The 57,132-nt window shown below is 69.5% G+C and carries 53 protein-coding genes and 3 pseudogenes (1 of these 56 only partly in view); 20 read left to right on the forward strand and 36 right to left on the reverse strand.

All coding sequences use genetic code 11. The features are described from left to right. The 3 genes and pseudogenes from AWB89_RS02735 to AWB89_RS02745 form a co-directional block, all read right to left on the reverse strand. Positions 1-376 (reverse strand): annotated as a pseudogene (locus AWB89_RS02735) (two-component sensor histidine kinase); the annotation flags it as partial. Further along, the gene (locus AWB89_RS02740; RefSeq protein WP_085171457.1) at positions 373-1,080 is read right to left on the reverse strand and encodes a response regulator transcription factor; all 708 of its coding nucleotides are present in this window, start codon (positions 1,078-1,080) and stop codon (positions 373-375) included. The pseudogene AWB89_RS02735 and the gene AWB89_RS02740, both read right to left, overlap by 4 nt. A gap of 112 nt (positions 1,081-1,192) precedes the next feature. Continuing rightward, on the reverse strand, positions 1,193-2,617 hold the full coding sequence (locus AWB89_RS02745) for an MFS transporter (RefSeq protein ID WP_085171458.1): 1,425 nt from the start codon (positions 2,615-2,617) through the stop codon (positions 1,193-1,195). Positions 2,618-2,688: 71 nt separating this feature from the next. Between AWB89_RS02745 and AWB89_RS02750 the strand changes: the two genes are divergently transcribed. Further along, positions 2,689-3,174: a nitroreductase family deazaflavin-dependent oxidoreductase gene (locus tag AWB89_RS02750; RefSeq protein ID WP_085093900.1), complete on the forward strand. Its 486-nt coding sequence runs from the start codon at positions 2,689-2,691 to the stop codon at positions 3,172-3,174. Here the strand turns inward: AWB89_RS02750 and AWB89_RS02755 are convergent. From AWB89_RS02755 to AWB89_RS02765, 3 genes are read right to left on the reverse strand one after another with little or no spacing between them, the layout of a single operon-like run. Next, positions 3,171-3,527: a DoxX family protein gene (locus AWB89_RS02755; RefSeq protein ID WP_085171459.1), complete on the reverse strand. Its 357-nt coding sequence runs from the start codon at positions 3,525-3,527 to the stop codon at positions 3,171-3,173. The two genes, AWB89_RS02750 and AWB89_RS02755, sit on opposite strands and share 4 nt — an antisense overlap. A gap of 9 nt (positions 3,528-3,536) precedes the next feature. Then, positions 3,537-4,676, reverse strand: coding sequence for an SPFH domain-containing protein (locus AWB89_RS02760; protein ID WP_085093903.1), 1,140 nt, complete (start codon positions 4,674-4,676; stop codon positions 3,537-3,539). A 28-nt stretch (positions 4,677-4,704) separates the two neighbouring features. Next, positions 4,705-5,139 (reverse strand): NfeD family protein, encoded by a 435-nt coding sequence (locus AWB89_RS02765; RefSeq protein WP_085171460.1) that lies wholly within the window; start codon positions 5,137-5,139, stop codon positions 4,705-4,707. Between the two features lie 57 nt (positions 5,140-5,196). On the opposite strand from AWB89_RS02765, the gene AWB89_RS02770 reads away from it, so the two are divergent. Continuing rightward, positions 5,197-6,117 (forward strand): hypothetical protein, encoded by a 921-nt coding sequence (locus tag AWB89_RS02770; protein WP_085171461.1) that lies wholly within the window; start codon positions 5,197-5,199, stop codon positions 6,115-6,117. A gap of 4 nt (positions 6,118-6,121) precedes the next feature. Here AWB89_RS02770 and AWB89_RS02775 read toward each other — a convergent pair whose 3' ends face one another. The 9 genes and pseudogenes from AWB89_RS02775 to AWB89_RS02815 form a co-directional block, all read right to left on the reverse strand. Next, positions 6,122-7,132 carry a ferrochelatase gene (locus AWB89_RS02775; RefSeq protein WP_085171462.1) on the reverse strand — a complete coding sequence of 337 codons (1,011 nt, stop codon included), beginning with the start codon at positions 7,130-7,132 and terminating at the stop codon, positions 6,122-6,124. Positions 7,133-7,156: 24 nt separating this feature from the next. After that, positions 7,157-7,966 (reverse strand): NADH-dependent enoyl-ACP reductase InhA, encoded by an 810-nt coding sequence (gene inhA, locus AWB89_RS02780; protein ID WP_085093911.1) that lies wholly within the window; start codon positions 7,964-7,966, stop codon positions 7,157-7,159. A gap of 27 nt (positions 7,967-7,993) precedes the next feature. Beyond that, positions 7,994-8,761, reverse strand: a complete 768-nt coding sequence (fabG1, locus tag AWB89_RS02785; protein WP_085093913.1) for a 3-oxoacyl-ACP reductase FabG1 — start codon at positions 8,759-8,761, stop codon at positions 7,994-7,996. 62 nt (positions 8,762-8,823) lie between these two features. Further along, complete coding sequence (locus tag AWB89_RS02790) at positions 8,824-9,831, reverse strand: VWA domain-containing protein (protein ID WP_085171463.1); 1,008 nt, start codon at positions 9,829-9,831, stop codon at positions 8,824-8,826. Further along, the gene (locus AWB89_RS02795) at positions 9,828-10,781 is read right to left on the reverse strand and encodes a DUF58 domain-containing protein (protein ID WP_085093918.1); all 954 of its coding nucleotides are present in this window, start codon (positions 10,779-10,781) and stop codon (positions 9,828-9,830) included. Before AWB89_RS02795 ends, AWB89_RS02790 begins: the two co-directional genes overlap by 4 nt. Further along, a complete protein-coding gene (moxR1, locus tag AWB89_RS02800) occupies positions 10,778-11,908 on the reverse strand; it encodes a chaperone MoxR1 (RefSeq protein WP_085093920.1) in 1,131 nt (376 codons plus the stop codon). Before moxR1 ends, AWB89_RS02795 begins: the two co-directional genes overlap by 4 nt. Positions 11,909-12,019: 111 nt before the next feature. After that, complete coding sequence (gene ripB, locus AWB89_RS02805) at positions 12,020-12,754, reverse strand: NlpC/P60 family peptidoglycan endopeptidase RipB (RefSeq protein ID WP_085093921.1); 735 nt, start codon at positions 12,752-12,754, stop codon at positions 12,020-12,022. Between the two features lie 24 nt (positions 12,755-12,778). Next, positions 12,779-14,211: pseudogene (gene ripA, locus AWB89_RS02810) on the reverse strand (NlpC/P60 family peptidoglycan endopeptidase RipA). Between the two features lie 239 nt (positions 14,212-14,450). Beyond that, positions 14,451-14,999: an Rv1476 family membrane protein gene (locus tag AWB89_RS02815; RefSeq protein WP_085093923.1), complete on the reverse strand. Its 549-nt coding sequence runs from the start codon at positions 14,997-14,999 to the stop codon at positions 14,451-14,453. Between the two features lie 217 nt (positions 15,000-15,216). On the opposite strand from AWB89_RS02815, the gene acnA reads away from it, so the two are divergent. Together acnA and AWB89_RS02825 are read left to right on the forward strand one after the other, a co-directional pair. Further along, complete coding sequence (acnA, locus tag AWB89_RS02820; RefSeq protein ID WP_085171464.1) at positions 15,217-18,027, forward strand: aconitate hydratase AcnA; 2,811 nt, start codon at positions 15,217-15,219, stop codon at positions 18,025-18,027. A gap of 12 nt (positions 18,028-18,039) precedes the next feature. Continuing rightward, a complete protein-coding gene (locus AWB89_RS02825) occupies positions 18,040-18,621 on the forward strand; it encodes a TetR/AcrR family transcriptional regulator (protein ID WP_085171465.1) in 582 nt (193 codons plus the stop codon). Between the two features lie 38 nt (positions 18,622-18,659). Here the strand turns inward: AWB89_RS02825 and AWB89_RS02830 are convergent, their stop codons facing one another. From AWB89_RS02830 to AWB89_RS02845, 4 genes are all read right to left on the reverse strand, one after another. Next, entirely contained in the window at positions 18,660-18,866 is a 207-nt protein-coding gene (locus AWB89_RS02830) for a helix-turn-helix domain-containing protein (RefSeq protein WP_085093929.1), read from the reverse strand. Positions 18,867-18,969: 103 nt separating this feature from the next. After that, positions 18,970-20,598, reverse strand: coding sequence for an ABC-F family ATP-binding cassette domain-containing protein (locus tag AWB89_RS02835; RefSeq protein WP_085171466.1), 1,629 nt, complete (start codon positions 20,596-20,598; stop codon positions 18,970-18,972). 21 nt (positions 20,599-20,619) lie between these two features. Then, positions 20,620-21,429: an enoyl-CoA hydratase gene (locus tag AWB89_RS02840; RefSeq protein ID WP_085171467.1), complete on the reverse strand. Its 810-nt coding sequence runs from the start codon at positions 21,427-21,429 to the stop codon at positions 20,620-20,622. A 28-nt stretch (positions 21,430-21,457) separates the two neighbouring features. Beyond that, positions 21,458-22,171, reverse strand: a complete 714-nt coding sequence (locus tag AWB89_RS02845; RefSeq protein WP_085171468.1) for a GAP family protein — start codon at positions 22,169-22,171, stop codon at positions 21,458-21,460. A 296-nt stretch (positions 22,172-22,467) separates the two neighbouring features. On the opposite strand from AWB89_RS02845, the gene AWB89_RS02850 reads away from it, so the two are divergent. Next, a complete protein-coding gene (locus tag AWB89_RS02850) occupies positions 22,468-23,898 on the forward strand; it encodes a condensation domain-containing protein (protein WP_241520415.1) in 1,431 nt (476 codons plus the stop codon). A 13-nt stretch (positions 23,899-23,911) separates the two neighbouring features. Here the strand turns inward: AWB89_RS02850 and trxA are convergent, their stop codons facing one another. After that, on the reverse strand, positions 23,912-24,262 hold the full coding sequence (gene trxA, locus AWB89_RS02855; protein WP_085171470.1) for a thioredoxin: 351 nt from the start codon (positions 24,260-24,262) through the stop codon (positions 23,912-23,914). Between the two features lie 133 nt (positions 24,263-24,395). On the opposite strand from trxA, the gene AWB89_RS02860 reads away from it, so the two are divergent. Beyond that, positions 24,396-26,222, forward strand: a complete 1,827-nt coding sequence (locus tag AWB89_RS02860) for an acyl-CoA dehydrogenase (RefSeq protein WP_085171471.1) — start codon at positions 24,396-24,398, stop codon at positions 26,220-26,222. A gap of 26 nt (positions 26,223-26,248) precedes the next feature. Here AWB89_RS02860 and AWB89_RS27815 read toward each other — a convergent pair whose 3' ends face one another. Next, complete coding sequence (locus AWB89_RS27815) at positions 26,249-26,485, reverse strand: hypothetical protein (protein WP_241519259.1); 237 nt, start codon at positions 26,483-26,485, stop codon at positions 26,249-26,251. Between the two features lies 1 nt (position 26,486). On the opposite strand from AWB89_RS27815, the gene AWB89_RS02865 reads away from it, so the two are divergent. After that, on the forward strand, positions 26,487-27,086 hold the full coding sequence (locus tag AWB89_RS02865; RefSeq protein WP_241520416.1) for a DUF5666 domain-containing protein: 600 nt from the start codon (positions 26,487-26,489) through the stop codon (positions 27,084-27,086). A gap of 81 nt (positions 27,087-27,167) precedes the next feature. Continuing rightward, positions 27,168-27,911, forward strand: coding sequence for a DUF5666 domain-containing protein (locus AWB89_RS02870; RefSeq protein WP_085093943.1), 744 nt, complete (start codon positions 27,168-27,170; stop codon positions 27,909-27,911). 17 nt (positions 27,912-27,928) lie between these two features. On the opposite strand, the gene AWB89_RS02875 is transcribed toward AWB89_RS02870, so the two are convergent. From AWB89_RS02875 to AWB89_RS02905, 7 genes and pseudogenes are all read right to left on the reverse strand, one after another. Continuing rightward, positions 27,929-28,276, reverse strand: coding sequence for a metal-sulfur cluster assembly factor (locus AWB89_RS02875; RefSeq protein WP_066967083.1), 348 nt, complete (start codon positions 28,274-28,276; stop codon positions 27,929-27,931). Continuing rightward, a pseudogene (gene sufU / locus AWB89_RS02880) lies at positions 28,254-28,740 on the reverse strand (Fe-S cluster assembly sulfur transfer protein SufU); the annotation flags it as partial. The pseudogene sufU and the gene AWB89_RS02875, both read right to left, overlap by 23 nt. After that, the gene (locus tag AWB89_RS02885) at positions 28,737-29,993 is read right to left on the reverse strand and encodes a cysteine desulfurase (RefSeq protein ID WP_085171473.1); all 1,257 of its coding nucleotides are present in this window, start codon (positions 29,991-29,993) and stop codon (positions 28,737-28,739) included. The gene AWB89_RS02885 and the pseudogene sufU, both read right to left, overlap by 4 nt. Positions 29,994-29,995: 2 nt before the next feature. Further along, positions 29,996-30,778, reverse strand: a complete 783-nt coding sequence (sufC, locus tag AWB89_RS02890) for a Fe-S cluster assembly ATPase SufC (protein ID WP_085171474.1) — start codon at positions 30,776-30,778, stop codon at positions 29,996-29,998. Continuing rightward, a complete protein-coding gene (gene sufD, locus AWB89_RS02895; RefSeq protein ID WP_085171475.1) occupies positions 30,775-31,929 on the reverse strand; it encodes a Fe-S cluster assembly protein SufD in 1,155 nt (384 codons plus the stop codon). The genes sufC and sufD overlap by 4 nt, the downstream gene beginning before the upstream one ends. Then, a complete protein-coding gene (sufB, locus tag AWB89_RS02900; RefSeq protein WP_085171476.1) occupies positions 31,929-33,377 on the reverse strand; it encodes a Fe-S cluster assembly protein SufB in 1,449 nt (482 codons plus the stop codon). The genes sufD and sufB overlap by 1 nt, the downstream gene beginning before the upstream one ends. Beyond that, positions 33,374-34,165, reverse strand: a complete 792-nt coding sequence (locus AWB89_RS02905) for a helix-turn-helix transcriptional regulator (protein WP_085171477.1) — start codon at positions 34,163-34,165, stop codon at positions 33,374-33,376. Before AWB89_RS02905 ends, sufB begins: the two co-directional genes overlap by 4 nt. Before the next feature lie 70 nt (positions 34,166-34,235). Here AWB89_RS02905 and mptB point away from each other — a divergent pair, with 70 nt between their 5' ends. The 4 genes from mptB to AWB89_RS02925 all read left to right on the forward strand — a co-directional run bounded on the left by mptB (position 34,236) and on the right by AWB89_RS02925 (position 38,673). Further along, positions 34,236-35,936, forward strand: coding sequence for a polyprenol phosphomannose-dependent alpha 1,6 mannosyltransferase MptB (gene mptB, locus AWB89_RS02910; protein ID WP_085093957.1), 1,701 nt, complete (start codon positions 34,236-34,238; stop codon positions 35,934-35,936). Beyond that, positions 35,933-36,886 carry an ABC transporter ATP-binding protein gene (locus AWB89_RS02915; RefSeq protein WP_139830490.1) on the forward strand — a complete coding sequence of 318 codons (954 nt, stop codon included), beginning with the start codon at positions 35,933-35,935 and terminating at the stop codon, positions 36,884-36,886. Before mptB ends, AWB89_RS02915 begins: the two co-directional genes overlap by 4 nt. Before the next feature lie 77 nt (positions 36,887-36,963). Next, on the forward strand, positions 36,964-37,674 hold the full coding sequence (locus tag AWB89_RS02920) for an ABC transporter permease (protein ID WP_241519262.1): 711 nt from the start codon (positions 36,964-36,966) through the stop codon (positions 37,672-37,674). A gap of 63 nt (positions 37,675-37,737) precedes the next feature. Then, positions 37,738-38,673, forward strand: coding sequence for a COX15/CtaA family protein (locus AWB89_RS02925; RefSeq protein ID WP_085171582.1), 936 nt, complete (start codon positions 37,738-37,740; stop codon positions 38,671-38,673). Here AWB89_RS02925 and AWB89_RS02930 read toward each other — a convergent pair. Further along, a complete protein-coding gene (locus AWB89_RS02930) occupies positions 38,623-39,267 on the reverse strand; it encodes a hypothetical protein (RefSeq protein ID WP_085171478.1) in 645 nt (214 codons plus the stop codon). The genes AWB89_RS02925 and AWB89_RS02930 overlap by 51 nt on opposite strands. Positions 39,268-39,286: 19 nt before the next feature. Here AWB89_RS02930 and AWB89_RS02935 point away from each other — a divergent pair, with 19 nt between their 5' ends. After that, positions 39,287-40,261 (forward strand): quinone oxidoreductase family protein, encoded by a 975-nt coding sequence (locus tag AWB89_RS02935; RefSeq protein WP_085171479.1) that lies wholly within the window; start codon positions 39,287-39,289, stop codon positions 40,259-40,261. 185 nt (positions 40,262-40,446) lie between these two features. On the opposite strand, the gene AWB89_RS02940 is transcribed toward AWB89_RS02935, so the two are convergent. Next, positions 40,447-41,376 (reverse strand): heme o synthase, encoded by a 930-nt coding sequence (locus tag AWB89_RS02940; RefSeq protein ID WP_085093965.1) that lies wholly within the window; start codon positions 41,374-41,376, stop codon positions 40,447-40,449. Positions 41,377-41,632: 256 nt separating this feature from the next. Between AWB89_RS02940 and tkt the strand changes: the two genes are divergently transcribed. The 6 genes from tkt to AWB89_RS02970 are packed head-to-tail and all read left to right on the forward strand — an operon-like array spanning position 41,633 to position 48,522. Next, a complete protein-coding gene (gene tkt / locus AWB89_RS02945; protein WP_085093967.1) occupies positions 41,633-43,723 on the forward strand; it encodes a transketolase in 2,091 nt (696 codons plus the stop codon). A 15-nt stretch (positions 43,724-43,738) separates the two neighbouring features. Further along, the gene (gene tal, locus AWB89_RS02950) at positions 43,739-44,860 is read left to right on the forward strand and encodes a transaldolase (RefSeq protein WP_085093969.1); all 1,122 of its coding nucleotides are present in this window, start codon (positions 43,739-43,741) and stop codon (positions 44,858-44,860) included. Further along, positions 44,857-46,422, forward strand: a complete 1,566-nt coding sequence (zwf, locus tag AWB89_RS02955; protein WP_085171480.1) for a glucose-6-phosphate dehydrogenase — start codon at positions 44,857-44,859, stop codon at positions 46,420-46,422. Before tal ends, zwf begins: the two co-directional genes overlap by 4 nt. Before the next feature lie 49 nt (positions 46,423-46,471). Beyond that, positions 46,472-47,383, forward strand: a complete 912-nt coding sequence (gene opcA, locus AWB89_RS02960; RefSeq protein WP_085093973.1) for a glucose-6-phosphate dehydrogenase assembly protein OpcA — start codon at positions 46,472-46,474, stop codon at positions 47,381-47,383. Continuing rightward, complete coding sequence (gene pgl / locus AWB89_RS02965; protein ID WP_085171481.1) at positions 47,380-48,117, forward strand: 6-phosphogluconolactonase; 738 nt, start codon at positions 47,380-47,382, stop codon at positions 48,115-48,117. The genes opcA and pgl overlap by 4 nt, the downstream gene beginning before the upstream one ends. A gap of 15 nt (positions 48,118-48,132) precedes the next feature. Then, a complete protein-coding gene (locus tag AWB89_RS02970) occupies positions 48,133-48,522 on the forward strand; it encodes an ATPase (protein ID WP_085093977.1) in 390 nt (129 codons plus the stop codon). A 2-nt stretch (positions 48,523-48,524) separates the two neighbouring features. Here AWB89_RS02970 and AWB89_RS02975 read toward each other — a convergent pair whose 3' ends face one another. Further along, on the reverse strand, positions 48,525-49,316 hold the full coding sequence (locus AWB89_RS02975) for a DUF1206 domain-containing protein (RefSeq protein ID WP_085171482.1): 792 nt from the start codon (positions 49,314-49,316) through the stop codon (positions 48,525-48,527). 16 nt (positions 49,317-49,332) lie between these two features. Next, the gene (gene ppc / locus AWB89_RS02980; RefSeq protein ID WP_085171483.1) at positions 49,333-52,143 is read right to left on the reverse strand and encodes a phosphoenolpyruvate carboxylase; all 2,811 of its coding nucleotides are present in this window, start codon (positions 52,141-52,143) and stop codon (positions 49,333-49,335) included. Positions 52,144-52,281: 138 nt separating this feature from the next. Between ppc and AWB89_RS02985 the strand changes: the two genes are divergently transcribed. Next, entirely contained in the window at positions 52,282-54,312 is a 2,031-nt protein-coding gene (locus AWB89_RS02985) for an APC family permease (RefSeq protein WP_085093991.1), read from the forward strand. On the opposite strand, the gene secG is transcribed toward AWB89_RS02985, so the two are convergent. The 4 genes in view from secG to gap are tightly spaced (at most 30 nt apart) and all read right to left on the reverse strand, a layout consistent with a single transcriptional unit that may run on beyond the window. Continuing rightward, positions 54,299-54,532 carry a preprotein translocase subunit SecG gene (secG, locus tag AWB89_RS02990; RefSeq protein WP_085093993.1) on the reverse strand — a complete coding sequence of 78 codons (234 nt, stop codon included), beginning with the start codon at positions 54,530-54,532 and terminating at the stop codon, positions 54,299-54,301. The genes AWB89_RS02985 and secG overlap by 14 nt on opposite strands. A gap of 30 nt (positions 54,533-54,562) precedes the next feature. Continuing rightward, positions 54,563-55,348: a triose-phosphate isomerase gene (gene tpiA / locus AWB89_RS02995; RefSeq protein ID WP_085093995.1), complete on the reverse strand. Its 786-nt coding sequence runs from the start codon at positions 55,346-55,348 to the stop codon at positions 54,563-54,565. Then, positions 55,345-56,595, reverse strand: a complete 1,251-nt coding sequence (locus AWB89_RS03000; protein ID WP_085171484.1) for a phosphoglycerate kinase — start codon at positions 56,593-56,595, stop codon at positions 55,345-55,347. Before AWB89_RS03000 ends, tpiA begins: the two co-directional genes overlap by 4 nt. Positions 56,596-56,597: 2 nt before the next feature. After that, a protein-coding gene (gene gap / locus AWB89_RS03005) for a type I glyceraldehyde-3-phosphate dehydrogenase (RefSeq protein WP_085093999.1) crosses the window boundary here: on the reverse strand, positions 56,598-57,132 show its 3' portion. Its footprint extends 485 nt past the window's final position; 535 of the gene's 1,020 nt are visible here — the last part of the coding sequence; its start codon lies beyond the right edge, outside the window — the gene reads right to left on this strand; the stop codon is at positions 56,598-56,600.

Raw genomic sequence — 57,132 nt, forward strand, 5'->3', positions numbered from 1 at the left:
CCTCATCCTGATGGCCGACACGACGCAGACCACGCAGGTCACCCGCCAGCTCCGCAAGCTGATGATCGGCGCCGGGGTCCGTGCTGATCGCGGGGTCGCCGTAGGCCGTGCCGTCGGCGGCGATGACGAGCGCGCGGACGACGCCGCCGTTGAGTTGGGCCGCGATTTGCTGCGGCGGCGTCCGCGCCTGCGCGAGCGCGTCCGCGCGCGAGGTGGCCGCCAGCAGGCGGTCGTTGAGGTTTCGCCGGGCCTGGGCCCCCAGGCTGACGTCGATGACCACCCCGAGCACCACCAGCAAGACCGCGAGCAACCCGATCACCACGACGACGACGCGCCGCTGCAGCGACGGCGTCGGCGTCACGGGGTCGACCGTCATGACCGGTGGGCTTGCATGCGGTAGCCGATCCCGCGGACGGTATGCACGATCCGCGGCCCGTGGGCCTCGAGCTTGCGCCGCAGCCCGCTGATATGCACCTGTACCAGGTTTGGGTCGTAGGCGTCGTAGCCCCACACCGCGTTCAGGATCTGGCCGGCGCTCACGATCCGGCCGCGCTGCTCGACCAGGAAATGCAACAGCCGCAGCTCGGTGGCGGTCAGCTCGAGCTCGTGTCCGGCGCGCACGGCGACGCCCGCGTCGACGTCCACGATCAGGTCGCCCACCTGCAGCGCCCGCGGCAGCCGTCCGCGCCGGCGCAGGACCGCGTTGACCCGTGACACCAGTTCGGCCAGCTCGAACGGTTTGACGACGTAGTCGTCGGCGCCGCCGTCGAGGCCGCGCAGCCGGTCGGTGAGCCCGTCGCGGGCGGTGATCAGCACGATGCCGGCATCGCCCCAATCACGGATCGCGTCGATGAGCGCGAATCCGTCGCGCCCCGGCAGCATGACGTCCAGCACCACCAGGTCCGGCCGCAGCCCGTCGAGCGCGTCCTCCAAACCGTCGCCGTCGCGGCAGGCGTCGGCGTGATATCCGGCGTCGGCCAGCGCCTCGCTGACCATTTCGCGGATGGTCTCGGAATCCTCGACGACCAGCACCCGCGGTGTGCCGGCCGCCGGACGCGCCGCGCGGGGGGAACTCGCCATGCCCCATTGTGAGTGCTCCGCCTCGGCGACCGGTCCGGCAAGCCCCTTTCTTCAGGTTCGCTTCACCTTCCCCGACTCCGCCGCCCCTGCGGTCGAACGCGCCCGGCTGCGTCTATCCCGCCCCGCCGGTGTCGGGCACCGCGCCGGCGCCCACGCCGGGCGTCATCCCCGTCCCGCCCTTGCCGCCGCTGCCGCGCTGAATCTCGATCAGGTCACCGGAACCCAGCAGCGGCCGCCCGGCGACTTCGGGCGCGAACATCAGCGTGACGGCGCCGACCACCCCGGCGAACATGAGCATGTACGCCGGCATCATCGGGTTTCCGGTCCCGGTGACCAGCGTCTCGGCGATCAGCGGGGTGGTGCCGCCGAAGGCCGACACCGCGATGTTGAACCCGATCGACACCGCGCCGTAGCGCACGTTGGTGGGAAACAGCGCGGGCAGGATCGCCGGCTCCAGGCTGCTCAAGAAGACCATCGGCAGGCCGATCAGCAGCACGCCGCCGAACTGGGTCGGATACGCCCCGCCGTACCGCATCAGCATGAACGCCGGTAGCGAGACGATCATCAGCAAGCCGCACCCCGTCCACATCAGCGGTTTGACGCCGACGCGATCGGACAGCATCGCGACCAAGAGCACGCCGATCGTCAACACGGCCAACACGATCAGGACCATCACCAGCGCCGCCGTGTCCCCCACGCCCGCGGTCTTTTTCAGGTACGTCGGCACGTACCCGCTGACCATGTAACTGGTGTCGGTGACCGCGAGCTCCACGCCCAGGCAGATCAGCAGCCCTTTCCACTGCCGCACCACGGTCAGCACGAATTGGGTGCGCACCGAGACGGGGATCGCGACCTTGTGCACCTTCTCGTAGCCGGGCGACTCGTCGATCCTCGAGCGCAGGTACACCGCCACCAGGCCGAACGGGGCCGCCAGCAGGAACGGGATGCGCCAGCCCCAGTTCAGCATGTCGGCGGCGGGCAACGCGGTCTGCAGCCCCGTCACCAGCGCGGCGCCCACGACGAAGCCGCCCAGCGTGCCCACCGGCAGGAATCCGGCCAGCATCCCGCGTTTGTGGTCCGGGGCGTGCTCGGCGATGAAGGTCATGGCGCCCGCGTACTCCCCGCCGGAGGAAAGCCCCTGGCCGATGCGGACGGCCGTGAGCAGTATCGGCGCCCAGACCCCGATCGTGTGGTAGCCCGGGAGGGCGCCCGTCGCGGCGCCGCACACCGCCATCAGCGAGATGGTCATCACCAGCACGGGCTTGCGCCCGATCCGGTCGCCGAGCGGGCCGAAGATGAACCCGCCCAGCGGCCGCACCACGAAGCCGGCGGTCATCGTGCCGAAGGTGGCGATGAGGTTTCCCGCGCCGGAGTTCTCCCCGGGGTAGAACTTCTGCGCCAGGATGGTGGCGACCAGGCTGAACAGCGTGAAGTCGTAGGCCTCCATGAAGTTGCCGATCGCGGTGCCCTGGATCGACCGATGCGTTGCGCGCGCATCCGCCACCGCGATCCCGCCGTCACCCGGTTTTCGACTCATTGGGTACATGACTTACCCGCAACGCTTCGCAACTATGCGACGGCCCCGCCGGTTGGAGGACAATCGCCACCATGGGGCGGACTGCGAACGAATCGATTTTGACCGCGATCGGCGCCCGGGTGCTGCGCTCCCGCCGGCTGGTGCGCGCGCCGGTCTGGATCTATAAGGCCCGCGCGGGAGCGCTGTTCGGCTCGCGCATCCTGATGCTCGAGCACATCGGCCGCAAGTCCGGCGCACCGCGCTACGCGGTGTTGGAGGTCGTCGATCACCCCGGCGCCGACGTCTACGTCGTCGCGTCGGGATTCGGCCGAAAAGCCCAGTGGTTCCGCAACATTGAGGCCAACCCGCGGGTGCGGATTTACGTCGGCAGCCGCGCCCCGCGGCGCGCCACCGCGCGGGTCCTCGACCGGGCGGAGGCCGACCGCACGCTGGCCGCCTACCGCGACCGCCACCCCCAGACGTGGGAGCGGTTCCGCCCGGTGCTGGAAAACACGCTCGGCGCCCCGATTACCGACACCGACACCCCGCTGCCGATCGTCGAATTGCGTTGCGACTAACCGCGATCCGGGCCCTTGACCGTCATCGCGGCGAAGGTGGCCAAAAACGTCGCCGCCGGAAGGGCGTTGACGACCTTGTCGTGCGCCCGGATGTGCGCGCCGACGGCCAGGAGGAAGTACAACGTCAGCATCGCCGTCGTCAGCCTCGCCAGGGCGGGGAAACGGGTGACCGACAGCAGCCCGATCGCGGCCGCGGCCTTCACCACCGGCAGCACGCGGCGGATTTCGTCCGGCACCCCCAGGTCGTCCAGAACCTTCTTGATGGGGGCCACCTGGACTCCGCACGCCACCGCGTCGACGGCATGGAAGGCGGCAAGTCCCGCATAGGTTTTCGGTGAAGTCAACGCACTCATCCGACCAGCCTATTGGGTCAACTCCGGCGGCGCTCCCGGCTGGCCGTCCACCGGCTGGCGGGCGATCGCCTCGGCCTTGGCCACCGCCTGCGCGATGGCCGGGTCGGTCTCGGTGGAGAACCAGTCGGCGACGTCGGCGTCGTCGTCGGCCTGATGCTTCGGCAGGTCCTCGACCGGGGAGGGCTGGAACCGGAACACGCCGTCCTCGCCCGGCGTGCCGAGCAGCTTGGTGAAGCCCTGCAGCGCCGCGCTGAAGTCGCTGGGCACCACCCACACCTTGTTGGCGTCGCCGCGGGCCATCTCCGGCAGTGTCTGCAGGTACTGGTAGGCCAGCATCTCCGGGGTGGGCCTGCCGGCCTTGATCGCGGCGAACGTCTTCTCGATGGCCTTGGCCTGGCCTTGCGCCTGCAGGTAGGCCGCGGCGCGCTCACCCTGGGCGCGCAGCATCCGGGACTGGCGGTCGGCCTCGGCGGCGAGGATCGCGGCCTGCTTGGCGCCCTCGGCGGCCAGGATCTGCGCCTGCTTGTTGCCCTCGGCCTCCTTGATCGCGGCCTCGCGCATGCCCTCGGCGGTCAGGATCATCGCCCGCTTCTCGCGGTCGGCCTTCATCTGCTTTTCCATCGAGGCCTGGATCGACGGCGGCGGGTCGATGCTGCGCAGCTCGACCCGGGCGACCCGCAGGCCCCACCGCCCGGTGGCCTCGTCGAGCACGCCGCGCAGCTGGCCGTTGATCATGTCGCGGGAGGTCAGCGTCTGCTCGAGGGTCATCCCGCCGACCACGTTGCGCAGGGTGGTCGTGGTCAGCTGCTCGACGCCGACGATGTAGTTGCTGATCTCGTACACGGCGGCCTGCGGAACGGTGACCTGGAAGTAGACCACCGTGTCGATGTTCAGCGTCAGGTTGTCCTCGGTGATCACCGGCTGCGGCGGGAACGACACCACCCGCTCGCGCAGGTCCACCCGGGCGCGGACGCGGTCGATGAACGGCACCAGCAACGTCAGCTGCCCGCTGACGGTGCGGCTGTATCGACCCAGGCGTTCGATCACCGCGGCCTCGGCCTGCGGGATCAGCGCGACGGACTTCGCCACCACGATGATCCCGAAGACCACAATGGCGAGCGCCACCACCAGCAGAGCAATTCCAGCCATCGCGCTTCCTCCTGTTTCTCCAGAGGGTTTACATGCCCTTGAACACCACCGCGGTGGCGCCGTTGATCTGCATTACCGTCACCCGTTCGCCGGGTTCGTACACATCGTCGTCGTTGAGCGGGCGCGCGGTCCATACCTGGCCGTCCAGCTTCACCTGACCCTCGTCGCGTGCGACGCGCCCGAGGACCAGCGCGCTCTTGCCCTCCAGCGCCTTGATGCCGGTCGGCAGGCCCTTGGCGGGCGTGAGCCGCCGCCGCAGCGCCGGCCTCACCAGCACCAGGAGCAGGACCGAGACGACCACGAATACCGCCGCGTTGGCCCACACCGGCCAGTCCAGCAACCACGTGGTGCCCGTGGCCGCCAGCGCGCCACCGGAAAGCATCAACAGGGACATGTCGCCCGTCAGCGCCTCCGCACCGGCAAGCACCAGCGCGAATATGAGCCAGATCACCGCGGCGGGCATGCGGTCAGAATACGCGTAATCGGCCTTTGCCGGATCAAACAACTACACTCCGAGATCATGTGGTGTCCCAGTGTCTCGCTGTCCCTGTGGGCCAACGCCTGGCTCGCGGGCAAGGCCGCGCCCGACGACGTCTTGGACGCGTTATCCGTTTGGGCGCCAAAGCAATCGGTCACCGCGTATGATGCGGTCGCCGCCGGCCACACCGGCCTGCCGTGGCCCGATGTCCACGACGCCGGGACCGTCACTCTGTTGCAGACGCTGCGCGCGGCGGTGGGCCGGCCGGCGGTCTCGGTCGCCCCGAGTCGTTTGCGGGGAACGGTGAACATGGTGTTGCCGGTGCCCGGCGACGTGCGGGGCCTGGCGCCGGGAACCCAGTTCGAATCCGACGCCCTGGCCGCCGGCGAAGCGGTCATCATCACCAACCCCGACGATCCCGGCACCGCCGTCGGGCTGGTTCCGGAGTTCAGCTACGGCGACCTGGACGAGGTCGACGACGACGCGGGATCACCCGAATTGTGCGGGCTCTCTTGGACCGTGTACTCGCTGCCCGGCGCGCCGATGCTCGACCACCACGAGCTCGGCGACGCCGAGTACGCGCTGCGGTCGGCCGTGCGATCGGCCGCCGACGCGCTGGGTGCCATCGGGCTGGGAGCCGCGGCGTCCGACGTGGACGATCCGCGGGGGCTCGTCGAGCAGTTGCTGGAATCGGCACGGCAGCATCGCATTCCGGACCACGCGCCCTCTCGTGCGCTGCGGGTGCTGGAGAATGCCGCGCACGTCGACGCCATCATCGCGGTCAGCTCGGGGCTCAGCCGGGTGTCCGAGTCCCCGGCGGACGGGATCGTCGCCGGCATCGGGGCGCAATCGTCGTCACAGGCCCGAATCGCCACCGATGCGCTTCGCCCGCTGACCAGCGTCGTGCGCTCGGCGCGGATGGCCGCGGTCACCGCCATCATGCACTCGGCCTGGTCCGACTAAGCCGCTAACCGCATCCGGGCGCCGCGCAGTGCGGCGGGCGGCATCGCTCGCCGTTGACGCTGGCGAGGCAGCCCGGCACCGGATCGGCCCCGCTCGCCCGGTTCGGCGCCCGGCCCTGGCGGAGTTCGTCGACGAGATCCGCTGCCAGCCGGGCGAATCGACGGTCGGCGTTGGGCGTGGCGGCCCGGGCGAACGCCACCCCGGCGGCCTCGGCCTGCAGTCGCAACTCGTGGTCCAGGTCCCACACCACCTCGATGTGGTCGGCGACGAATCCGACGGGGCAGACGATCACGGCCCCGGTGCCCGCATCCGCGAGCGCCGCCAGATGGTCGGCGACGTCGGGCCCGAGCCACGGAACCTGCGGCGGCCCGGACCGCGACTGCCAGGTCAGGTCGTAGTCGGCGTATCCCGCGGCCGCGGCCACCAGCCTTGCGGCATAGGCGACTTGGCTGCTGTACAGCCGGGGACCGCACCCCTGGTCGGCCGCCACCGGGACCGAGTGCGCGGTGAAGACCAGCCGCGCGTCGCCGGCCACCGTGCCGGCGGCCGCCGCGATGGCCCCGGCGAACATCTCGACGAACAGGGGGTGGTCGAAATAGGGCCGCAGCTTGACCAGTCCGGGGGCGTTCGGCCCGGCCGCCCGGCGAGCTCGGGCGATGTCCTCGACATACTGCGCGCAGCCGGAGTATCCGCTCCAGGCCGACGTGGTGAACACCGCGGCGCGACGAACACCGTTGTCGCGCATGGCCGCAACGGTGTCCTCGACGTACGGCTCCCAGTTGCGGTTGCCGAAGTAGACGGGCACGTCGAGTTCCGCCTGCAGCTCGGTGATCAGCGCCCGGTTGATCCCGTTGATCGGCGAGACGCCGCCGAAATGCAGGTAGTGCTCACCGACCTCGTCGAGGCGCTCAGGCGGCACGTTGCGGCCCCGGGTGACGTTCTCCAGGAAGGGCCGCACCTGCTCGGGGCCTTCGGGCCCGCCGAAGGACAGCAGCAGGACCGCGTCGAAATCCATCAGGGGCTCAGAGCAATTCCGCTTTTAGAGCAACTGCGTGCTGGCGCCGCCGTCGGCGTAGATGATGGTCCCTGTCGTGGCCGGCAGCCAGTCCGAGAGCAGGGCGCAAACGGTCTTGGCGACCGGGGTGGGATCCTTCATGTTCCAGCCGATCGGCGCGCGCTGGTCCCAGCCCTCCTCGAGTAGCTGCATCTGGGCGCCCGCCTCCTCGCCGAGGGCGCCGCCGACGATCGCGCTCATCGCCAGCGTCCGGATCGGGCCGGCCGCAACGAGATTCGAGCGCACGCCGTACGGGCCGGCCTCACGCGCCACGAACCTGTTGACCGACTCCAGCGCGCTCTTGGCCACCGTCATCCAGTTGTAGGCCGGCATCGCGCGCGACGGGTCGAAGTCCATGCCGACGATGGAGCCACCAGGGTTCATGATCGGCAGCAGCGCCTTGGCCAGCGAGGCGTACGAAAAGGCGGAAATGTGAATGCCTTTCGACACATCCTCGTACGGAGCGTCGAAGAACGGGTTGATGCCCATCCCGGTCTGCGGCATGAAGCCGATCGAGTGCACCACGCCGTCCAGCTTGTTGCCCTCGCCGATCTCGGCCGTCACCCGCTCGGCCAGGGTGGCCAGGTGCTCCTCGTTTTGCACGTCGAGCTCGATCAGCGGTGCCTTCTCCGGCAGCCGGTCGGCGATGCGCTGGATCAGGCGCAACCGGTCGAACCCGGTCAGCACCAGCTGCGCCCCCGCTTCCTGGGCCACCTTGGCGATGTGAAACGCGATCGACGAGTCGGTGATGATCCCGGAGACCAGAATCCGTTTGCCTTCGAGCAGTCCTGCCATGTTCCGTCCTAGTTCGTGTCGGGGCCCTCAGTGGCCCATGCCCATGCCGCCGTCGACCGGGATCACCGCTCCGGCGATGTAGCCCGCGTCCTCGGACGCCAGGAAGCTGACCGCGCCGGCGACGTCCTCGGCGGTGCCGACCCGCTTCGCGGGGATGAATTCCAGTGCGCCCGCCTGGATCCGCTCGTCCAGCGACCGCGTCATCTCGGTGTCGATGTAGCCGGGCGCGACGACATTGGCGGTCACCCCGGCCTTGGACAGCTCGCGGGAGATCGAGCGGGCCATGCCGATCAGGCCGGCCTTGGCGGCGGCATAGTTGGACTGGTTGCCGATGCCCCACATGCCGGACACGGACCCGATGAAGATGATGCGGCCGAACCGCTTGCGCTGCATGCTGCGCGACGCCCGCTGCGCCACCCGGAACGCCCCGGTGAGGTTCGCGTTGATGACCTCTTCGAAGCGCTCCTCGGTCATCCGGATCAGGAAGGCGTCCTTGGAAATGCCGGCGTTGGACACCAGCACCTCGACCGGACCCTGGTGCTCCTCGACCTCTTTGAACGCGCGGTCGACGGCGTCGTTGTCGGTGACGTCGCACACGACGCCGAACAACCCCTCGGGCGCCCCGGATCCGCGGTGCGTGACGGCCACCTTGTGCCCGTCGGCGGCCAGCCGCTGTGCGATCGCCAGACCGATCCCCCGGTTACCGCCCGTCACCAGCACGGAGCGGGATACGAACGCGGGTTTGGCGCCGGCGGGGGCGGCTTCGGCAACGGTGTCGGTGGCTGTGTCAGTCACCCCGCCAACCTATCGCCTCGTCGGGGCACCGCCCGACTGTCCCCCCGTTTCACGCCGCGAGCCTAGGTCGGCAGCCGGCGGTTGATCAGCAGCGCCGCCAGCGCGGCCACCGCCAGCAGCAGCGCACCCAGCCGCAGCCAGCCCGTGCTGGCGTCGCCCTTGATGGTCTCGTAGCCGATCTGCTGCTGCAGCGACGCGTAGACGGCCTTCAACTCGGCCAGGCTCGCCGCGTTGTACCAGTTCCCGCCGGAGAGCTCGGCGACCTTCTTCATCGTGGAGTCGTCGACCGGGACGGGCTGGCGCTGGTCGTTGATCTCGACGAACCCGTAGGGCGTGCCGAACGAGATCGTCGAGATCGGCACGCCCTGGTCCTTGGCGGTGCGCGCGGCGGTGAAGGCGCCCTTCGGGTTGTCCGGGTTGGTCGGCATCGTCTCCTTGCCGTCCGAGAACAACACGATCCGCGCGGGGGGCGGCGTGTCGCCGCCGCCGATCACCGCGCCGACCGTCGCGATGGCCTGCAGCGCGGTGAAGATGCCCTCCCCGGTGGCCGTGCGGTCGGCGAACTGCAACTTGTCCAGCGCGGCCTTGGTCGCGTCCCGGTTGGTGGTCGGCGACACCAGCACCGTCGCCGTGCCGGCGTATTCGATCAGCCCCAGGTTGATGCCCGGCGTCAGCTCGTCGGCGAACTGCTTGGCGGCCTCCTGCGCGGCGGCCATCCGATTGGGCGGGACGTCGGTGGCACGCATCGACTGCGACACGTCGATCACCAGCATCACGACCGCGCGATTGCGCGGGATCCGCACGTCGTTGGTCGGCCCCGCCATCGCGACGGTGAACAGCACCAGCGACAGCACCAGCAGGATCGCCGGCACGTGCCGCCACCGCGACGGCCGCTGCGGCGCAACGCTTTCCAGCAGCTCCATGTTGGCGAACCGCAGCATCCGCCGCTGGCGCGCCAGCTGCAGCACGATGTACAGCGCGGCCAACCCGGCGACGACGAGAAGGAAAAGGAAGAACCACGAGTGCGCGAAGCCCGACAGCGTCATCGGGCCCAGCAGGGGCAAGGTCACTGCCGCCCCGCGAGTGCCCCGCGCCGGCGGGACTCGACGAAGCGGACGATGTCCGCGATCCAATCGCGGTCGGTGCGCAGCGTCAGCACCGGGGCCCCGCAGCTGCGGAAGGTGCGCGACACCTCCTCGCGGTGCGCCGCGGCGGCCTTGGCGAAGTCGTCACGCAGCTGCGCGTCGATGGTGAACTCCCGCGTGACGCCGGTTTCGGCGTCCTGCAGCACGACGTCGCCGATGTCGGGCAGCTCGACGTCGCGCGGGTCGAGCACCTCGATGGCCAGCACCTCGTGGCGGGCCGAGATCGCCCGCAGCGGGCGCATCCAGTTGATGGGGCCGAGGAAGTCGCTGATGATGACGGCCATCCCGCGGCGGCGTTCCGGCCGGCGCAGCGCGTCGATCGCCGTCGCCAGATCACCGCGGACGCCGACCGGCGCCTTGGGCGTCGTCGCGATGGTGCGCAGCAGCGTCTGCTCGTGCTGGCGCCCGGAGCGCGCCGGCACCCGCGTCATCGTGGCGCCGGTTGCGACCAGCGCGCCGATCCGGTTGCCGCCGCCGCTGTTGAGGTAGGTGATCGCGGCCGCGGCCGCCACCGCCAGGTCGCGCTTCTCGCACACCGTGGTGCCGAAGTCCAGGCTGGCCGACATGTCGATCACCATCCAGGTCTCCAGCTCGCGGTCGGCGATCATCTGCCGGACGTGCGGGTGGGTGGTGCGCGCGGTGACCGCCCAGTCCATCCGGCGGACGTCGTCACCCGGCTGATACTCGCGCGACTCCCCCGGCTCCGTGCCCGGCCCCGGAATCAGGCCGAGGTGGTCGCCGTGCAGGACGCCGTCGAGCTTGCGCTTGACCGTGAGCTCGAGGGTCTTCAGCGCCGCCGTGAGCTTCGGGTCGTCGATCTGCCCGCGCTGGAACGAGGGCGGATGGCGCACCGCCGGCTTCTGGGGCTCGGTCACCGACCGCTGGCCGCCACGGTCTGCATCACCGGCGGCACCGAATGACCTTGCTGCGGAACGGCGTTCACCTGCGGCAGGGCCACGGTCTGCAGGACCCGGTTGATGACGATCTCGGGCGAGATCTCGTCGGCGAGGGCGTCGTAGGTGAGCACCAACCGGTGCCGCAGCACGTCGGGGATGACCTCGACGACGTCCTGCGGGATGACGTAGTCGCGGCCGCGCACCAGCGCCAGCGAGCGCGCCCCGGCGATGATGCCCAGGGAGGCACGCGGGGAGGCGCCGAACGAGATCCAGGTCTTGACGTCGTTCATGCCGAGCTGCTCGGGGTGCCGGGTGGCGGTGACGACCCGCACCACGTAGTCGACGAGCGCGTGGTGGACGAAGACGTTGGACGCGATGTCCTGCAGCCGGATCAGGTCCTCGGTGTTGAGGATCTGCTTGGGCACCGGCGGCTTGACGCCCATCCGGTAGATGATCTCCCGCTCCTCCTCCGGCGTCGGGTAGCCGACGTTGATCTTGAACAGGAAGCGGTCCCGCTGGGCCTCGGGCAACGGGTAGACGCCCTCGTGCTCGATCGGGTTCTGCGTGGCCATCACCAGGAACGGGTTGGGCAGCGGGAAGGTCTTGCCGCCGATCGACACGTGACGCTCCTGCATGACCTCCAGCAGCGCCGACTGCACCTTCGCCGGCGCGCGGTTGATCTCGTCGGCGAGCAGGAAGTTGACCACCACCGGGCCGAGTTCGGTGTCGAACTCCTCCTTGCCCTGCCGGTAGATGCGGGTACCGATGATGTCGGTGGGCACCAGGTCCGGCGTGAACTGGATGCGCGCGAAGGTCCCGCCGACCACCCGGGCGAAGGTCTCGACGGCCAGCGTCTTGGCCACGCCCGGAACACCCTCGAGCAGCACGTGGCCCTTGGACAGCAGGCCCACCAGCATCCGCTCGACGAGCTGGTCCTGGCCGACGATGATCCGCTTGACCTCGAAGATGGCCCGCTCCAGCGTGTGGACCTCGGCGGCGAGCCCATTACCGCCGCCGGGAGGCGCTTCATGGGCGGGCGGGCCGGAGGGCCCACCGTGGCCCGGATAACTGCTGGCGCCCGGGGGCGGCCCACCTGCTGATGTCATCAAGAACCCTCCACGCTCATTCGGACACGACTGCCGGGCAGCGACGTGCCCTTCGTCCAACTATTCCAGGCCTGCCGGTTTCCGTCGACGGCGCGGTGAGCTGGCCTGCGATCAGTACTCGATGATCCTAGTCAGGAACGGCGTCATGCCCGGCTTGCGCACCGGGCTGACGGTCACCTTCCCGGCGAGGCTGGACGCCTCCAGCATCTGACCGTTGCCCAGATACATGGTGACGTGCTGGCCACCGTTGGGCCCGTAGAAGATGAGGTCGCCGCGCCTGGCCTCGTTGGGCGGGATGTGGCGGCCGGCGTTGTACTGGTCACCGGAAAACCGCGGGATCAGCACGCCGACCCCGGCGAAGCCGTAGCGCATCAGCCCCGAGCAGTCGAACCCGTTGATGTTGGCGCCGTCGCCGACGCCCGTGCTCGGCCCGTCCAGCGAGCCCCCGCCCCAGGAGTACGGGACGCCCATCTGCGACCCCATCCGCTTGATCACGTACTCGATCGCCTGCCTGCCGTAGACCCGCGGGATCTTGCCGCCGGGGTTGGTGGGGGGCGCCGCGGCGGGGGCGGGATCGCCGCCGAGGTTGATCCCGAGGCCGCCGAGGAACTGCTTGCCCAGATTCAGCGTGGTCTGGGTGGCCTGGGCGGTGGCCTGCAGCGAGGCGTTGGCGACCGCGAGCGGATCGCCGGGCGCGCCGGCGCTGATTTGGGCCGGCAGCGTCGGATCCCACTGCCCGGGATCGGCGGTAGCCAGGGGAGCCGGGCCGGCCACAGACCACATCAGCCCGGTCACCAATGCGGTGATCCAGGCCAGGCTGATCAGACGAAACCGGTTGTGGCGCATAGCTCCTCGTTCAATACTTAGTCGTCACCATTCGATGTAGCGGACCACATAGGGCGTCATCCCACTGGTGCGCACGGGAGCAACGCGGACCTTCAAGCCGATGTCGGGGGCCTCGAGCATCTGGCCGTCGCCGAGGTAGATCGTCACGTGCTGGCTGCCGCCGGGGCCGTAGAAGATGACGTCGCCGCGGCGCATCTGCGCCGACGGAATCTTGCGGCCCAGTTGTACTGCGAACCCGAGTAGTGCGGCAGCTTGATGCCCACGCCGGCGAACGAGTACAGGACCAGGCCCGAGCAGTCGAAGCCGGTGATCCCGGCGCCGGAGTCGATCCCCTTGCTCGGCCCGGCCGCGTTGCCGCCGCCCCACGAATAGGGCACGCCGATCTGCGACATGCCGCGGCGGATCACGTACTCGGTGGCCTGCCGGCCGTACACGCGCGGGATCCGTCCGGCCGTCGCGCCGGGGTTGGCGTTGGTGATCCCGGTGTCGTCCGGCTTGAGGATGCCGAGCTGCTGCAGGAAGTTGCGGCCCAGGCCGGCGGTGACCTGGGTCGAGGTGGCCGAGATGCCCAGCACCTGGTTGATCACGGCGATCGGGTCACCGGGGACGTTGGCGCTGGGGACCATCGGCAAGGTCGGGTCCCACAGCCCGTCCCACTGCCGGCCGCGGGCGGGCGGCGCACCGGCGGGTGACCCCGGATCCCACCGGTCGCCCGAGGCCGGGACGGCGGCGCCGCCCTTGCCGGCCGACCATTGCAGCTTGGCCGCCTCGAGCTTGGCCTGCGCCTCATCGCGCTCGGCGGCCAGCCGGGACGCCTGCTCGCGTTGCTCGGTGAACTTGCGCTTGGAGTTGGTGAGCGCCGCCACCGCGTTGTCCTGGCTGGCCTTGGCGTCGGCGGCGGCCTTGTCGGCCTTCTGTTTGGCCAGCCGCGCCGCCGACTCCTTGTTCACCTGTTCGGTCCGGGCGCGCTGCAGCTTGTCCATCACCGCCTGGGAACTGGCGGTCAGGGTCCGGGCGGCCGATTCGGTGGCGATGATGTCGTCGGGGCTGGTCGCCATCAGGTAGCCGCCCGACGGCCCGTTCATATAGGTGGCCGCCGCGAAGGTGTTGAAGCGGTGCTGTGCGGCGTCGATCGCAGCGTTGGCGTCCGTGACCGCGTGCTGGCTCGCCTCGAGGTCGTGCTGGGCGGCGGCCGCGTTGTCCCGCGCGGTCTCGACGTCGACCAGGGCCTTGTTGACGCTTTCCTGTTCGGTCTGGATTTCGGCCGTCAGGTCTTCCAGGCGCTGGTTGGCCTTGGCCACGTTGGCGATCAGCGCGGCCAGGCTGTCGGCGGCGGGATCGGCCTCAGCGAGACCCGGGGTGCAGACCAGCATCGCCACGCTGAGGACCGCGGGTACGACCGGCCGGACCAGCCCGGCGGCCGGTCGCGCGGAGAGGCCCCAGCGGGTACGTCTCATACGGCTCAGGTCTCCTACGGCTCAACGCGGACGGGCGGCGCCAGGCACGTGAATCTCAAAAGCGCCAAGAACAACAGGGGCATCATTTGCACCGTACGTCACACGAGACGCGGTGGAAACGCTCGTCACAAACTGCACTCTGGACGTGCGTTTAATGTGACCGAACAGTGACCTAGCCTGTTTGCCGCGCGCCGCGGCGGGCGGTTGCCGGGCCGGGCGACCCGAGCCGGACGCGCGTGTCAGGCGCCGTTAGCGGCCTCGGTCTCGGCGGTTTCCGGAGCACCGGCGGGCGTTGCTGCACGCTTGCCGCGCAGCTGCAGGAATCGCGTGCCGACGGCCGCCGCGAGCACCCCGATCAGAAGGAAGATGGTCAGGCCGGTCCAGGGGAACTCGGGCGACTCCAGCTCGTGCAGAAAATGCTGCGCCGAGACCACCGGATTGCCCGTCTTGGCGATGTCCTCGCCGGCCTCGAGGGTGACGCGCGGGAACTGCGTGCTGTAGCTGCCGACGTAACTCGGGCTGAGGGTCAGCACCGTCGCGTCGTGGTAGTCGGCGCCGACGACGGTGGAGATGTCGCGCAACGGCGTGTCGTTGGGCGGGTTGTGGTCGAGCAGCACGATCTTGAGGTTGATGCCGTGGGCGTGCGCCTCGTTGACCACGTCGAGCAGGCCGGGCAGGGCGTCCGGCGTCGCGCTGACGCCGTCGACGGCGACCTTGGCCTTGATCGCGGTCATGTCGACGTCCTGCGGAATGTAGGCAGGCGGGCCGGGCTGCAAGAAAAAGGTCATCACGTCCCTCCGGCTGCGCCGCTGGTGCGGCCCTCGACTACGGCGGTCACTCTAGTGTGACGCCCGGATTTAAGCCCGAAGGGGTTTAAACCGCCGGGTCGGGCGATAAGACTGGATTACGAGGGTGCCGCCGTAATGCAGGACAAGCGTACTGTTAAAGTTGGCACCGCCGCCGACACGGCCCGTCGGTGGAAGAACTAAATCATCGGGAGTTGAAGTGACTGAATCTGTGAACTCGTTCGGAGCCCGCGACACCCTCCAGGTCGGCGACAAGAGTTACCAGATCTATCGCCTCGACGCCGTCCCCAACACCGAGAAACTCCCCTACAGCCTCAAGGTCCTCGCCGAGAACCTGCTGCGCAACGAGGACGGCAGCAACATCACCAAGGACCACATCGAGGCCATCGCGAACTGGGATCCCAAGGCGGAGCCCAGCATTGAGATCCAGTACACGCCCGCGCGGGTCGTGATGCAGGACTTCACCGGGGTGCCCTGCATCGTCGACCTGGCCACCATGCGCGAGGCCATCGGCGACCTCGGCGGCAAGCCCGACAAGGTCAACCCGTTGGCGCCCGCCGACCTGGTGATCGACCACTCGGTAATCGCCGACCTGTTCGGCCGCGCCGACGCGTTCGAGCGCAACGTGGAGATCGAATACCAGCGCAACGGCGAGCGCTACCAGTTCCTGCGTTGGGGGCAGGGCGCATTCGACGACTTCAAGGTGGTGCCGCCGGGCACCGGCATCGTGCACCAGGTCAACATCGAATACCTGGCGAGCGTGGTGATGGAGCGCGATGGGGTGGCCTACCCCGACACCTGCGTGGGCACCGACTCGCACACCACGATGGTCAACGGCCTCGGTGTGCTGGGCTGGGGCGTGGGCGGCATCGAGGCCGAGGCGGCGATGCTCGGGCAGCCGGTGTCCATGCTGATCCCCCGGGTCGTCGGCTTCAAGCTGACCGGCGAGATCCAGGCCGGCGTCACCGCCACCGACGTCGTGCTGACCGTCACGGAGATGCTGCGCAAGCACGGCGTGGTCGGCAAGTTCGTCGAGTTCTACGGCGACGGCGTGGCCGAGGTGCCACTGGCCAACCGCGCCACCCTGGGCAACATGAGCCCCGAATTCGGTTCCACCGCAGCGATTTTCCCGATCGACGAGGAGACCATCTCCTACCTGAAGTTCACCGGGCGCAAGCCCGAGCAGCTCGCCCTGGTCGAGGCGTACGCCAAGGAGCAGGGCATGTGGCACGACCCCGAGCGCGAGCCCGCGTTCTCGGAATACCTCGAACTCGACCTGTCCGACGTGGTGCCGTCGATCGCCGGGCCCAAGCGCCCGCAGGACCGAATCGCGTTGTCCGACGCCAAATCCACGTTCCGCGAGCAGATTCCCAGCTACGTCGGCGACGACCCCGACAAGAAGGACTACTCGAAGCTGGACGAGACCGTCGACGAGTCCTTCCCGGCCAGTGACCCGGGCGCGCTGGAGAACGGCCACGCCGACGACCACAAGCCGGTGGAGTCGGCGGCCAAGCACGCGAAGGGCCGGGTGAGCACCCCGGTGACGGTCAAGTCGGAGGAACTCGGCGAGTTCGTGCTCGATCACGGCGCGGTGGTGATCGCGGCGGTCACGTCGTGCACCAACACCTCCAACCCGGAGGTGATGCTGGGCGCGGCGCTGCTGGCGCGCAACGCCGTCGAAAAGGGGCTGGCCTCCAAGCCGTGGGTGAAGACCACGATGGCGCCCGGCTCCCAGGTGGTCCACGACTACTACGACAAGGCCGGCCTGTGGCCGTACTTGGAGAAGCTGGGCTTCTACCTGGTCGGCTACGGCTGCACCACCTGCATCGGCAACTCCGGCCCGCTGCCCGATGAGATCTCCAAGGCGATCAACGACAACGACCTCTCGGTGGCCGCCGTGCTGTCGGGTAACCGGAACTTCGAGGGCCGCATCAACCCGGACGTGAAGATGAACTACCTGGCGTCCCCGCCGCTGGTCGTCGCCTACGCCCTGGCCGGGACCATGGACTTCGACTTCGAGTCCGAGCCGCTCGGCACGGACAAGGACGGCAACGACGTCTTCCTGAAGGACATCTGGCCGTCGCAGAAGGACGTCTCGGACACCATCGCCTCGGCGATCAGCCAGGAGATGTTCACCAAGAACTACGCCGACGTGTTCAAGGGCGACGAGCGCTGGCGCAACCTGCCCACGCCCAGCGGCAACACCTTTGAGTGGGACCCGGATTCGACGTACGTGCGCAAGCCTCCGTACTTCGAGGGCATGGCCGCCGAGCCCGAGCCGGTCAAGGACATCAGCGGCGCACGGGTGCTCGCGCTGCTGGGGGATTCGGTGACCACCGACCACATCTCCCCCGCCGGCAGCATCAAGCCGGGCACCCCGGCGGCGCAGTACCTCGACGAGCACGGCGTCGAGCGCAAGGACTACAACTCCTTCGGCTCGCGGCGCGGCAACCACGAGGTGATGATCCGCGGCACGTTCGCCAACATCCGGCTGCGCAACCAGTTGCTCGACGATGTCGCCGGCGGCTACACCCGCGACTTCACCCAGGACGGCGGCCCGCAGGCGTTCATCTACGACGCGGCGCAAAACTATGCGGCACAGAACATTCCGCTGGTGGTGCTGGGCGGCAAGGAATACGGCTCGGGTTCGTCGCGCGACTGGGCGGCCAAGGGCACGCTGCTGCTGGGCGTCCGGGCGGTGATCGCCGAGTCGTTCGAGCGCATCCACCGCTCGAACCTGATCGGCATGGGCGTGATCCCGCTGCAGTTCCCGGAGGGCAAGACGGCGCAGGACCTGGGGCTGGACGGCACCGAGGTCTTCGACATCACCGGCATCGAGGCGCTCAACGACGGCAAGACGCCGAAGACGGTGCATGTCAAGGCCGCCAAGGAATCCGGCGACCCGATCGAGTTCGACGCCGTGGTGCGCATCGACACCCCCGGCGAGGCCGACTACTACCGCAACGGCGGCATCTTGCAGTATGTGCTGCGCAACATGCTCAAGTCGTAGCCGTCGTCGCCTGTGCCCAAAGTCAGCGAGGACCATATGGCGGCTCGCCGCCGCCAGATCCTCGACGGTGCCCGGCGCTGCTTCGCCGAGTACGGCTACGACAAGGCCACGGTGCGCCGGCTGGAGAAGGCGGTCGGGATGTCGCGCGGGGCGATCTTCCATCACTTCCGCGACAAGGACGCGCTGTTCTTCGCGCTGGCGCACGAGGACGCCGAGCGGATGGCCGACGTCGCGTCGCGCGAGGGCCTGATCCAGGTGATGCGCGACATGCTCGCCGCGCCGGAGGAGTTCGACTGGCTGGCCACGAGGTTGGAGATCGCGCGCAAGCTGCGCACCGACCCCGTGTTCAATCGCGGCTGGGCGGAGCGCTCGGCGGAGCTGGCGGCGGCCACCACCGACCGGTTGCGGCGGCAGAAGGAGGCGCACCGGGTGCGCGATGACGTACCCGCCGACGTCTTGCAGTGCTACCTAGAACTGGTGCTCGACGGCCTGGTGGCCCGGCTGGCGTCCGGCGAAGACCCCAAGCGGCTGGCCGCGGTCCTCGACCTGGTGGAAAAGTCGGTGCGGCGCAAGGACTCTGGGGCGCGAGCGTAACGCCACTGCGAATGAGGGGACGTAATTTCGCAGTGACGCTACGCCCGCGTGGACTGGCGCCGGGCCGAAGTGTGGTTGGGGCCGCCCCGGCCCCGGAGCGTGGTGCCGGACTCGAGCAGCATGCTGTGAATCGATCCGTAGGACCTGCCGGTGGTGGCGACCAGGTTGCGAATGCTTGCGCCGCGCTCGTACGCGTTGCGTAGCTCGTACAGCGTCTGCTCGCGCGTCTTCTTCGGCTTTCTCACTGGCTCCCCTCCCGGCTCGGACTCGCTCCCCAAGCACATAGAGTAAGAAGCGATTGCCGGTCGCGGGCCGCTTTGGCCGAAATCGCCTGCGGCCACTTGCCGATCAAGCCAGCTCGATGAGATCCCGGTATTCGTCGGACCAGTAGTCCTCGGTGCCGTCGGGCAACAGCACGACGCGCTGCGGGTCGAGGGCCTCGGCCGCGCCCGGGTCGTGCGTCACCAACACCACCGCGCCCTGGTAGCTGCGCAGCGCGTCGAGGACCTGTTCGCGCGACGCGGGATCGAGGTTGTTGGTCGGCTCGTCGAGCAGCAACACGTTGGCCGTCGAGGCCACCAGACCCGCCAGCGCGAGCCGGGTCTTCTCCCCGCCGGACAGCGTCCCCGCCGGCTGCTCGAGCTGCGGACCGCTGAACATGAACGCGCCCAGCAGGCCCCGCAGCTCCTGTTCACCGGATTCGGGCGCGGCGTGCCGGATGTTCTCCCAGACGGTCGCGTCGTTGTCGAGGGTGTCGTGCTCCTGCGCGAAATAGCCGATCCGCAAACCATGTCCGGGCTCGAGGCCCCCGCTGTCGGCGCTTTCGACGCCGGCCAGCAACCGCAGCAACGTGGTCTTGCCGGCACCGTTGAGGCCGAGCACCACGACGCGCGACCCGCGGTCGATGGCCAGATCGACGCCGCTGAACACCTCGAGCGACCCGTAGGACTTGCTCAGTCCCTTGGCCACCAGCGGCGTGCGCCCGCACGCGGCCGGGGTGGGGAACTTGATCCGGGCCACCTTGTCGGCCACCCGCTCCTCGTCGAGCGCCGCCATCATCCGGTCCGCTCGGCGCAACATGTTCTGGGCGGCAACGGCTTTGGTGGCCTTGGCGCCGAGCTTGGCGGCCTGCGTGCGCAGCGCGGCGGCCTTGCGTTCGGCGTTGGTGCGCTCCCGGCGGCGACGCTGCTCGTCGGTGGCGCGGGCGTCCAGGTACTTCTGCCAGCCCATGTTGTAGACGTCGACCTCGCCGCGCACGGCGTCGAGGAACCACACCCGGTTGACCACGTCGGCGAGCAGCTCGACGTTGTGGCTGATGAGGACCAGCCCGCCGGTGTGCGCCCGCAGGAAGTCGCGCAGCCACCCCAGCGAATCCGCGTCGAGGTGGTTGGTCGGCTCGTCGAGCAGCAGCGTGGTGGACGAGCCGGCGCCGGTGTCGGACGCGGCGAACAGGATGCGCGACAGCTCGACGCGGCGGCGCTGCCCGCCGGACAGCGTGCGCAGCTGCTGCGTCAGCACCCGTTCCGGCAGGCCCAGGCTCGCGCAGATGCGGCCGGCCTCGCTCTCGGCGCCGTAGCCGCCCAGCGCCACGAACCGCTCCTCGAGCTGCCCGTAGCGGCGGATCGCGCGGTCGCGTGCGTCGTCGTCGGCGACCTCGGCCATCAGCGCCTGCTGCTTCTCCAGGTCGGTGAGCAGGACGTCCAGTCCGCGGGCCGACAACACCCGGTCGCGGGCCAGCACGTCGAGATCGCCTTCCTTGGGATCCTGTGGCAGGTAACCGATTTCGCCGATGCGGGCCACCGTGCCGGCGTAGGGCTCGGACTCGCCCGCCAGGATGCGCAGCGTCGTGGTCTTGCCGGCGCCGTTGCGGCCGACCAGCCCGATGCGGTCGCCGGGCTGCACGCGCAGGTCCGGGCCGTCCGGTGAGAGCAGGATGCGCGCGCCCGCGCGGACCTCGAGGTCCGTGGCCGTGATCACATCTACTCCCTCGTTTTCGGGCTATTTGTCGTCGGTGAACACCGGCGGCCGCTTCTCGGCGCGCGCGGCGACCGCTTCTTCGAAGTTGGCGGTGAGCAGGCGGACGAAGAGCTGTCCCAGGCCTTCGGCTTGCATGTGCCCCTCCAGGCTACCGGCGTCGAGCCCGCTCCACAGTGTGCGTTTGGTCAACTCGGTGCCGGGCCGCGAGAAGGCGGCGATGCGCGCGGCGATCGCGTAGCAGGTGTCCAGCAGCTGCTCCTCGGGCACCTGACACGACACCAGCCCGATGCGCTCGGCCTCCTCGGCGGTGACGTCCCGGCCGGTCAGCATGATCTCGAACGCCCGCGACGACCCGATGGCCCGCGGCAACAGGTAGCTCAAGCCCAGCTCACTGGCCGTCAGGCCGTTGTTGATGCCGGCCGCCCGGAAGTAGGCGCCGGTCGAGGCCACCCGGATGTCGGCGGCCAGCGCCAGGCACAGCCCGCCGCCGATCGCGGGGCCGTTGACCGCCGCGATCACCGGCTGGTGCAGCCGCCGCAACGCCAGGATGACGTCGTCGAGCACCTCCATCGACCGCAGCGCATACGTCGGGCGGGTCAACCCGTCGACGTGGGGCACCGATCCCGCGGACTTGTGGTCGGCGCCCGAGGAGAATCCCCGGCCCGCCCCGGTCAGCACGACGACGCGCACGGAATTGTCGTAGGTGACCTGTTCGAGGGCCTCTTTGAGCGGCACCATGACGTCGAACGCCATGGAGTTCATCCGTTCGGGCCGATTGAGGGTTATCAGTGCGACACCGGGCCGCGGTTGCTCTACCAGTACCAAGCTCACCCGTGAAAGGTAACGGAAAGCCCCAGGCTCAGACGTGGCCCATGCCGGTGGTCATCAGGAAAACGCCCAGCGCGGCGACCAGAAGGCCGAGGACGGCCCGCCTGCGGGCCTGCACCCAGTCGTGCACGCGCGACATCACCGCGCCGGTCCGCGCCGGCGCCACCAGATGGCAGACCAGGGGAATCTCGGCAAACGCCAGCCCGAGCAGCGTGTATGCCGCGGCCGCGCTCACCTGGGTGCCCAGGGCGGCCCCCGACGCCAGGATCACGGTGAGTGCCGCGAGGTAGCGAAAGTCGGTCGTGATCCCGACCCCAACCAGGAACGTGATCCACGGCGGCCCGGCCCGCAGCGCCTCCAGCGCACCCGTCGACAAGCGGGAGAACGCCGTCGGCGCGACCGGGTTCGACGGGCCGCCGGCGGGCGGGGCCGCCGGTTGGCGCACCGAAAAGCCGATCGCGATCAGTGCGGCCACCACCAGCGCCAACACGCCCATCGCGATCTGAATCCGGCCCGCCGCGGAGGTCGAGGTGGCGAGCTCCACCTTGTCCATGACCCCGAGCACGACGTCGTGCAGGCCCACGAGCGCACCGAGGGCCAGGACCACGCCGACCGCCAGCCCGCCGAGCCACAATGCGACCAGATGCAGCACGGGCCGTCGCCGGGAAAACAGCAGCAGCGTGATGCCGATCCGCCCCGGGTCGACCCCGGCGACCAGCGCCAACGCCAGCACCGTGCCCCACATGGGCGCGACTTTACCGTGGGCAGGGCGGGTCGCGTTCGTAGTTCAAGGCGATTGGGCGGCCGTCGTCGCGTACGTTAAATGTCGTCGAAACGGCCCCCTTGACTTGCTTTGATCTGCTACGTTTAGCCACCGTTGGGTACGTGTTGGCTATGACGCCGTGATGCGTACGGGTTGGCCGCGCAAATGCGCTGGGCCGCAACGAGATCCGACCACTGGAGGTAGTTCGCGAACAATCGAGCCGTGGCCGAGTCTATGAGTCCGCTATGCCCATGCGGCGAAGCGATCAGGGAGGGAATGTGTTCATCCCAGGAGAAGAGGCGTTCGGGGCCCTCGACGAATGGGTGCCGGAGCCGGGGGCGGTCATCTGTTGGCATCCCTCGCCCGGCTCGCTTGCCAAGGTCAGGCAAGCTCCGGTAAGCGCCGTGCCGGCCAGCCATCAGCAGGCCAGGCACCTCCGCAACTTCCGCGACCACGCGAGCCGTGGGGTCGACATGTCACGGCTGTGCATCGGCAGCTGGGACATGCCCGGCAAATGCGACATTCGGGTCCTGACGTACGTCATCAACACCCACCTCCGGCGGCACGACACGTATCACAGCTGGTTCGCGTTTGCCGACGGTGATCGCATCGTCAGGCGCACGGTGAGCAAACCCGGCGACATTCAATGTGTTCCGATCGAGCACGGCGAGATGACGCCGGAGGCGTTGCGCGAGCACATCGCTGCCACGCCGAGCCCGCTGCAATGGGATTGCTTCAGGTTCGCCATCATTCAGCGCGCGGACCACTTCACCTTCTGCTTCGCCATCGACCATCTCTACATCGACGCGCAGTTCCTGGGGGCCATCCGCCTCGAGTTGTATCTGATGTACACCTCGCTGCTCGCCGGCGGAGCGCCGCCTCCGCTTCCGGCCCCGGGCAGCTACACGGATTACTGTGTCCGCCAGCACGAATACACCTCCGCCCTCACGCTGGATTCCCCGCAGGTGCGCGGCTGGGTCGACTTCTTCGAATCCAACGACGGGACGCTGCCGGAATGCCCGGTGTCGCTCGGCGACGGGTCGGGCTCCTGCGAGCTGATGTTCGTGCGGGTGATGGACGAACGGCAGACGGCCAACTTCGAATCCGCTTGCCTGGCAGCGGGTGCGCGTTTCAGCGGTGGCGTTTTCGCCTGCGCCGCGATGGCGCAGTACGAATTGACCGGCGCCGAAAAGTATTACGGGCTTGTCGCGTGCGATACCCGCAGCAGCCGTGCGGAGTTCCTGACGATCGGTTGGTTCACCGGCTTCGTCCCGATCACCATCCCCGTCGACGTGTCGTCCTTCGGTGACACCGCGCGCGCCGCGCAGAAGTCGTTCGACTCCGGCAAGGCGCTGGCCAACGTCCCGTTTGCTCGGGTGCTGGAGTTGGCGCCGTGGTTGAGGATGCCGGACGGCCGCGTCCCCCTGCTGTTTCATCTCGACGCCAGCAGCCCGCCGCTGTCCACGATCGTCAAGTCCGAATGGGGCGGCTCGAACATCAAGATCCACCACGACGGCGGCGTCCCGGCTCGATTCGATTTGCGGGTCAACCGCTACGAGAACGAGACGCACGCGATGGTGTTTTTCCCGGACAATCCGGTCGCACGCGAGTCGGTCGCCCGCTACATCGAGACGCTGAAATCGATCTACGTCCGGGTCGCCGAGGGCCGCGGCGCACTGGTGCCGCTCTGCGGCGCCGCCGCGCTGTAGCGAGGCCCGTCGGTCAGGCCTGCTCGGCCTCGGCCGCCTCGACGTCGAAGGCCTTGACCTGCTGCACCAGGTCCTCCAGGGCCGCCGGCGGCAGGGCGCCGGCCTGGTTGAACAGCAGCTTGCCCTTCTTGAAGGCCATCAGCGTGGGAATGGACCGGATCTGGGCGGCCGCCGCGAGCTGTTGTTCCGCCTCGGTGTCGACCTTGGCGTACACGATGTCCGGGTGCTTCTCGGATGACTCCTGGAAAGTCGGCGCGAACTGGCGGCAGGGCCCGCACCAGGACGCCCAAAAGTCGACGAGGACGATGTCGTTGCCCTCGATGGTTTCGTTGAACTTCTCAGCAGTGAGATCGCGTGTTGTCACAATTGGCTTAACGTCGATAACCGATGCGGTGTTCCCGCGCGCGGATCAGGTTACGGTTGCGTACGTTTTCCCACGTCGGAGACACTGAGGGCTGACGATCCGCCCGCTTCTTTCGACCAGTGAGGGAATCGCGTTGGGCCATTACATCGCTAACGTCCGTGACCTCGAGTTCAACCTGTTCGACGTTCTCGAGGTGGGCGCGGTACTCGGCACCGGGCGCTACAGCGACCTCGACGCGGACACCGTCCGGACGATCTTGAGCGAGGCCGCCCGCCTGGCCGAAGGCCCGGTCGCGGAATCGTTCGCCGCGGCCGACCGCAACCCGCCGGTCTTCGATCCCGCCGAGCACTCGATCAGCGTCCCGGACGATCTGGCCAAGACCGTGCAGGCGATCAAGGAGGCGGGATGGTGGCGGCTGGGGCTGGCCGAGGAGATCGGCGGCATGCCGGCGCCGCCCCCGCTGGCCTGGGCGGTCACCGAGATGATCCTGTGCGCCAACCCGTCCGCGAACTTCTTCAACTTCGGCCCGTTCATGGCACAGGCGCTGTACGAAGAGGGCAACGAGCAGCAACGGCAGTGGGCGGCAATCGCTGTCGAGCGCGGTTGGGGGGCCACCATGGTGCTCACCGAGCCCGACGCCGGATCGGACGTCGGGGCCGGCCGCACCAAGGCCATCCAACAGCCCGACGGCACCTGGCACATCCAGGGCGTCAAGCGGTTCATCTCCGGCGGCGACGTCGGCGAGACCGCCGAGAACATCTTCCACCTGGTGCTGGCCCGGCCGGAGGGCGCCGGCCCGGGCACCAAGGGGTTGAGCCTGTTCTACGTGCCCAAGTTCCTGTTCGATCCCGAGACGTTCGAACTCGGTTCCCGCAACGGGGTTTTCGCCACCGGACTGGAACACAAGATGGGCATCAAGTCCTCGCCCACGTGCGAATTGACGTTCGGCGACGGCGACGTGCCGGCCGTCGGCTACCTGGTCGGCGACGTGCACAACGGGATCGCGCAGATGTTCACCGTGATCGAGCAGGCCCGCATGACGATCGGCGTGAAGGGCGCGGGCACCCTGTCCACCGGCTACCTGAACGCGCTCGCCTTCGCCAAGGAGCGGGTGCAGGGCGCCGACCTCACCCAGATGGCCGACAAGACCGCGCCGCGCGTCACGATCATCCATCACCCCGACGTGCGCCGCAGCCTGATGACCCAGAAGGCGTACGCCGAGGGCCTGCGGGCGCTCTACATGTATGCCGCCGCCCATCAGGATCCCGATGTCGCGCAACGGGTTTCGGGCGCCGACCCCGACATGGCGCATCGCATCGACGACCTGCTGCTGCCGATCGTCAAGGGCGTGAGCTCCGAGCGTGCCTACGAGATCCTGACCGAGTCGCTGCAGACGCTGGGCGGCTCGGGGTTCCTCGTCGACTATCCGCTCGAGCAGTACATCCGCGACTCCAAGATCGACTCGCTCTACGAGGGCACCACCGCCATCCAGGCGCTGGATTTCTTCTTCCGCAAGATCGTCCGCGACCGCGGCCAGGCGCTGCAGTTCCTGACGGCCCAGATCAGCCGCACCGTCGACGATTGCGACGAGGCGCTCAAGCCGCAGGCCGAGCTGGTGCAGGCCGCGCTCGACGAAGTCACCGCGATGACGGGCGCGCTGACCGGATTCCTGATGTCGGCCACGCAGCAGCCCACCGAGATCTACAAGGTGGGGCTCGGATCGGTGCGGTATCTCCTGGCGGTCGGGGACCTGCTCATCGGCTGGCGGCTGCTGGTGCAGGCCGGCATCGCCCACGCCGCCCTGGCCGACGCCGCCGCGGGCGACAAGCACTTCTATCAGGGCAAGATCGCGACCGCGACGTTCTTCGCCAAGAACATGCTGCCCCGGCTGGCGGCGCAGCGCAGGGTCATCGAATCCATCGATGACGACATCATGCGCATCTCCGAAGACGCCTTCTGACTGGGTGTTTCACAGCTGCGACACAGCTAGAGCGGGTACATCTTTTCGTGGTCCAACTCACGAATGGGGGAAACGTTGATATCTGCAAGCTGTCCCACGTCCCGGCTCACCCGGTTCGCCGTCCTGGCCGCCGCGGGCGCCACCGCGCTGTCCGTCGCGGCGTGCGGGTCGTCGAACCAATCAGCTCCCACATCGGCATCCACCTCCACCTCGACGGTGACCTCGACGACGACGTCGCCGGCGCCGGCCCAGAACGAGGCCAAGGTGAGCGGCCTGATCGCGTCGGTCGCGGGCAACTCGATCCAGGTCACCAAGGAAGACAAGAGCAACGCCGCCGTGAATTTCACCTCGACGACCAAGATCACCGAGGTTTCCCCGGCCACGCTGAGTGACGTCACGTCGGGCAGCTGCGTCACCGTGCGACCCACCAAGGAAGCGCAGGGCACACAGCAGCCGGTCACCGCGGCATCCGTTCGGGTCAGCCCGTCCGTCAACGGCACCTGCCCGAAGCCCAAGGAGTCCGGACCCGCTTCCGGCCCCGGTTCCAGCTCGCCCGCCCCCTCCGGCTCGCCGACGCCGGCGCCCGGAAACGCGCAGCCGGTGCGGGGCTCCGTCGCCTCGGTGACGGGCAACACCATCAGCGTCGCGGGCACCGACGCCAGCGGTAACACCACGCAAACGGCCGTGACGGTGGACGACAAGACGAAATACACCAAGCTGACCACCGCCACCCCCGACGCGATCGCCCAGGGCAAGTGCCTCAACGCGCGCGGCACCATGGACAACGCCGGCGCGCTGCAGGCGACGTCCATCAACGTGCGGGCGGCCGTCGACGGCAAGTGCCCGGGCAAACCGCGCGGGTGATTTCGGTTACGCGGCGGTGAAAAACGGGGTTCGAGCGGGTACCCACGTTCGAATCCGCAACGCACGATCGGAGCCACGTCGATGTCTGCCACCAAGGTCAAACCTCGGCTGGCTCAGATCGCGCTCGTCGGGGTCATCGCCCTCATCGCGTTGAGCGTCGCGATGTGCCACTCGGGCGGCACGACGAACACCAGCAGCACGAGCAAGCCGACGGTGACGGCGTTGCCGCCCAGTCCCGAGCAGGGCGCGCCGCCACCGCCGGCTCCCCCGCCGCCACCCGTCCCGAAGGACTACGTCGAGGGCCTGGTCCAGTCGGTGTCGGGGGGCACGATCCAGCTGAGGACGCGGACGGGGTCGGCCACGGTGGACTTCTCCCCGTCGACGCGGGTCGTCGAGGTCACCCCGGCCAAGCTGGCCGACGTCACCCCCGGCAGTTGCGTCAACGTGCGCGCCACCCCGCAGAGCGCGCCCACGGGCGGGTCGATCACCGCGCAGGCCGTGACGGTCACCTCAGCCGTCGACGGCAAGTGCCCGCCGCCGGCCGGGTTCTACGGCACGGTCAGCTCGGTCTCGGGTAACACCATCGCCGTCAGCGGCATGGGTCCCCAACCGACGCCCACCACCGTGACGGTCGCGAACTCGACCTCCTACCAGAAGCAGACGCCGTCGGACTCCCAGGCGATCACGAACGGGAAGTGCATGGGCGCCCAGGGGACCCAGGACGCCGGCGTCCTGCACGCGATGACGATCAGCCTCGAGGCGTGCCCGCCGATGGGGCACCCGCACCACCACCTGCACCTGCCCCATCTGCCCTTCCACATCTAGCGGGCGGGCGGGCCGATTCAGACGGTGAAGCCCAGGGCGCGCAACTGCTCGCGGCCGTCCTCGGTGATCTTGTCGGGGCCCCACGGCGGGTTCCACACCCAGTTGATCCGCAGGTCGTCCACCAGGCCGGCGCCGACCAGCGCGCTGCGCGACTGGTCCTCGATGACGTCGGTCAGCGGGCAGGCCGCCGACGTCAGCGTCATGTCGATCAGGGCGACGGTTCCCTCGTCGCCGTCCTCGACGTTCAGGCCGTAGACCAGCCCCAGGTCGACGACGTTGATGCCCAGTTCGGGGTCGACGACGTCGCGCATCGCCTCCTCCAGGTCGGCGAGCAATTCGTCGCCCGGTGCGGTGGTTTCGCTCATTTCTCGTCCTCCTCGAAGCTTGCGCTGGCCTGGGCCAGCGCGTCCTTGAACGCCATCCACCCGAGCAGCGCGCACTTGACCCGCGCCGGGTACTTGGCGACTCCGGCGAACGCGACGCCGTCGCCCAGCACGTCCTCGTCGCCCTCGATGGTGCCCCGCGAGGACACCATCTCGGTGAAGGCGGTCGTGGTCTTGAGCGCCTCACCGACGCTGTGACCGATCACCTGCTGGGTCAGCACCGAGGTCGACGCCTGGCTGATCGAACAGCCCTGCCCGTCATAGGAGACGTCGACGACGGTGTCGCCGTCGTCGGACAACGTGACCCGCAGCGTGACCTCGTCGCCGCAGACCGGGTTGACGTGGTACACCTGCGCGCCGAACGGCTCCCGCAGACCGCGGTGCTGCGGGTGCTTGTAGTGATCGAGGATCACGTCCTGATAGATCTGCTCGAGGCGCAACGTCAGCCTCTCCCAACCGATGTCGGCGACCCGCCGAAGAAGTCCAGCGCGCGACGCACGCCGGCCACCAGGCGCTCGACCTCGTCGGCCGTGTTGTACACCGCGAACGACGCCCGCGCGGTGGCCGCCAGCCCGAACCTGCGGTGCAGCGGCAACGCGCAATGGTGCCCGACGCGCACCGCGACGCCATCGTCGTCGAGCACCTGCCCGACGTCGTGCGCGTGCACGCCGTCGACGACGAACGACACCGGCGAGCCGCGGTTTTCCGTCGACGCCGGGCCGACGATGCGCACTCCCTCGATGCCGGACAGCCCCTCGATGGTCGCGGCGACCAGCTCGCGTTCGTGGGCCTCGACGGCGTCCATCCCGAGGGCGCCGAGATAGCGTGCGGCGGCGGCCAACCCGACCACCTGCGACGTCATCGGGGTGCCCGCTTCGAAGCGCTGCGGCGGCGCCGCGTACGTCGAGGCTTCCATCGCGACCGTCTCGATCATCGATCCGCCGGTGAGGAAAGGCGGCATGGTCGACAGCAGCTCGCCGCGCCCGTACAGCACGCCGATCCCGTTGGGGCCCAACATCTTGTGCCCGGAAAACGCCCCGAAATCGACGTCGAGCGCGTGGAAGTCGACCGCCCGGTGCGGCACCGACTGGCAGGCGTCCAGCACGGTCAGCGCGCCCACCGCCTTGGCGCGGCTCACCAGTTCGTCCACCGGGCCGAGCGCGCCGGTGACGTTGGAATGATGGCTGAACGCAACGACTTTGACCCGCTCGTCGAGGTGCAGCGAGTCCAGGTCGATGCGCCCGTCGTCCGTAACCCCGTACCAGCGCAACGTGGCCCCGGTGCGCCGGGCGAGCTCCTGCCACGGGACCAGGTTGGCGTGGTGTTCGAGCTCGGTGGTGACGATGACGTCACCGGGCCCGACGGCGCGTTCGAAACGGTTGTCGCCCAGCACGTACGCCACCAGGTTGAGCGCCTCGGTGGCGTTCTTGGTGAAGACCAGCTCCTGCACGTCGGCCCCGACGAACGCCGCGATGTCGGCGCGGCCCTGCTCGTAGGCGTCGGTGGCCTCCTCCATCAGCTGGTGCGCACCGCGATGCACCGCGCCGTTGGACGTCAACAGGAATTCGCGCTCGGCGTCGAGCACCTGCACCGGGCGCTGCGACGTCGCTCCGGAATCCAAGTACGCCAACTGGTTTCCTCCTCGCATGATGCGCTTGAGGATCGGAAAGTCGGCGCGGATCGCCGCAACGTCCAGCATGGCTAGGCCCCTGCTGCCGCCGCTTGCGTGAAGCGGACGTATCCGTTCTGCTCGAGCTCGTCGGCCAGCTCCGGTCCACCGGATTCGGCGATCCGGCCGCCGACGAACACGTGCACGTGCTCGGGTCGGATGTAGCGAAGGATGCGGGTGTAGTGCGTGATCAACAGGACCCCGCCGTGCTCGGACTCGGCGTAGCGGTTCACGCCCTCGCTGACCACCCGCAGCGCGTCGACGTCCAGGCCGGAGTCGGTCTCGTCCAGGATCGCGATCTTGGGCTTGAGCAGCTCCAGCTGCAGGATCTCGTGGCGCTTCTTCTCACCACCCGAGAAGCCCTCGTTGACGCTGCGCTCGGCGAACACCGGGTCGATCTCGAGGGAGGTCATCGCCCCCTTGACCTCCTTGACCCAGTGGCGCAGCTTCGGGGCCTCGCCGCGGACGGCGGTGGCCGCCGAGCGCAGGAAGTTCGACACCGACACCCCGGGCACCTCGACGGGATACTGCATGGCCAGGAAGATCCCGGCCCGCGCGCGCTCGTCGACGCTCATCGCCAGCACGTCCTCGCCGTCCAGCGTGATCGAGCCCGACGTGACCCGGTACTTGGGGTGCCCGGCGATCGCGTACGACAGCGTCGACTTGCCGGAGCCGTTGGGGCCCATCAGGGCATGCGTCTCACCGGATTTCACGGTCAGGTCCACGCCCTTGAGGATGGGGATTTCCCGTTCGCCCTCGGGCGCGTTGGGGTCGTCGACGCTGACGTGCAGGTCCTTGATTTCGAGAGTGGTCATGAGGTTGTTGTCTTCTCCGTGATGGCCAGTTCGTGTTCGATGGCTGCGGTCAGGCGCTCGCGCACTTCGGGCACCGCGATCTTCGAGATGATCTCCCCGAAGAACCCGCGGATCACCAGGCGGCGGGCCTGCTCCTCGGGGATGCCGCGCGAACGCAGGTAAAACAGCTGCTCGTCGTCGAAACGCCCGGTGGCGCTGGCGTGTCCGGCGCCGGCGATCTCGCCGGTTTCGATCTCGAGGTTGGGCACCGAGTCGGCGCGCGCGCCGTCGGTGAGGACGAGGTTGCGGTTCACCTCGAAGGTGTCGGTGCCGGTGGCTTCCGCGCGGATCAGCACGTCGCCCACCCACACGGTGTGCGCGTCGGGCAGCGCGGAGTCCGGATCCCCTTGCAGCGCACCCTTGTACAGCACGTTCGATTTGCAGTCGGGCTGTGCGTGGTCCACCAACAGCCGCGACTCGAGGTGCTGGCCGTCGTCGGCGAAGTACAGGCCCAGCAGCTCGGCGTCCCCGCCGGTGCCGGAGAACCGCACGTTGGCCGACATCCGCACGATCTCACCGCCCAGCGTGACCGCGACGTGCCGCAGCACCGCGTCCTTGCCGAGCCGCGCGTGGTGGGCGGACAGGTGCACCATGTCGTCGGCCCAGTCGGCGATCCACACCACCGTGAGCCGGGCGGCGTCGTCGACCACGAATTCGACGTTGTCCGCGTAGGTTCCGCCGCCGCGCTGGTCGATGACGACCACCGCCTCGCCGAGCTCCTCGACGCGGATCTGCAGGTGCCCGTAGGCCACGGCGCCCTCGCCGGGCCCGGTGACGGTGACGCTGACCGGGTCGGCGATCCGCGTGTCGTGGCCGACGGTGATCAGGGTCGCCGAGTTGAACGACGAAAACGCCTGGGCGGCAACCCGATCGGCGGGGGCGCCGCCGCGGCCGAGCCGCTCGTCGCCGCGGCGGACCGTCTCGACCCGCAGGCCGGGCTGCTCGGCCACGTCGATCCGGGCGCGGCCGGTCGCGTTGGCGGAGCCGTCGTGCAGCCCACGCAGCCGGCGGAGCGGGGTGAACCGCCAGAGCTCGTCGCGACCGTGCGGTACCTCGAACGCGTCAACGTCGAAGGAGGCGAACAGCTCTCCCTTGTTCAGAGCGGCAGTCACTACCCGACCGCGCCTTCCATCTGCAGCTCGATCAGCCGGTTGAGCTCCAGCGCGTATTCCATCGGCAGCTCTTTGGCGATCGGTTCGACGAAGCCGCGCACCACCATCGCCATCGCCTCGTCCTCGGTCAGCCCGCGGCTCATCAGGTAGAACAGCTGGTTCTCGCTGACCTTCGACACGGTGGCCTCGTGACCCATCGTGACGTCGTCCTCGCGGATGTCGACGTACGGGTAGGTGTCGCTGCGGCTGATCGTATCGACCAGCAGCGCATCGCATTTGACGCTCGAGCGGGAGCCGTGCGCCCCCTTGTTGACCTGTACCAGGCCGCGGTAGGAGGTGCGCCCGCCGCCGCGCGCCACCGACTTGGACACGATGTTGCTCGACGTGTTGGGCGCCAGGTGCAGCATCTTGGCGCCGGTGTCCTGGTGCTGGTCCTCGCCGGCGAACGCCACCGACAACACCTCGCCCTTGGCGTGCTCGCCGGTCATCCACACCGCCGGGTACTTCATCGTCACCTTCGAGCCGATGTTGCCGTCCACCCATTCCATGGTGGCGCCGGCCTCGGCGCGGGCCCGCTTGGTGACCAGGTTGTACACGTTGCCCGACCAGTTCTGGATGGTGGTGTAGCGAACGCGCGCATGCGGTTTCACGATGATTTCGACCACCGCCGAGTGCAGCGAGTCCGACTTGTAGATCGGCGCGGTGCAGCCCTCGACGTAGTGCACGTACGAGCCCTCGTCGGCGATGATCAAGGTCCGCTCGAACTGGCCCATGTTCTCGGTGTTGATCCGGAAGTAGGCCTGCAGCGGGATGTCGACGTGCACGCCCGGCGGGACGTAGATGAACGAGCCGCCGCTCCACACCGCGGTGTTCAGCGCGGAGAACTTGTTGTCCCCCGCCGGGATCACGGTGCCGAAGTGCTCCTTGAAGATCTCGGGGTGTTCCCGCAGGCCCGTGTCGGTGTCGAGGAAGATAACCCCCTGCGCCTCAAGGTCTTCGCGGATCTGGTGGTAGACCACCTCGGATTCGTACTGGGCCGCGACGCCGGCCACCAGGCGCTGCTTCTCGGCCTCCGGGATGCCCAGCCGGTCGTAGGTGTTGCGGATGTCCTCCGGCAGGTCGTCCCACGTCGCGGCCTGCTTCTCGGTGGAGCGCACGAAGTACTTGATGTTGTCGAAGTCGATGCCCCCAAGGTTGGAGCCCCACGTCGGCATCGGCTTGCGCTCGAAGATGCGCAGCGCCTTGAGCCGGGTCTGCAGCATCCACTCGGGCTCGTTCTTCTTGGCCGAGATGTCGCGCACCACCGCCTCGGACAGCCCGCGCTGCGCGCTGGCGCCCGCGATGTCGGAGTCCGCCCAGCCGTAGCCGTAGCGGCCCAGGGAGGCGATGGCCTCTTCCTGGGTCAGCGGCGCGGTGGCGGTCTTGCTGGCCTCGGGCGTGAGTGTCATACGGACGCTCCTTCATGGCTGGTCGTGTCGCGGCGCGGGCTGGGCGCCGGCGTCAGTGGTACGTGGGTGGTGCAGGCGCAGTTTCCGTTGACGATCGTCGCCAACCGCTGCACGTGGGTCCCGAGCACCTCGGCCATCGCCTGCTGCTCGGCCTCGCACAACTCGGGGAATTCCTCGGCGACGTGTGACACCGGGCAGTGGTGCTGGCAGATCTGCACCCCGTGGATCGGCCCGCCCACGCGGGTCGTGGTCGCTACGTAGCCGGCCTTGGTGAGCGCGCCGGCGACCCGCTCGGCGGCCTGCTCGACCGCGGCGTCGTCGGTGCTGTCGGCCGCCTCGACCCCGGCCAGGATCGAGTCGATGCGCCGCCGGGCGAAGGTGCGGACCGCGTCCTCGCCGCCGATCTCCCGGAGTTGCCGCATGGCCGCCGCCGCCAGGTCGTCGTAGGCGTGGTCGAGCTTGGCCCGGCCGGCCGCCGTCAGGCGGAAGCGCTTGGCGGGGCGCCCGCGGCCCACCTGCTGCCACGGCTCGGCGGCCACCGACTCGGCGTCGCCCGCCTCGATCAGCGCGTCGAGGTGCCGCCGCACGCCGGCGGGCGCCAGGCCCAGCCGGTCGCCGATCTCGACGGCCGTGATCGATCCGGATTCCAGCAGCAGGCGCACGATGGCGCGCCGGGTGTGACCATCCGGGACCGCCGCGCCGACGGCGGTGGCCTCACTAGCCTCGGGGAGGCCGGTTCGGATTTTCACAACACCAGTGTGACGCAATTCCGGGGATCGGTCTACCAAGGGTCCCCTGTCTGGGCGTTGCGCTGGTCACATCGTCGGTGCCATCACGGGCGACGGCTACGCTGCTCTGATGGCAGCGCGCCACCACACGCTGAGCTCGTCGATCGCCAGCTTGCACGGCGACGAGCAAGCGGTCGGCTCGCCGCTGAACGATACCGAGCTCACCGTCCTGCGCCGCACCCGCCTGTTCGGCGCGACCGGCACCGTCCTGATGGCGATCGGCGCGCTGGGCGCCGGGGCGCGGCCCGTCGTCCAGGACCCCACCTTCGGCGTCCGGCTGCTCAACCTGCCGTCGCGCATCCAGACGGTGTCGCTGACCATGACGACGACCGGGGCGGTCATGATGGCGCTCGCGTGGCTGATGCTCGGCCGGTTCGCGCTGGGCAACAGGCGGATGTCGCGCGGCGACCTGGACCGCACGCTGCTGCTGTGGACGCTGCCGCTGCTGATCGCGCCGCCGATGTACAGCAAGGACGTCTACTCCTACCTGGCCCAGAGCCAGATCTCGCTGGAGGGCCTCGACCCCTACAAGGTGGGCCCGGCGTCCGGGCTGGGCCTCGGGCACGTGTTCACGCTGTCGGTCCCGACGCTGTGGCGCGAGACGCCGGCCCCCTACGGGCCCTTGTTCCTGTGGATCGGGCGCGGAATCTCGTCGCTGACCGGGGAGAACATCGTCGCCGCGGTGCTGTGCCACCGGGTGGTGGTGCTGGCCGGGGTGGGCCTGATCGTGTGGGCCACCCCCCGGCTGGCCCGCCGCTGCGGGGTCGCCGAGGTCAGCGCCCTGTGGCTAGGCGCGGCCAACCCGCTGCTGATCATGCACCTGGTCGCCGGCGTGCATAACGAGGCGCTGATGCTCGGGCTGATGCTGGCCGGCGCCGAGTTCGCGCTGCGCGGCATCGACTCCCCGCGGCTGCTGCCCGCGTCGTGGCGGCCGGGCCCGGACTGGGAACCGCTGGGGATGCTGCTCGCCGGCGCGATCCTGATCACGCTGTCGTCGCAGGTGAAGCTGCCGTCGCTGCTGGCGCTGGGCTTCGTCACGATGGCGCTGGCCTACCGCTGCGGCGGCAACGTGCGGGCGCTGCTGCTCGCCGGTGGTGGGATGGCGGCCCTGTCGCTGGCGGTGATGGCCCTCGTCGGCTGGGCCAGCGGGCTCGGGTTCGGCTGGATCTACACGCTGGGCACCGCCAACGTGGTGCGCAGCTGGATGTCGCCGCCGACGCTGCTGGCGCTCGGGACCGGCCAGGTGGGGATCCTGCTGGGTCTGGGCGATCACACCACCGCGGTGCTGGGGCTCACCCGCGCCATCGGCGTGCTGATCATCACGGTGATGGTGGCCTGGCTGTTGGTGGCCGTGTTCCGCGGCCGGTTGCACCCGATCGGCGGCCTGGGCGTGGCGCTGGGCATCACGGTGCTGCTGTTCCCCGTGGTGCAGCCCTGGTACCTGCTGTGGGCGATCATCCCGCTGGCCGCTTGGGCGACCCGCACCGGCTTCCGGGTGGCTGCGATCGTCATCACCCTCATCGTGGGCATCTTCGGGCCGACGGCCAACGGTGACCGCTTCGCGCTGTTTCAGATCGTGGACGCCACGCTGGCCAGCAGCCTCATCGTGGCGGTGCTCATCGCCGTGACCTACACCCGGCTGCCGTGGCGCCAGCTCGCGCCGACGAGCCCGGAAACGAACGGCGAGGCGGTCGTCACGCCGCCTGCCCCGGTGGCGCCCGAGACCCCCAGTTCCGAGGCGGCGCCCGACGCCTACGCTGATTCCACGTGAGCCCGCTCCCCGAAACGCCCGACACGGTGGTGCGGCTGCGCGGGGTCAGCAAGCGATACGGGTCCGGCGCGACCGCCGTTGAGGCCGTCGCCAACCTCGATCTGGAGGTGCGCGCGGCCGAGGTGCTGGCGCTGCTCGGCCCCAACGGCGCCGGCAAGACCACGACGGTCGAGATGTGCGAGGGCTTCGTGCGCCCGGACGCCGGCACGATCGAGGTGCTCGGCCTGGACCCCATCGCCGACAACGCGCGGCTGCGCGCCCGCATCGGGGTGATGCTGCAGGGCGGCGGCGGCTATCCCGCGGCGCGCGCCGGCGAGATGCTCAGCCTGGTGGCCTCCTACGCCGCCGACCCCCTGGACCCGGCGTGGCTGCTGGACACGCTGGGCCTCACCGACGCGGCCCGCACCACGTATCGGCGGCTCTCCGGCGGCCAGCAGCAACGGCTGGCGCTGGCGTGCGCGCTGGTCGGCCGCCCCGAGCTGGTGTTCCTCGACGAGCCCACCGCGGGCATGGACGCCCACGCCCGGCTGCTGGTCTGGGAGCTGATCGACGCGCTGCGCCGCGACGGCGTGACGGTGGTGCTGACCACCCATCAGCTCAAGGAGGCCGAGGAGCTCGCCGATCGGCTGGTCATCATCGACCATGGCGTGACGGTGGCCTCGGGCACGCCGGCCGAGCTGATGCGCGCCGGCGCCAAAGACCAGCTGCGGTTCAGCGCGCCGCCGCGGCTCGAGCTCTCCCTGTTGGCCTCCGCGCTGCCCGAGGACTACAAGGTCACCGAGGTGACCCCCGGCGAATACCTGGTCGAGGGCCCGGTCGACCCGCAGGTGCTGGCGACCGTCACGGCGTGGTGCGCGCAGATCGACGTGCTCGCCACCGACATGCGCGTCGAGCAGCGCAGCCTCGAGGACGTGTTCCTCGACCTCACCGGCAGGAAGTTACGGCCTTGAGCGACAACAAGACCCAATCGGGTGCCTTCCCCGCGGGGACCTTCGCGCCCGACCCGCGGCCCAACGCCGTGCCCCGGATGCTCGCCGCGCAGTACGGCCTGGAGCTCAGGCTGCTGCTGCGCAACGGCGAGCAGCTGCTGCTGACCATGTTCATCCCGATCACGCTGCTGGTCGGGCTGACGCTGCTGCCGTTCGGCTCGTTCGGGAACAACCGGGCCGCCACGTTCGTGCCGCCGATCATGGCGCTGGCGGTGATCTCGACGGCGTTCACCGGGCAGGCGATCGCGGTCGCCTTCGATCGCCGCTACGGCGCGCTGAAACGGCTCGGCGCCACCCCGCTGCCGGTGTGGGGCATCATCGCCGGGAAGTCGCTGGCGGTGGTGACGGTGGTGTTCATGCAGGCAATCCTGTTGGGCGCCATCGGTTTTGCGCTCGGCTGGCGGCCGGCTCCGGCGGCGTTGCTGTTGGGCGCGGCCGTGATCGCGCTGGGCACCGCGGGCTTCGCGGCCCTCGGGCTGCTGCTGGGCGGGACGTTGCGGGCCGAGATCGTGCTCGCGGTCGCCAACCTGATGTGGTTCGTGTTCGCCGGGCTGGGCGCGTTGACCCTGGAGTCCGGGATGATCCCCGCGGGCGTGAAGTGGGCGGCGCGGCTCACCCCGTCGGGCGCGCTGACCGAGGCGCTGTCGCGGGCGATGGCGCTGTCGGTGGACTGGTTCGGCGTCGTCGTCCTGGCGGCCTGGGGTGCGGTGGCGGCGCTGGCCGCGCGGCGCTGGTTCCGGTTCACCTGACCAGGCGCTACTACACGCCGTAGTGGTCGATACGATCGGGCGGTGGCCGTCGGACGAACGCTGATGCGGTTGGTGGACCTGCTCCGCGACCCCAGCCTGCGCGTCCAGCGGGCCGTCGCCGCGCTCGTCATCCTCACCCAGGGCGGCATCGCCGTCACGGGCGCGATCGTCCGCGTCACCGCCTCGGGCCTGGGGTGCCCGACGTGGCCGCAGTGCTTCCCGGGCAGCTTCACGCCGGTGGCCCACGCCGAGGTGCCGCGGATCCACCAGGCCGTGGAGTTCGGCAACCGGATGGTCACCTTCGCGGTGGTGATCGCCGCCGCGCTGGCCGTCCTGGCCGTCACCCGGGCGCGCCGGCGCACCGAGGTGCTGGTCTACGCGTGGCTGATGCCGGTGTCGACGGTCGTGCAGGCGGTGATCGGCGGCATCACGGTGCGCACCGGGCTGCTGTGGTGGACGGTGGCCATCCACCTGCTGACGTCGATGACGATGGTGTGGCTGTCGGTGCTGCTCTACGTCAAGGTGGGCGAGCCCGACGATGCGGTGGTCCGCGACCGGGTGGCCCGGCCGCTGCGTGCGCTGACGGCGCTGAGCGCGCTGAACCTGGCGGCCGTGCTGGTCACCGGCACGCTGGTCACCGCCGCCGGCCCGCACGCCGGTGACCGCAGCCCAAGCCGCACCGTGCCGCGGCTCAAGGTCGAGATCACCACGCTGGTGCACGCACACTCGTCGCTGCTGGTGTCCTACCTGGCGCTGCTGGTCGGGCTGAGCTTCGGGCTGCTGGCGGTGGGCGCCGGCCGGGCCATCCGGCTGCGGCTTGGGGTGCTGGTCGCCCTGGTGTGCGCGCAGGCGGGGGTCGGCACAGCGCAGTACTTCACCGGGGTGCCCGCCGCGCTCGTCGCGGTGCACGTCGCCGGCGCGGCGGCGTGCACGGCGGCCACCGCGGCGCTATGGGCCTCGATGCGAGAACGGGCCGAGGCCGAGCCGCTCGCAGGCTGACTCCACGGCCAGCGCGAAGTCGCGCTCGGCACGCTCGCGGGCGTCGACGTCCAGGCGCGACCACCCCAGCAACGGCGCGACGAGGTCGAGCGCCACCAGCCGGTCCCCCGCCAGGTCCGCCCGCGCGAACAGCAGGTCGCCGACGCCGATCCTGGCGCGCGCGGCGGCCGACGCGATCGCGGCGTGACCGAGATCCCACGCCTCGAATTCCGGCTCGGGCCAAGCGTGCGACGGCTCGCCCCCCAGAAAGATCAACGCCGACTGCGCCGTTCGGCCCGGCGCCGTCGGCACCCCGTCGTTTTTCAGGTCGCCCAGGTACCCGTCGCCGAGGTTCCAGGCGACGGCGTCGGGCGGGTTGAGCAGGTGGCGCGCCCGGCGGATCCAGGTCAGGAACTCCGCGCGCTGGGCGGCGTCCGGGGCGGCGCGCAGGATGACCAGGTCGGCACTCGCGGTCCCCGGGTCGTGCCAGGGCAGCCAGCGAGCGTGCAGCCCGCGCCGTCGCAGCGCGGGAACGAGGCCCGCGTCCTCGGGGTGTGGGGGCTCGCCCGCCAGCACGATCCGCGGATGGAAGACGTCCGGCCGGGCCAGCTTCATGCACGGGCATGATATCCCTATGCACGCAATCGAAATCAGCGAAACCGGCGGCCCCGAAGTCCTGCGCTATGTCGACGTCCCCGACCCCAAGCCCGGTCCCGGCGAGGTCCTGATCAAGGCCGAGGCGATCGGCGTCAACTACATCGACACGTATTTCCGCTCCGGGCAGTACCCGCGGGAGCTGCCGTTCATCCTCGGCCAGGAGACGTCCGGCACCGTCGTCGCCACGGGCGACGGGGTCGACGGTTTCCAGGCGGGCGATCGGGTGGGCACCGCGGCCGCGTCCGGTGGCTACGCCGAATTCGCCACTGCGCCCGCATCTTTGACCGCCAAAGTGCCCGATCACGTCACCGCCGACGTGGCGGCCTCGGTGATGTTGAAGGGCCTGACCGCCCACTACCTGCTGAAGTCGGTGTATCCGGTGCGGGACGGCGAAACCGTGCTGGTGCATGCCGGCGCCGGCGGCGTCGGGCTGATCCTGACGCAGTGGGCCAAGAGCCTCGGCGTCCGGGTGATCACGACGGTGTCCACGCCGGAGAAGGAGCGGATGTCCCGGCAGGCCGGCGCCGACGAGGTGCTCCCCTACCCCGACGACGCCGCCGAATTCGGCGGGCGGATCCGCGAGTTGACCGACGGCGCCGGGGTGGCGGCGGTGTACGACGGCGTGGGCAAGACGACGTTCGACGCCAGCCTGGCCAGCCTGGCCGTGCGCGGCACCCTGGCGCTGTTCGGGGCGGCCAGCGGTCCCGTTCCGCCGTTCGACCCACAGCGCCTCAACGCGGCCGGGTCGGTGTTTTTGACCCGGCCGTCGCTGGCGCACTTCATCCGCACCGGCGACGAATTCCATTGGCGCGCGGGCGAACTGTTCGAGGCGATCGCCGGCGGGGCCATCACCATCGAGGTCGGCGGACGCTACCCGCTGGCCGAAGCGGCGCGCGCGCACCAAGATCTGCAGGGCCGCAAGACCACCGGCTCGATCGTGCTGCTGCCGTAGCGGTTTTCGGCACGCCTTTCACAGGGGCCCCGAAATCGGAAGGGGTCGACGTTGTGCCCGCCTCATAGCGACAACCAGGCCACCCAAACGAGTTGTCGTCCCCCGCAAGCGGGAGGTGCCCCCAATGAGGCGGGCACAACGGGTGCCGCCGCGAGGGGGGACGGGTGTGGCGGCTGTGACCGGTGCTAGAGCAGCGTCGGCAGCGCGACGACGGAGTCGAGCGCCAGCGCGCAGAACACCACGGCCAGGTAGTTGTTCGACTGCAGGAACAGTCGCAACGGCTTGACCGGCTCGCCGGCGCGCACGCCCGCGTAGAGCTGGTGGGCCATGGCCAGGAACCACACCCCGGCCAGCAACGCGACCGCGGCGTACAGCCAGCCGGTGGCCAGCGCCAGCGCCAGCGTCGTGAGCACGGTCAGCCAGGTGTAGATCAGGATCTGCTTGGTGACCTGACGCTCGGTGGCCACGGCGGGCAGCATCGGGACGCCGGCCGCCTTGTAGTCGTCCTTGTAGCGCATGGCCAGCGCCCAGGTGTGCGGCGGTGTCCAGAAGAAGATGATCGCGAACATCACCAGCGCCGGCCAGCCGATGGTGCCGGTGACGGCCGACCAGCCGATCATCACCGGCATGCAGCCGGCGGCCCCGCCCCACACCACGTTCTGCGACGTGCGGCGCTTGAGGAACAGCGTGTAGACGAACACGTAGAACGCGACGGTCGCCATGGCCAGCAGCCCGGACAGCAGGTTCGTCGTCCGCCAGAGCCAGAAGAACGACGCCGCGGTGAGCACCAGCCCGAATACCAGTGCGTTACGGGGCGGCACGGCGGCGCGCGCCAGCGGCCTGCGCGCCGTGCGCTTCATCACCTTGTCGATGTCGGCGTCGGCCACGCAGTTCAGCGTGTTGGCCCCGCCGGCGGCCAGCATCCCGCCGATCAGCGTGTTGAGGATCAGCAGCGGGTTCACGCTGCCGCGGTGGGCGAGCAGCATCGCGGGGATCGCGGTGACGAGCAGCAGTTCGATGACCCGCGGCTTGGTGAGCGCCAGGTACGCCAGGACCGTGCCGGGTACCCGGCTCGGTGCCTCTCGACTCGGCGCGACGCGCCCGCGAACGCTCACGCAATAACTCCTCGGGGTCGCAGCAGCGCGCAGCATCTACTACGCACGATGGTAGACCGAGTGGGGGCGGCGGCCAGCCCTCAGGGTCCCTTCGGGTGAATTTTCCCCGCTTTGCCGGACTGATTGCGGGGCTTGAGCCGTCGGCAAGTAATTTTCACAGCGGCCGGCCTTGGGTACCCGAAACTCTGCACTGCAAGAGCCGGCACTCCCGCATTAGGGTGAGCAATATCAGCTTGATGACCCAAGGACAGAGGCTGTGACCACACTCGAAGAGATCTCCACGCTGACCGAACCGCACCTGCCCGACGACTGGACCGAGATCGATTCGGCGGCGGTCGACACAATCCGGGTGCTCGCCGCCGACGCGGTCCAAAAAGTCGGCAACGGCCACCCCGGAACGGCGATGAGCCTGGCTCCGCTGGCCTACACGCTGTTTCAGCGCACGATGCGCCACGACCCCAGCGACACCTACTGGCTGGGTCGCGACCGGTTCGTGCTGTCGGCCGGTCACAGCAGCCTGACGCTGTACATCCAGCTCTATCTGGGCGGATTCGGCCTGGAGCTCTCGGACATCGAATCGCTGCGCACCTGGGGATCCAAGACTCCCGGCCACCCGGAGTTCCGGCACACCAAGGGCGTGGAGATCACCACCGGCCCGCTCGGCCAGGGCCTCGCCTCGTCGGTCGGGATGGCGATGGCGTCGCGCTACGAGCGCGGCCTGTTCGACCCGGACGCCGAGCCGGGCACCAGCCCGTTCGACCACCACATCTACGTGATCGCCTCCGACGGGGACATCGAGGAGGGCGTGACCTCCGAGGCGTCGTCGCTGGCCGCGGTGCAGCAGCTCGGCAACCTCATCGTCTTCTACGACCACAACCAGATCTCGATCGAGGACGACACCAACATCGCGCTGTGCGAGGACACCGCCGCGCGCTACGAGGCCTACGGCTGGCACGTGCAGCGCGTCGAGGGCGGCGAGAACGTCGTCGGCATCGAGGAGGCCATCGCCAACGCCAAGGCCGTCACCGACCGGCCGTCGTTCATCGAGCTGCGCACCATCATCGGCTACCCGGCGCCCAAGCTGATGAACACCGGGAAGGCGCACGGCGCGGCCCTCGGCGACGAGGAGGTCGCGGCCGTCAAGAAGATCCTGGGATTCGATCCCGACAAGAACTTCGAGGTGCGCGACGAGGTCATCGCCCACACCCGCAAGCTGGTGGACCGGGGCAAGGAAGCGCACGAGAAGTGGCAGGCGGAGTTCGACGCGTGGGCCCAGCGCGAGCCCGAGCGCAAGGCGCTGCTGGACCGGCTCACCGCCGAGCAGCTGCCCGAGGGCTGGGACGCGGACGTTCCCGTGTGGACACCGGAAGACAAGCCGCTGGCCACCCGCGCGGCGTCGGGCAAGGTGCTCAACGCGGTGGGGCCGAAGCTGCCGGAGTTGTGGGGCGGCTCGGCCGACCTGGCGGGCAGCAACAACACCACCATGGACAACGTCAAATCGTTTGGGCCCCCGTCGATTTCGACGAAGGACTACACCGCCGACTGGTACGGTCGCACGCTGCACTTCGGCGTGCGCGAGCACGCGATGGGCGCCATCCTGTCCGGCATCGTGCTGCACGGCCCGACCCGCGCCTACGGCGGGACGTTCCTGCAGTTCTCCGACTACATGCGCCCGGCGGTGCGGCTGGCATCGCTGATGGACATCGACACCATCTACGTGTGGACGCACGACTCGATCGGGCTGGGCGAGGACGGCCCGACGCATCAGCCCATCGAGCACCTGGCGGCGCTGCGCGCCATCCCCAACCTGTCGGTGGTGCGGCCGGCCGACGCCAACGAGACCGCCTACGCGTGGCGCACGATCCTGGCCCGCGGCAACGGCAGCGGCCCGGTCGGCCTGATCCTGACCCGCCAGGGCGTGCCGGTGCTGGAAGGCACCGACTTCGAGGGCGTGGGGCGCGGCGGCTACGTCCTGGGCGACGACGGCGGTGACGAGCCCGACGTGGTGCTGATCGCCACCGGCTCCGAGGTGCAGCTCGCGGTCGAGGCACGAAACCTGTTGGCGGACAGGGACATCGTCGCCCGGGTGGTGTCGATGCCCTGCGTGGAGTGGTTCGAGTCTCAGTCCGAGGAGTACCGGGACAGCGTCCTGCCGCCGTCGGTGTCGGCTCGGGTGGCCGTCGAGGCCGGCGTCGCGCAGCCCTGGCACAAGCTGGTCGGCGACACGGGCCGGATCGTGTCGATCGAGCACTACGGCGAATCCGCCGACTACAAGACTTTGTTCCGCGAGTTCGGCTTCACCGCCGAAGCCGTCGCAGCGGCCGCGGAGCAGGTAGTCGACAACTGAGAGAGGGTGATTCACATGGCCAGTCAGAACCCAAACCTCGCGGCGCTGAGCGCCGCGGGGGTGTCCGTTTGGCTGGATGACCTGTCGCGCCAGCGGCTGCAGTCGGGCAACCTGCAGGAGCTGATCGACACCAGAAGCGTTGTCGGCGTGACGACCAACCCGTCGATCTTCCAGAAGGCGTTCGCCGAGGGCGACTCGTACAACGGTCAGATCGCCGAGCTGGCCGAGCGCGGCGCCGACGTCGACGCCACCGTGCGCACGGTCACCACCGACGACGTGCGCAACGCGTGCGACGTGCTGGCGCGCGAGTGGGAGGCCTCCGACGGGGTCGACGGCCGGGTGTCCATCGAGGTGGACCCGCGGCTGGCCGCAGAGACCGACAAGACCACCGCGCAGGCCGTCGAGCTGTGGAAGATCGTCGACCGGCCGAACCTGTTCATCAAGATCCCGGCGACCAAGGCCGGCATCCCGGCCATCACCGCCGTTCTGGCGGAAGGGATTTCGGTCAACGTCACGCTGATCTTCTCCGTCGAGCGGCACCGCCAGGTGATGGACGCCTACCTGGCCGGGCTGGAGAAGGCCCGCGAGGCCGGCCACGACCTGTCCAAGATCCACTCGGTGGCGTCGTTCTTCGTCTCCCGGGTGGACACCGAGGTCGACAAGCGGCTGGAGAAGATCGGCTCCGAGGAGGCGCTCGGGTTGCGCGGCAAGGCCGGCGTGGCCAATGCCCGGCTGGCCTACGCCGCCTACGAAGAGGTCTTCACCGGCGGTGAGCGCTTCGCGGCGCTCAAGTCCGACGGCGCCCGCGTGCAGCGCCCGCTGTGGGCCTCCACCGGCGTCAAGAACCCCGACTATCCCGACACCCTCTACGTCACCGAGCTGGTCGCGCCGAACACGGTGAACACCATGCCGGAGAAGACGATTGAGGCGGTGGCCGACCACGGCGAGGTCAAGGGCGACACGGTCTCGGGGACGGCGTCGGCCGCCCAGGAGGTGTTCGACAAGCTGTCCGCCGTCGGGGTCGACCTGACCGACGTCTTCGTCGTGCTGGAGAACGAGGGCGTCGAGAAGTTCGTGGAGTCCTGGACCGAATTGCTGGAGGAAACGCAGAAGCAGCTCGACTCCGCCGACAAATGAGCCCGCCGAGCTCGAAGGTGGGCGCCCGCGCCGGGTCGGTGCAGTGGCAAAACCCGTTGCGGGACAAGCAGGATAAGCGGCTGCCCAGGATCGCCGGCCCGTGCGGCATGGTGATCTTCGGCGTCACCGGCGACCTGGCCCGCAAGAAGGTCATGCCGGCGATCTACGACCTGGCCAACCGCGGCCTGCTGCCCCCCACGTTCTCGCTGGTGGGCTTCGCGCGCCGGGACTGGCAGACCCAGGACTTCCGCAAGGTGGTCTACCAGGCCGTCAAGGAGCATTGCCGCACGCCGTTCCGCGAGGAGAACTGGGAGCGGCTGGCCGAGGGGTTTCGTTTCGTCCCAGGGGCTTTCGACGACGACGACGCGTTCGCCCGGCTCGCCGAGACGCTGGATAAGCTCGACGCCGAGCGCGGCACCGGCGGCAATCACGCGTTCTACCTGGCGATCCCGCCGAATGCTTTCCCGGTGGTGTGCGAGCAGCTGCACAGGTCCGGTTTGGCCCGGCCGCAGGGCGACCGGTGGAGCCGGGTCGTCATCGAGAAGCCGTTCGGGCACGACCTGGACAGCGCCCGCGAGCTGAACAAAACCGTCAACGCCGTCTTTCCGGAGGAGGCGGTGTTCCGGATCGACCACTACCTGGGCAAGGAAACCGTGCGCAACATCCTGGCGCTGCGGTTCGCCAACCAGTTGTTCGATCCGATCTGGAACGCCCACTACGTCGACCACGTGCAGATCACCATGGCCGAGGACATCGGGCTGGGCGGCCGGGCCGGCTACTACGACGGCATCGGCGCCGCGCGCGACGTCATCCAGAACCACCTCATGCAGCTGCTGGCGCTGACCGCGATGGAGGAGCCGGTCAGCTTCAATCCCTCGGCGCTGCAGACGGAAAAGATCAAAGTGCTCTCGGCGACGCAGCTCGCCGAACCGCTCGACGAGACCACCAGCCGCGGCCAATACACCGGGGGCTGGCAGGGCGGCGAGAAGGTCGTCGGGCTGCTCGACGAGGAAGGCTTCTCGAAGGACTCCGCCACCGAGACGTTCGCCGCGATCACGCTCGAGGTCGACACCCGCCGCTGGGCCGGCGTGCCGTTCTACCTGCGCACCGGAAAACGGTTGGGCCGTAGGGTCACCGAGATCGCCCTGGTCTTCAAGCGCGCGCCGCACCTGCCGTTCGACGCAACGATGACCGACGAGCTGGGCGCCAACGCCATGGTGATCCGCGTGCAGCCCGACGAGGGCACCACCCTGCGGTTCGGCTCCAAGGTGCCGGGCACCGCGATGGAGGTCCGCGACGTCAACATGGACTTCTCCTACGGGTCGGCGTTCGCCGAGGAATCGCCGGAGGCCTACGAGCAGTTGATCCTCGACGTGCTGCTGGGCGAGCCTTCGCTGTTCCCGGTGAACGAGGAGGTCGAATTGGCTTGGGAGATACTCGATCCGGTGCTCGACAACTGGGCCTCGCATGGCAAGCCCGACCCGTACGAGGCGGGCACCTGGGGGCCGGACTCGGCCTTCGAGATGCTGCGCCGCACGGGCCGGGAATGGCGGCGGCCATGATCCGCGCCGGCGACGATGCAGCACGAAGTGGTGAGGAGGAGCGGCGCCAATGATCGTCGACCTGCCCGACACCACGACGACCGCCGTCAACAAGAAACTCAGCGAACTGCGCGAGAAGGTCGGCGCCGTCACGATGGGCCGGGTGCTGACGCTGATCATCGCGCCGGACAGCGAAGAGATGCTGGAGGAATCGCTGGCCGCGGCCAACGACGCCAGCCACGAACACCCCAGCCGGATCATCGTCACGATGCGCGGCGACCCGTACGCCGACCAGGCCCGCCTGGACGCGCAACTGCGCGCGGGCGGGGACACCGGCGCCAGCGAGGTGGTGATCCTGACGCTGTCCGGGCCGCTGTCGGGCCACGCCTCCAGCGTGGTCATCCCCTTCCTGCTCCCCGACATCCCGGTGGTGGCCTGGTGGCCCGACATCGCCCCGGCGGAGCCCGCGCAAGACCCGTTGGGCAAGTTGGCGATTCGGCGCATCACCGACGCCACCAACGGCATCGACCCGTTGTCGGCGATCAAGAGCCGGCTGCCCGGATACAGCCCGGGCGACACGGACCTGTGCTGGGCCCGCGTCACCTACTGGCGGGCGCTGCTGACCTCCGCCGTCGACCAGCCGCCGCACGAACCGATCGAGTCGGCGCTGGTGTCCGGCCTGCAGGCCGAGCCGGCCCTCGACATCCTGGCCGGCTGGCTGGCCAGCCGGATCGACGGCCCGGTGCGACGGGCCGTCGGCGACCTCAAGGTGGAGTTGGCGCGCAGCACCGAGACCATCGTCCTGAGCCGCCCTCAGGAGGGCCGGACCGCCACGCTGAGCCGGACCGCCAAGCCGGACGCCCTGGTCCCCTTGGCGCGCAGGGAAACCGGTGAATGCCTGGCCGAGGACCTGCGGCGGTTGGACGCCGACGAAATCTATTTGGCCGCGCTCGAAGGTATCAAGAAAGTGCAATACGTATGAGTCCCACAGTCGAGGTTTTTCCGGATGGCGACGCCCTGGTCGAGGCCGCGGGCGCGCGCCTGGTCGACACCATCGGCTCGGCCGTCGCGGCCCGGGGGCGGGCGCTGATCGTGCTGACCGGCGGCGGCAACGGCATCGGGTTGCTGAAGCACCTTCGGGGTCAACAGGTCGAGTGGTCCAAGGTGCATCTGTTCTGGGGCGACGAGCGCTACGTGCCCGAGGACGACGACGAGCGCAACGACAAGCAGGCCCGCGAAGCCCTGCTCGATCACATCGACATCCCGTCCAGCCACGTGCACGCGATGCCGGCCAGCGACGGCGAGTTCGGCGCGGACCTCGCCGCGGCCGCGCTGTCCTACGAGCAGCTGCTGGCCGCCAACGCCGAACCCGGCCAGCCGGTGCCGAATTTCGACGTCCACCTGTTGGGCATGGGGCCCGAGGGCCACATCAACTCGCTGTTCCCGGACACGCCCGCCGTGCATGAGACCACCCGCATGGTGCTGCCCGTGGAGAACTCCCCCAAGCCGCCGCCGCAGCGAATCACGTTGACGCTGCCCGCGATCCAGCGGTCGCGCGAGGTGTGGCTGATGGTGTCCGGGGCGGGCAAGGCCGAGGCGGCGGCGGCCGCCATCGGTGGCGTCGCGCCGGCCCAGGTGCCGGCGGCCGGGGCCGTCGGGCTCGAGACCACGCTCTGGCTGCTCGACGAAGAGGCGGCGTCCAAGCTTCCCCGCTGACCGGCGCGAGTCATAATGAGCGACATGGCAGACAGAACCGTGCGCGGCGGGTCCGAGCGAAGCCGGATCAAGACCCTGACCCAGGCCGCCCTGAACGCCGACAAGACCGTCGAGCAGGTCGAGGACGTCCTCGACGGCCTGAGCAGGACCATGCGGGAGCTCAACAGTTCGCTGTCCAACCTCAACGCCACGGTCGAACGCATGGAGGCCGGCCTGGACCACCTGGACGGCACGCTGGGCAGCCTCGACGACCTGGCCAAGCGGCTGATCGTCCTGGTCGAACCGGTGGAGGCCATCGTCGCCCGGATCGATGACATGGTGAAGGTGGGCGAGACGATGATGTCGCCGCTGTCGGTGACCGAGCACGCCGTGCGCGGCGTGCTGGACAGGCTGCGCAACCGCTAGCCCTACATCTTGGTCGAGCGGGCCATCACGAAGCTGTACAGGCCGTACGTGATGATCCCCGCGCCGGCCGCGACCAGCAACGCCGCCCCGTACGGCTGGGCCCCCAGGGTTTTCAGCGCGCCGTCCAGACCGGTCGCCTTCTTCGGTTCCGAGCGGCAGGCGGCGACGACGACCAGCGCCCCGGTGCCGGCGATCACCAAGCCCTTCGCGACGTAGCCGGCCGCGCCGAGGCGTCGCACCAGATCCCCCGACTTGCCCTTGAGGTCGCCGACGAAGGTGCGGCTGGCGCCCTTGTAGATGTGGTAGCCGCCGACGGCGACGATGGCCACGCCGCAGGCGATGAGCGCGGCGGTCCCGGCGGTGGTCTGCATCAGGCGGGCGCTGATGCTCGAATTCTGTTGATCCGCAGGCCGTCCGGCGCCGCGGGCGTACCCGAACGCCGAGTAGGCGAATGCCAGGTAGACGGCCGCCAGCCCGAAGGCCTTCGCCCGGTCCCACATGCTTGACGACGCGTCCTCCGATTTGCGGTCGTAGGACCGGCCGAGCGCCGTCTCGACGAGCCGCCACAGGCCCATCGTCAGCAGGGCGGCGGCGGCGACCCACAGCGCGAGCGGGCCGCCCGGCTTACCCGCCAGCGTCGCCAGGGCCCCGGTCTGATCGGCGGTGCCGCCGTCGCCGAAGGCGACACGGAAGGCGAGGTAGCCGACGAGCAGGTGCAGCAGCCCGTTGACCACGTAGCCGGCGCGGGCGAATCGTTCGAAGAGGCCGTTTTGTGCCACTTGTGCCGCGTCCATGGCACGTGGATGCCCGTCAGCCGCTGTTGCGTAACGCGCTCGCCAGCCCGTTCATCGTCAGCAGGATGCCGCGCTGCACCAATTCGTCGTCGTCGCCCGAGCGGTAGCGGCGCAGCAACTCCACCTGCAGGTGGTTCAGCGGCTCCAGGTACGGGAAGCGGTTGAACACCGAACGGGCCAGCGCCGGGTTGTCGGCGAGCAGGTCGTCGTGACCGGTGATGAGCTTGTGCATGGCGATGGTGCGCCGGTGCTCGTCGACGATCTTGTCGAACACCCTGTGCCGCAACGATTCGTCGGCCACCAGCTCCGAATAGTGGGCCGCCAGGCCCAGGTCGCTCTTGGCGAGCACCTGCGCCATGTTCGACAGCACGCTGCGGAAGAACGGCCACCGCTCGTACAACTCGTGCAGGATCTTGACCCGCTCGCCTTCGCTTTCCGGGCCGGCCGCGATCCACTGTTCGAACGCCGACCCGGTGCCGTACCAGCCCGGCAGCATCACGCGCGACTGGGTCCAGGCCAGCACCCACGGGATGGCGCGCAGGTCGGAGATGGATTCGGTGGGCTTGCGCGACGTCGGGCGGCTGCCGATGTTCAGCGACCCGATCTCGCTGACCGGGGTGGAGGCCTTGAAGTAGTCGACGAAACCCGGTGTGTCGTGGACCAATTCGGCGTAGGCCCGGTGGGCCAGGGCCGCCACCTCGTCCAGCACCGCGTAGGCGGGTTCCGCGGCGTCGCCCAGGCCCTCCACGTCCAGCAGCGTCGACTCCAGCGTCGCGGCCACCAGGCTCTCCAGGTTGCGCCGGGCCGTCTGCGGCTCGGCGTACTTGGCGGCGATCACCTCGCCCTGCTCGGTGAGGCGCAGCGAGCCGTTCACCGCCCCCGGCGGCTGGGCCAGGATCGCCTGGTAGCTGGGGCCGCCGCCGCGGCCGACCGTGCCGCCGCGACCGTGGAAGAGCCGCAACCGGACACCGGTTTTGCGCGCCACCTCGACGAGGGTCAGCTCGGCCCGGTAGACGGCCCAGTTGGCGGCCAGGTAGCCGCCGTCCTTGTTGGAGTCCGAGTAGCCCAGCATCACTTCCTGCGAGTCGCCGCGCGCGGCGACGAGCGCCCGGTAGATGGGCAGGTCCAGCATCGCCTGGAGGATCGACGCACCGTTGTGCAAATCGTCGATCGTCTCGAAAAGCGGCGAAATGCCCACGGGGCAATAGGTTTCCGACCCGGAGGCGTCCAGCAGGCCGGCCTCCTTGAGCAGGATCGCGGCCTCCAGGACGTCCGACACCGACTGGCACATCGAGATGACGTAGTTGGGCACCGCCGCCGGGCCGTAGAGCTCCACCGCGCGGGCGGCCGCCGCGACGACGCCCAGCTCGCCGCGGGCCAGGTCCGAGAGCTGGTCGGCGCGGTCGCCGACCAGCGGGCGGCGGGTGGCCAGCTCGGCGGCCAGCAGCTCGACGCGCTCGGCCTCCCCCAGCGAGCCGTAGTCCGGGTGCACGCCGGCCCAGGCCAGCAGCTCGGCGACCACCTCCTCGTGCACGTCGGAGTTCTGCCGCATGTCCAGGCCGGACAGGTGAAACCCGAAGACGTGCACGCTTTCTCGCAACCGGGCCAGCCGGTCGTCGGCCAACAGCCCGGCGCCGTGCGTGCGCAGCGAGGCGTCGATCACATCCAGGTCGGCCCGCAGTTCGTCGGGGGCGGAATACGGCTCCAATCCCAGGTCGAGCTCGTGCTGCGGCCGGCGGTCCAGGATCTGGGCGGCCGTCGCGGTGAGCCGGCCCCGGATCACCCGCAGGGCCCGCCGGTAGGGCTCGTCGGCGCGGGCCTTCTCGCCGCAGCCCTCGGCCAGCGCGGCCAACTCGGCGGTGACCGCGATCAGGCGCGCCGACATCGACAGCTCCTGCTCGAGATCGGTCAGCTCGGCCAGGTAGTGCGCCAGCGCGGTGAACGCCGCGCTGCCGGTCGCCAGCCGCACGACGTCGGCGGTCACGTTCGGGTTCCCGTCGCGGTCGCCGCCGATCCAGGAGCCCGGCTGCAGGATCGGCGCCGCGAGCAGGTCGGTGTCGGGCCAGCGGGCCCGCAACGCCCCGCGCACCTCGGCGTTGACCTGTGGGATCACCGTGAACAGCGCGGCCGGGTAGTAGCGCAGGCCGACCTCGATCTCGTCGGTGATCTGCAGCCGCGACAGCCGGATCAGCGCGGTCTGCCACAGCGTGAGGACCTGGCGGCGCAACTCGAGCTCGATGTCGCGGCCGTGATCGGTCTCGGTGTGCCCGGCGGCGTGCAGCCGCATCAACTCGGTGATCCGGTGCTGGGTGACGAACACGGTGCGCCGGCGGGTCTCGGTGGGATGCGCGGTGATCACCGGCGACACCAGGGCACCCGCCAGCGCGGCGGCCACCGTGCCCGAATCCAGCTCGGCCCGATCGAGTTTCGCGTACGTCGCGGCCAGGCTGCTGTCCTGCGGCGCCTCGCCGGCGGCGACGTGGATCTTGCGCCGGCGCTCCCGGTGGATGTCCTCGGCGACATTGGCCAGCAGCGCGAAGTGGCTGAACGCCCGGATGATCGGGATGGCCAGGTGGATGTCGATGCCGTCGAACATGCGGGACATCTCGGCCCGGTCGATCTCGGAGCGCCGCACCCGGAAGGATGCCACCCGCGCGCGCTCCACCAGCTCGAACACCTCCGCACCGTTCTGCTCCCGCACGGTGTCGCCGAGGATGGTGCCGAGCAGCCTGATGTCGGCGCGCATCGGTTCGGTCGCCTCCCGGCCGACCCGGGTGCGCTGGACGGCACCGATCGGTTCCAGCGCGGTGTCGGACGCGTCAGCCATGCGTCCCAGTATCGGTGCGCGGCGCGCCGGCCGCCCGCCGAGGGGGCGGCGGCGCCGGGCGGGCCGGCGGCCGAGTTTTTACGGAATCTCTACGGCCGGCGGCGGACGCGTGCGCGGATTCGCCACTACGCTCCTACCGTGTCGTCACCGACTTCGCTGGTCAAGCGCCTGATTGTGGGCCGACCGTTTCGCAGCGATCGGCTGCACCACACGCTGTTGCCCAAGCGGATCGCGTTGGCGATCTTCGCGAGCGACCCGCTGTCCTCGGTGGCGTATGCAACACAAGAGATCCTGTTGATCCTGACCCTCGGCGCGCTGAGCTATTTGTATTTGACGCCGTGGATCGCCGCCGCGGTGGTGCTGCTGCTCGGCGTCGTGGTGTTGTCCTACCGGCAGGTTGTGCAGGCCTACCCCAGCGGCGGCGGCTCGTACGAGGTCGCCTCCCGGAACCTGGGGCCGCGCGCCGGGCTGGTGGTGGCCGCCGCGCTGCTGGTGGACTACGTCATGACGGTGGCGGTGTCCGTCGCGGCGGGCGTGGACAACATCATTTCCGCTGTGCCCGAACTGAATCCGTACCGGGTGGCGGTCAACATCGGTTTCATCCTGGTGCTGACCGCGATGAACCTGCGCGGAGTGCGCGAGTCCGGACGGGCGTTCGCCGTGCCGACCTACGCCTTCATCGCCGGCGTGCTGCTGATGATCGCCATCGGCCTGGTTCGCACCGTTCTCGGCGACGCGCCGCAGGCCGAGAGCGCGCACTACGGCATCCACGCCGAGCAGTCCGGGCTCAACCTGCTGGCGATCGCCTTGCTGGCGCTGCGCGCGTTTTCGTCCGGATGCACCGCGCTCACGGGCGTGGAGGCGATCTCCAACGGGGTGCCGGCGTTCCAGAAACCCAAGGCGCTCAACGCCGCACGCACGATGTCGTGGATGGGCGGGCTGGCGATCACGATGTTCGTCGGCGTGACCGCGCTGGCCCTGATCGCGCACACGCGGGTCGTGGAGAACACCTGCGATCTCGTCGGCTTCGCCGGCGACTGCAACCGGGACCCGCAGCGCACGGTGATCGCCCAGATTTCGGCCGCGGTGTTCGGCAACAACAGCGTGATGTTCTATTACCTGCAGGCGGCGACGGCGCTGATCCTGATCCTGGCCGCCAACACCGCCTACAACGGGTTTCCGCTCCTGGGGTCGATCCTCGCGCAGGATCGCTACCTGCCGCGGCAACTGCATACCCGCGGTGACCGGCTCGCCTTTTCCAACGGCATCCTGCTGCTCGCCGCGATCGCCGGCGGCCTGATTTACGCGTTCGACGGCTCGACGACCCGGCTGATCCAGCTCTACATCCTGGGCGTGTTCACCTCCTTCACGTTGTGCCAGACGGGCATGGTGTGGCACTGGAATCGGGCACTGCGCGACGCGGACGCCCGTGCGCAACGGCTGCGGATCCACCGCGCGCGGGCCATCAACGCGTTCGGCGCCTGCCTGACCGGCGTCGTGCTGGTGGTGGTGATGGTGACTAAGTTCACCCACGGCGCCTACCTGGTGGTGATCGCGATCCCGATGCTGTGCCTCGTGATGCAGGGCATCCGGCGGCATTACGCGGCCGTGGGCTCCGAGCTGCGCATCGAGGACGAGGACGAGCAGGTCCGGCCGAGCCGGGTGCACGCGATCGTGCTGGTCTCGAGTTGGCACAAGCCGACGTTGCGCGCGGTCATGTTCGCCCGGGCGACCAATCCGGACACGCTGACCGCGTTGACCGTCAAGGTCGACGACGTCGACACCACGGCGTTGGTCGCGGATTGGCGAAACCTGAGCGTCGACGTGCCGCTGAAGGTCATCGAATCGCCCTACCGCGAGATCACCCGGCCCGTGATCGACTACATCAAGCGGCTGCGCAACGGCCCGTCCCGCGACGTCATCAACGTGTACATCCCCGAATACGTCGTCGGCCGCTGGTGGGAGAACCTGCTGCACAACCAGAGCTCGTGGCGGCTCAAGGGGCGCCTGCTGTTCGAGCCGGGCGTCATGGTCACCAGCGTGCCGTGGCAACTGCGTTCGTCCGAGCGCCGGGACCTGACCCGCGTCGAATATCGCGCCGGCGACGTCCGCAGCGGGATCGACCGCGCCGCGTCCAGCGAGGCGCGCGCGGGGGCTAGCGGTACTTGATGAGCAATTCCATGCCGATGATGCACACCAGCCAGATGCCCACGATGAACAGCGTCAGGCGGTCGAGGTTCTTCTCCACCACCGTCGACCCGGACAGGCTCGACTGCACGCCGCCGCCGAACAGGGTCGAGAGGCCGCCGCCCTTGGCGCGGTGCAGCAGCACCAGCAGCACCACCAGGATGCTGGTGACGACCAGCGTGATCTGTAGGGCCAACTGCATGCGCTAAAGCCTACCGGTGCGGCCGCGGCGTCACGGGAGCGGCCCGCCGGCCGCGATGGCCGCCAGCGTGGCGAACTGCTCGCCGTCCAGCGACGCGCCGCCGACCAGGGCCCCGTCGATGTCGTTCTGCGCGACGATGTCGCCGATGTTCTTGGCGTTCACCGACCCGCCGTACAGGACCCGCACGGTGTCGGCGACCTGCGGCGACGCCAGCTCGCCCAGCTGCGCGCGGATGGCCGCGCACACCTCCTGGGCGTCGGTCGCGCTGGCCACCCGCCCGGTGCCGATCGCCCAGACCGGCTCGTAGGCGACGACGACCTTGGCGATCTGTTCGGCCGACAGGCCCGCCAGCGAGCCGCGCAGCTGCTCCTCGCAGTGGGGGACGTGATTGCCCGCCTCGCGGACGTCCAGGTGCTCGCCGATGCACACGATGGGGGTGAGCTCGTGCTTGAGCGCCGCGGCGGCCTTGGCGGCGACCAGCGCGTCGTCCTCGTTGTGGTAGGTGCGCCGCTCGGAGTGCCCCACCACGACGAAGGTGCAGCCGAGCTTGGCCAAGAAGGCGCCGCTGATGTCACCGGTGTAGGCGCCGGCATCGTGCGGGGACAGGTCCTGGGCCCCGTACGTCAGCCGCAGCTTGTCGCCGTCGACGAGGGTCTGCACGCTGCGCAGGTCGGTGAACGGCGGGATGACCGTGACGTCGACCTTGTCGTAGTACTTGTCCGGCAGCGCGAACGCGACCTTTTGCACCAGCGCGATCGCCTCGAAATGGTTGAGGTTCATCTTCCAGTTGCCGGCGATCAGTGGCGTGCGGCTCACGCGTCTCCTCCAGTCGGTTGCGGCCGGCCCAGCACCTCGATGCCCGGCAGCGTCTTGCCCTCCAGGTACTCCAGCGACGCGCCCCCGCCGGTCGAGATGTGCGAGAAGTCACCCTCGGGGATGCCCAGCGCGCGCACCGCGGCCGCGGAGTCCCCGCCGCCGACCACGCTGAACGCGCCCTTGCCCGTCGCTTCGGCGATCGCCTCGGCGACGCCCTTGGTGCCGGCGGCGAACGCCGGGAACTCGAACACGCCCATCGGGCCGTTCCAGAAGATGGTCTGGGCGTTGGACAGCAGCGTGGCGAACCGCCGGACCGACTCCGGCCCGATGTCCAGGCCCATCTTGTCCGCCGGAATCCGGTCCGCCGCCACGGTTTCCGGCGGCGAATCGGCGGCGAACTTCTCGGCCACCACGATGTCCACCGGAAGGTGCAGCACGTCGGCGTAGGTCTCGCACAGCCGGCGGCAGGTGTCGACCATCTCGCTTTCCAGCAGCGACGTGCCGACCGAAAGGCCCTGCGCGGCCAGGAAAGTGAAGCACATGCCGCCGCCGATCACGATGCTGTCGGCCTTGGTCGCCAGCGACTCGATGACCCCGAGCTTGTCGGACACCTTCGACCCGCCGAGCACCACGGCGTAGGGGCGGGTGGTCGAGCTGGTCAACTGCTCCAGCACCCGGATCTCCTCGGCCACCAGCGTGCCGGCGTAGTGCGGCAGCAGGGTGGCGACGTCGTACACGGAGGCCTGCTTGCGGTGCACCACGCCGAAGCCGTCGGAGACGAAAGCGCCCGTCAACCCGACCAATTCGGCCAGTTGCCGGGCCAGGGCCAGCCGCTCGCCGTCGTCCTTGCTGGTTTCCCGCGGATCGAAGCGGATGTTCTCCAGCAGCAGGATGTCGCCGTCGGTCAGCCCCTCGGCGCGGGCCAGCGCGTCGCCGCCGACGACTTGGGATTGATTGGAGCCAGCCAGCTGGACGTGCCGGCCGAGCTGGTCGCCGAGCGCCGCGGCGACCGGCGCCAGCGACAACTTCGGGTCGGCCCCGTTCTTGGGGCGGCCGAGGTGCGCGGTGACGACGACCTTGGCGCCGGCCTCGAGCAGCGCCCGCAGGGTCGGCACGGACGCTGTGATGCGGCCGGGGTCGGTGATGGCGCCGCCGTCGTCGAGCGGCACGTTCAGGTCGGAGCGCACCAGCACGCCTCGACCCGAAACCCCTTCCGCGAGAAGGTCTTCCAGTGTCGGGACGGACACGGTCAGAGCGACTTGCCGACCAGCGCGACCAGGTCGATGAGGCGGTTGGAGTAGCCCCACTCGTTGTCGTACCAGGACACCACCTTGGCCTGGTTGTCGATGACCTTGGTCAGCCCGGAGTCGAAGATCGAGCTGTGCGGGTCGGTGACGATGTCGCTGGACACGATCGGCGCGTCGTAGTACTTCAGGATGCCCTTGAGGCGCCCCTCGGCGGCGGCCTTGAACGCGGCGTTGATGTCCTCGACGCTGGCGGCTTTGGACAACTCGACGGTCAGGTCGGTGACCGAGCCGGTCGGGATCGGCACCCGCAGCGCATACCCGTCGAGCTTGCCCTTGAGCTCGGGCATCACCAGGCCGATGGCCTTGGCCGCCCCGGTGGAGGTCGGCACGATGTTCAGCGCGGCCGCACGGGCGCGGCGCAGGTCCTTGTGCGGGCCGTCCTGCAGGTTCTGGTCCTGGGTGTAGGCGTGGATGGTGGTCATCAACCCCTTGACGATGCCGAACTCGTCCTGCAGCACCTTGGTCAGCGGCGCCAGG

It is taken from the genome of Mycobacterium paraense, assembly GCF_002101815.1.
GTDB lineage: Bacteria > Actinomycetota > Actinomycetes > Mycobacteriales > Mycobacteriaceae > Mycobacterium > Mycobacterium paraense.

Bases quoted from the DNA above. Each gene is read 5' to 3' on its own strand.
- AWB89_RS02755 (WP_085171459.1), bottom strand. From the start codon at position 3,527: ATGAGTGCGTTGACTTCACCGAAAACCTATGCGGGACTTGCCGCCTTC.
- AWB89_RS02975 (WP_085171482.1), bottom strand. From the start codon at position 49,316: ATGGACGCGGCACAAGTGGCACAAAACGGCCTCTTCGAACGATTCGCC.
- AWB89_RS02765 (WP_085171460.1), bottom strand. From the start codon at position 5,139: ATGCCCGCCGCGGTGATCTGGCTCATATTCGCGCTGGTGCTTGCCGGT.
- AWB89_RS02775 (WP_085171462.1), bottom strand. From the start codon at position 7,132: ATGGATTTCGACGCGGTCCTGCTGCTGTCCTTCGGCGGGCCCGAAGGC.
- AWB89_RS02740 (WP_085171457.1), bottom strand. From the start codon at position 1,080: ATGGCGAGTTCCCCCCGCGCGGCGCGTCCGGCGGCCGGCACACCGCGG.
- AWB89_RS02885 (WP_085171473.1), bottom strand. From the start codon at position 29,993: ATGCTGGACGTTGCGGCGATCCGCGCCGACTTTCCGATCCTCAAGCGC.
- AWB89_RS02760 (WP_085093903.1), bottom strand. From the start codon at position 4,676: ATGGCTGGAATTGCTCTGCTGGTGGTGGCGCTCGCCATTGTGGTCTTC.
- zwf (WP_085171480.1), top strand. From the start codon at position 44,857: ATGAGCCCGCCGAGCTCGAAGGTGGGCGCCCGCGCCGGGTCGGTGCAG.
- pgl (WP_085171481.1), top strand. From the start codon at position 47,380: ATGAGTCCCACAGTCGAGGTTTTTCCGGATGGCGACGCCCTGGTCGAG.
- AWB89_RS02930 (WP_085171478.1), bottom strand. From the start codon at position 39,267: ATGAAGCTGGCCCGGCCGGACGTCTTCCATCCGCGGATCGTGCTGGCG.
- AWB89_RS02745 (WP_085171458.1), bottom strand. From the start codon at position 2,617: ATGAGTCGAAAACCGGGTGACGGCGGGATCGCGGTGGCGGATGCGCGC.
- AWB89_RS02815 (WP_085093923.1), bottom strand. From the start codon at position 14,999: ATGACCTTTTTCTTGCAGCCCGGCCCGCCTGCCTACATTCCGCAGGAC.
- sufB (WP_085171476.1), bottom strand. From the start codon at position 33,377: ATGACACTCACGCCCGAGGCCAGCAAGACCGCCACCGCGCCGCTGACC.
- moxR1 (WP_085093920.1), bottom strand. From the start codon at position 11,908: ATGACATCAGCAGGTGGGCCGCCCCCGGGCGCCAGCAGTTATCCGGGC.
- ppc (WP_085171483.1), bottom strand. From the start codon at position 52,143: ATGGCTGACGCGTCCGACACCGCGCTGGAACCGATCGGTGCCGTCCAG.
- tal (WP_085093969.1), top strand. From the start codon at position 43,739: ATGGCCAGTCAGAACCCAAACCTCGCGGCGCTGAGCGCCGCGGGGGTG.
- AWB89_RS02845 (WP_085171468.1), bottom strand. From the start codon at position 22,171: ATGTGGGGCACGGTGCTGGCGTTGGCGCTGGTCGCCGGGGTCGACCCG.
- opcA (WP_085093973.1), top strand. From the start codon at position 46,472: ATGATCGTCGACCTGCCCGACACCACGACGACCGCCGTCAACAAGAAA.
- AWB89_RS02920 (WP_241519262.1), top strand. From the start codon at position 36,964: ATGCTCGCCGCGCAGTACGGCCTGGAGCTCAGGCTGCTGCTGCGCAAC.
- secG (WP_085093993.1), bottom strand. From the start codon at position 54,532: ATGCAGTTGGCCCTACAGATCACGCTGGTCGTCACCAGCATCCTGGTG.
- mptB (WP_085093957.1), top strand. From the start codon at position 34,236: ATGGCAGCGCGCCACCACACGCTGAGCTCGTCGATCGCCAGCTTGCAC.
- AWB89_RS02750 (WP_085093900.1), top strand. From the start codon at position 2,689: ATGGGGCGGACTGCGAACGAATCGATTTTGACCGCGATCGGCGCCCGG.
- ripB (WP_085093921.1), bottom strand. From the start codon at position 12,754: ATGCGCCACAACCGGTTTCGTCTGATCAGCCTGGCCTGGATCACCGCA.
- AWB89_RS02925 (WP_085171582.1), top strand. From the start codon at position 37,738: ATGCGGTTGGTGGACCTGCTCCGCGACCCCAGCCTGCGCGTCCAGCGG.
- AWB89_RS02875 (WP_066967083.1), bottom strand. From the start codon at position 28,276: ATGAGCGAAACCACCGCACCGGGCGACGAATTGCTCGCCGACCTGGAG.
- AWB89_RS02870 (WP_085093943.1), top strand. From the start codon at position 27,168: ATGTCTGCCACCAAGGTCAAACCTCGGCTGGCTCAGATCGCGCTCGTC.
- AWB89_RS02970 (WP_085093977.1), top strand. From the start codon at position 48,133: ATGAGCGACATGGCAGACAGAACCGTGCGCGGCGGGTCCGAGCGAAGC.
- sufC (WP_085171474.1), bottom strand. From the start codon at position 30,778: ATGACCACTCTCGAAATCAAGGACCTGCACGTCAGCGTCGACGACCCC.
- AWB89_RS02770 (WP_085171461.1), top strand. From the start codon at position 5,197: ATGTGGTGTCCCAGTGTCTCGCTGTCCCTGTGGGCCAACGCCTGGCTC.
- inhA (WP_085093911.1), bottom strand. From the start codon at position 7,966: ATGGCAGGACTGCTCGAAGGCAAACGGATTCTGGTCTCCGGGATCATC.
- AWB89_RS02935 (WP_085171479.1), top strand. From the start codon at position 39,287: ATGCACGCAATCGAAATCAGCGAAACCGGCGGCCCCGAAGTCCTGCGC.